The sequence below is a fragment of the Streptomyces alfalfae genome, from assembly GCF_004127445.1.
Classification (GTDB): domain Bacteria; phylum Actinomycetota; class Actinomycetes; order Streptomycetales; family Streptomycetaceae; genus Streptomyces; species Streptomyces alfalfae.
The window spans coordinates 57672-114527 of sequence record NZ_QEXM01000043.1; the positions used below are offsets into that span (position 1 = coordinate 57672).

Below are 56856 nucleotides of genomic sequence, written 5' to 3' on the forward strand. Positions count from 1 at the left end.
GGGCAGCGACAGCGTGCCGTGGCGCACGGCGCCTCCTCGTGCGGGGACGGCGGGGCGCCTCGGCCGACGCCCTCCCTGGACGGCGGGCCCCTCGGGCGGCGGGGGCCTCCCGGGCAAAGGGCCCCTCCAACGACGGGGGCCTCCCCGGACGGCGAGACTTCCCCGGAAGGCAGGGGGTCACTCGGGCGACGGGACCTCTGCCGGGAGCTCTCTGGACAGCAGCCCCTCGGGCGGCGGGGCCTCCCGGGCCGTAGGCCCCCCGGACCGGACCTCCCGAGCAAAGGACCTCGCGTACGACGAGTCCCTCCGGCACGACGGGTCCCACCCCGTACGCGGAGACCTACTGCACGACGGGTCCCACCCCGCACCACGGAGACCCACCGCACGACAGGCCCGTCCCGCACCACGGAGACCCACCGCACGACAGGCCCGTCCCGCACCACGGAGACCCACCGCACGACAGTCTTGTCCCGCACGGCGGGGCTTCCCACCCGACAGGCCCCCCCGCCCGACGGGACCTCCCACCCGACGTTAATCCGTTGACACCCGTCACAGCCCCTCGTACGTTGTCAAAGGTTCTGTTGCCGTCGATAGGAGAAGGACGTTGCTCGTCTGAGGTCATGAGACACCGCGTCACGCAGCCCTCCGCTGCCGTGTACGCCGCGTGTGCGACCTCGGCGCATGAGCCGTCCCGTCTGCCCCGGCACAGGCCATTTCCTTCTCTCTCCGGCCTCACCCCCGCCGCGGTGTCTCGAACGCGTTTGCCCTGACCGCGCTCCACACCACGCAACCGCGAGGCCCATATGTCCACCCACCCCACCTCCGTCACCGTCACGTCGCTCGACTTCACCTGGCCCGACGGGACCCGCGTCTTCGACGGCCTCCAGATGGCCTTCGGCCCCGGCAGGACCGGGCTCATCGGCGTCAACGGCTCGGGCAAGTCCACCCTGCTGAAGCTGATCGCCGGGGAGCTCGCCCCCACCGACGGCGCCGTCAAGGTCGCCGGCGAGGTCGGCCGGCTGCCGCAGAGCGTCACCCTCGACACCGGCCTCCGCGTCGACGACGTGCTCGGCATCGCCGCCACCCGCGCCGCGCTGCACGCCATCGAGGCGGGCGACGCGAGCGAGGAGCACTTCGCCGCCGTCGGCGACGACTGGGACGTCGAGGAGCGCGCCCTCGCCACCCTCGACCAGCTCGGGCTCGGCCACATCGGCCTCGACCGCACCACGGGCGAGGTGTCGGGCGGCGAGTCGGTGCTGCTGCGCCTCGCCGCGCTGCTGCTGCGCAAACCGGACGTGCTCCTGCTCGACGAGCCGACCAACAACCTCGACCTGTTCGCGCGCCGACGGCTGTACGCGGCCGTCGAGGCGTGGTCCGGGGTCCTCGTCGTGGTCAGCCACGACCGCGAACTCCTCGACCTGGTCGACCAGATCGCCGATCTGCGCGAGGGCGAGGTCACCTGGTACGGCGGGAACTTCTCGTCGTACGAGGAAGCCCTCTCCGTGGAGCAGGAGGCGGCGGAGCGCATGGTGCGCGTCGCCGAGTCCGACCTGCGCAAGCAGAAGCGCGAACTGGCCGACGCCCAGGTCAAGTTGGCCCGCCGCAAGCGGTACGGCCAGAAGATGTGGGACCAGAAGCGCGAGCCGAAGATCATCATGGGTGCCCGCAAACGGGCCGCCCAGGAGTCCGCGGGCAAGCACCGCATCCTGCACGAGGAGAAGCTCGCCGAGGCCAAGGAACGCCTCGACGACGCCGTGGAGGCGGTGCGGGACGACGACGAGATCCGCGTCGACCTGCCGCAGACCCTCGTGCACCCCGGGCGCACGGTCCTGACCCTCAACGGCCTCGACATGCGCTACGGGGCCCGGGTGAAGGGCGTGTTCGAGCTGCGCGGTCCCGAGCGGATCGCGCTGGTCGGACGCAACGGGGCCGGCAAGACCACGCTCCTGCGGACCATCGCGGGAGAGCTCGACGCGGTCTCCGGCGAGGCGCTGGCGCACGTGCCGCTGCGCTTCCTGCCGCAGCGCCTCGACGTGCTCGACGACGAGCTGACCGTCGCCGAGAACGTGGCCGCGCACGCGCCCGACGCGACGAACAACCGGATCAGGGCGCGGCTCGCCCGGTTCCTCTTCAAGGGGGCCAAGGCGGACCAGCGGGCGGCCACCCTCTCGGGCGGTGAGCGCTTCCGCGCGGCGCTCGCGGCACTGCTGCTCGCCGAGCCCGCGCCGCAGCTCCTCATGCTCGACGAGCCGACGAACAACCTGGACATGGCGAGCGTCAAGCAGCTGTCGACGGCCCTGGAGTCGTACCAGGGGGCGCTGATCGTGGCCAGCCACGACCTGCCGTTCCTCGAATCCCTCGGCATCACGCGCTGGCTGCACATGGACGGAGAGCTGACCGAGATCACCCAGAAAAAGAAGACAGGAGCTGTCGGGTATCCCGTCTAGCTTCGCCAGCATGCGCCATGACAAGCGACACGACACCCACCAGCACATCGTCATCGCCGGAGCCCGCGAGAACAACCTCAAGGAGGTGGACCTGCGCATCCCGAAGGGCCGTCTCACGGTCTTCACCGGGGTGTCGGGCTCGGGCAAGTCGTCGGTCGTCTTCGACACGATCGCGGTCGAGAGCCGCCGCCAGCTGAACGAGACCTTCACCTGGTTCGTCCGCAACCGGCTGCCGAAGTACGAGCGGCCGCATGCGGACGTCATCGAGGACCTCTCGCCCGCGATCGTCGTCGACCAGCGGCCCGTCGGCGGTCACTCGCGCTCCACGGTGGGCACGATGACGGACGTCTACTCCGTGATCAGGGTGCTGTTCTCCCGGCACGGCACGCCGAGCGCGGGCCCGGCGACGGCGTACTCCTTCAACGACCCCTCCGGCATGTGCCCCGAGTGCGACGGCCTCGGCAGGACGGTGCGGCCCGACTACGACCGCATCCTCGACCCGGCCCGATCCCTGGCGGACGGCGCGATCCTCTTCCCGCCGTTCGCCGCGGGGACCTGGCAGGGGCAGACGTACACCAACACCACCGGCCTGGACACGCACAAGCCCGTCGGGGAGTTCACGGAGAGCGAGCGGCGGTTCCTGCTGCGCGGCGGCCGGAGCGGAGCCAAGGTCACGGTCGACAACACCGGGGGCTCCCGCGACATCGACTACGAGGGACTCGCCGACCGCTTCGAGCGGCTCTACCTCAACCGCGACCTGTCCACGCTCTCCCAGCGGACCCGCGACCTGGTGCGGGGCTTCCTCGACGAGGGCCCGTGCCCCTCCTGCCACGGCGCCCGCCTCAACCCGGCCGCGCTCGCCACCCGCGTCAACGGCCTGGGCATCGCCGACTGCACCCGGATGGAGGTCACCGACCTCATCCGCGAGCTGGGGCGCGTCGACGACCCGGTGGCGGGCCCGATCGCGCGGGCCGCCGTGACGGCCCTCGAACGGATCGAGGCGATCGGCCTCGGCTATCTGAGCCTGGACCGCGAGACGTCCACGCTCTCCGGCGGCGAGGGCCAGCGCCTGAAGACGGTGCGCCACCTCGGCTCCAGCCTCACCGGCATGACGTACATCTTCGACGAACCGAGCGTCGGTCTGCACCCGCGCGACGTGGGACGCCTCAACGACCTGCTGCTGCGCCTGCGCGACAAGGGCAACACCGTCCTCGTCGTCGAGCACGACCCGGACGTCATCGCGGTCGCCGACCACGTCGTCGACATGGGGCCCGCCGCCGGCGGCGACGGCGGCCGGGTGGTCTTCGAGGGCACACCGGACGAGCTGCGCCGCGCGGACACCCTCACCGGACGCGCGCTGCGCCGCACGACCGGCGTCAAGGAGCACCCGCGCGAGCCGAGCGGCGGCCACTGGATCAAGGACGCCGATCTGCACAACCTCAAGAACGTCAGCGTGTGTGTGCCGACCGGGGTGCTCACGGCGGTCACCGGGGTCGCCGGTTCCGGCAAGAGCACGCTGGTGAAGGTGTTCACCGAGGCGCATCCGGACGCCGTGGTGGTCGACCAGTCGTCCATCGGCGTCTCGGGCCGCTCGACCCCGGCGACCTACCTCGGCGTCATGGACACCGTCCGCAGGATCTTCGCCCGGGAGACCGGCACGGACGCGGGCCTGTTCAGCTTCAACTCGCAGGGGGCGTGCGAGCACTGCCAGGGGCGCGGGGTCATCCACAACGACCTGGCGTTCATGGACCCGGTGACCACCACGTGCGAGGCGTGCGAAGGTCGGCGCTTCAAGGACGAGGTGCTGCGGCTCACCGTCCGCGGCCGGTCCGTCGTGGACGTCCTGGCGATGACGGCCGACGAAGCCCTTCAGTTCTTCGCGTCGTTCGACGACCCGGCGGTGCGCCGCAGGCTGAACGCCCTGCGGGACGTGGGGCTCGGCCACCTCACGCTCGGCCGGCCGCTGAGCACCCTGTCCGGCGGTGAGCGACAGCGCATCAAGCTCGCCACGCAGCTCCACCGCACCGGCACCACGTACGTCCTTGACGAGCCGACGACCGGCCTGCACATGGCGGACGTCGACGGGCTGCTCGCGCTGCTCGACCGGCTCGTGGACGCGGGCAACACCGTCGTCGTCGTGGAGCACAACCTCGACGTCGTCAAGCACGCCGACCGGGTGATCGACCTCGGCCCCGAGGGCGGCAAGCACGGCGGACGGGTGGTCTTCGAGGGGACCCCGGCGCGGCTCGCGGCGGTCGGCGAGTCCTTCACCGCCGATCACCTGCGCAGGGCCCTGGGCCGGGGGCGAGCGCGCGCTGCATGATGTGCGGCACTGCCCCGCACCCCGTGAGGAGAGCCCGTGCCCAGCAAGAAGGCCCTGATCCGCCGCCCGGGACCACGCGTCGCCGACGGCCTGGTCACCCACCTCCGCCGCGCGCCCGTCGACCGGGAGCTCGCGCTGCGGCAGTGGGACGCGTACGTGGGGGCGCTGGCCTCGCACGGCTGGGAGACCCTGGAGGTGGAGCCGGCCGACGACTGCCCCGACGCGGTCTTCGTGGAGGACACGGTGGTGGTCTTCCGCAACGTCGCGCTGATCGCCCGGCCCGGCGCGGAGTCCCGGCGCGGCGAGACGCCGGGCGTGGAGGAGGCCGTGGGCCGCCTCGGCTGCTCGGTGAACTGGGTCTGGGAGCCGGGCACGCTGGACGGCGGTGACGTCCTGAAGGTCGGGGACACGATCTACGTGGGGCGGGGCGGCAGGACGAACGCGGAGGGCGTGCGGCAGTTGCGGGCCGTCTTCGAGCCGCTCGGCGCGCGTGTCGTCACCGTCCCCGTCACCCGGGTCCTGCACCTGAAGTCGGCGGTGACGGCGCTGCCGGACGGTACGGTCATCGGGTACGAGCCGCTGGTCGACAGCGGCTCGCTGTTCCCCCGCTTCCTGGCGGTGCCGGAGGAGGCGGGCGCGCACGTGGTGCTCCTCGGCGGCGCCAAGCTGCTCATGGCGGCGAGCGCGCCGAAGAGCGCGGAACTCTTCGCCGATCTGGGGTTCGACCCGGTTCCGGTCGATATCGGCGAGTTCGAGAAGCGGGAGGGCTGTGTGACGTGCCTCTCAGTCCGGCTCCGGGAGCTGTACGCCTGACCAGCGGGGAGGCCCTTGTTACGCAAGGGCGCCGGGGGGTACCGGTCCTTCACCGTCTTTACGGAGGGCTTAACCTACGGCAACGTAACCTACGACACCGTAGGTAGTGCACCGCTCGCACTGCTCGTAAGTACTCCCGTCCCCCTATGGAGCCCACGTGACGATCACCTCTCCCCACCTCGGCAGCGCGGACAGCTGGACCGACGCCCGTCTGCTCTACGCGCTGGAGGAAGTGGTCGAGCGGGAACTGAACCGCCACCTGAAGGTGGCGAAGGACTGGATGCCCCACGAGTACGTCCCGTTCTCGGACGCGCGCAACTTCCCCGGATTCTTCGAGGACGGCGAGGCGTGGGAGAAGGGCCAGTCCCCGGTCACCGACATCGGCCGGATCGCCCTGGTGGTCAACCTGCTCACCGAGGACAACCTGCCCAGCTACCACCACGAGATCGCCTCTCTCTTCGGCCGCGACGGCGCCTGGGGCAACTGGGTGCACCGCTGGACCGCCGAGGAGGGCCGCCACGGCATCGTGATGCGCGACTACCTCCTCGCCTCGCGCGCCGTCGACCCCGACCAGCTCGAACAGTTCCGCATGATGCACATGAGCGAGGGCTTCGAGTCGGACAACGGCCACTCGATGCTGCACTCGGTCGCCTACGTCGCCTTCCAGGAGCTGGCGACCCGCATCTCGCACCGCAACACCGGACACCAGTCGGGCGACCCCGTCTGCGACCGCATGCTGGCGCGCATCGCGACCGACGAGAACCTGCACATGGTGTTCTACCGCAACCTCCTGAAGGCCGCCTTCGAGCTCGCGCCCGACCTGACCATGCAGGCCGTGCGGGACGTCGTGGTCAACTTCCGCATGCCCGGTCACGGCATGCCCGGCTTCGAGCGCGCCGCCGCGCAGATGGCGATCGGCGAGGTCTACAACCTGCGCATCCACCACGACGACGTGCTCCAGCCCGTGCTGCGCCACTTGAAGGTCCTGGAGATCGACGGCCTCGGCCCCGAGGGGCTCAAGGCCCAGGAGGAGCTCGGCTTCTTCATGGGCGGCCTCGACGCGGAGGCCGCGAAGTTCGACGAGAAGCTGGCCGCGCGCAAGGCGCGTCTGGCGGCCCGGGGGGCCTGACCTCCCCCGGCCCCGGCTCACCGGACGGGCCGGGACGGCGCCACGCGGCGCTGTCCCGGCCCGTGGGCGTACCGACCATCTCCGCGGCGATTCACGGCCGCCCTCCCCGGTGCGACGGTGGACGCGGGGGCGACATCCCATGGCGCAGACCCATGAGTGGATGTTCTACGAGATCATGTGGCGCACCTGGGCGGGGAGGGCGCAGGCGTCCCGTCCCATGCCGTGGTGGGCGCAGCGGGCCTTCCGGCGCCGGAGCGACGCCCTCGACTCCGGCGCCTGCGCATCGAAGGAGGCCGCCCTGGCCTCCAACGCCCTGCACCGGCGTCTCGGTCCCCGCCGGGACGGAACGGTTCACGGTCACGCACGCGTGAGCGCCGCGCCTCTGGGGCCAGGGCCCTGTGGCCCGGCCACCTGCGGCCGGGCCCCATAAGCCCGTGGCCCGTGCGCCGGTACCGCGCGCCCGAGGGCGCCCGCCCGTCCCCCGTGGCGGGCGCCCTCCATCGCGGCGGATGGCTTCGAGGCAGGCGCGCGGGCACCCCCGTGCCCACGCGCTGCGGGTGGACGGTCAGGCGCGGGGGGCGGCGCGTCTGAGGGCGTACCGCTCCTTCTCGGAGAGGCCGCCCCAGACGCCGAACCGCTCGTCGTTGGCGAGTGCGTAGTCCAGACAGGCCGAGCGCATGGTGCACATCCGGCAGATGTACTTCGCCTCGCGCACCGAGCTGCCGGGCTCGGGGAAGAAGAAGTCAGCTCCGGTCTGGGCACACAGCGCCTGCTCCTGCCAGGCGAGCTGGGGCTGGGCCGTCATGTCGATCTGCATGTCACCGATGCTGCCCGAGCGCGCGAAACAACCGATCAACGAACGATCAACGCCGTGGCGCGGGCCGTCGGTTCGGCGTCTGTCTGCCCTGTCCCACGCCACGGGAAACCACCCCGCAGCCGGTCCCTCCCCGCGAGGCAGGGCCCGCCGCCGGGCCGCCGCCCGCGGGACGCGGGCACCTCCCGCGGGCGGCGGCCCGGCACCATCCCGTCCCGGCCGGAGGCCTACGCGGGCGACGGCTGGAGCACCGCGAAGCGGGCGCCCGCCGGGTCCGCCAGCTTGGCGAAGCGGCCCACGCCCTCCATGGAGACCGGCTCCATCCGCACCGTCCCACCGAGCCGCCGGGCCGTGGCGACCGCCGCGTCGCAGTCGGTCACCTGGAAGTACGGCAGCCAGTAGGCCCCGGCCTCCGCCTCGGTGGGGTCGCTGTCGAGCGGGACGACGCCGCCGAACATGTCCTCCTCGGCGCCGCTCCCGGGATACACCATGGTGTAGGTGCCGCCGGGGAAGGACTGCTCGACGGTCCGCCAGCCGAGCACCGAGCCGTAGAACCTCGTGGCCGCGGCGACGTCCGGGGTGTACAGCTCGGTCCAGACCAGGCCGCCCGGTTCGTTCAGGACATCGACGCCCTTGAGCCGCCCCTGCTGCCACGCGGCGAACTGGACGCCCGCCGAGTCGGTGAGCACCGCCATGCGGCCGAGGTCGAGGACGTCCGTGGTGTCGAAGACCGCGCCGCCCCCGGCCTGCTCCACCGCCTTCACCGTGGCGTCGACGTCCTGGGCGTGGAAGTACAGCGTCCAGGCGGGCGGGCTCATGTCGGCGGGCACGGCCATCGCCCCGGCCGCGGTCCTGTCCCCCAGGCCGAACTGGCCGTAACCCCCCACTTCCTCACCGCCGCGCCGGAGCTCCCAGCCGAAGAGCCCGCGGTAGAAATCCGCGACTTGGTCGAGGTCGGGGGCGCACATGTCGGTCCAGACGGGGGCGCCCGCGACGAATCGGGTACTGAGCATGATCGACTCCTTTGTCGCATCTCTCCGTTACTCCTCCGAGTCTGGCACCGCCCACCGACAATCCGCCCGACAGCCGCCGAACCGCCCGCCATCACCCAAAGAGACACCCCTTCATGCCATCACTTCCTGAAGGGACAACATTTCTGAGAGCGCTCTCACTCCTATCTCTTGACGCCACAAGGGCCCGCCGCAACAGTGGTGCACCACCCCACACGCCCCCCACCGTGCAGGAGTCCCCCCGTGATATCGCGTCGCATGTTCCTGACGACCGCCGCAGGCGCCGCGAGCGCCCTCACCTACCCCGTCTGGGGAACCGCGCTCAGCCCCGGCGCCCGCGCCGGCGGCAAGGCCGCGCCCGCCACCTGCGAGCTGGCCCTGCAGAACAAGTCGCTGCCGGGCAAGGTCAACGCCTACGTCACCGGACACGAACTCGGCACCGACCGCTGGGTCCTGCTCAAGCCCGACGGCGGCGTCTACCGCCCCGACTCCCCCTCGGCGCCCCAGACCCCGCTACCCGTCGACTGCGCCATCCCGCTCGGCGCCGCGGGCTCCGCGCCGAAGGTCCTGACGCTGCCCCAGATGTACGGCGCCCGCGTCTACTTCGTGCGCGACGACAAGCTGGACTTCTTCCTCAACCCCGGCCCCTCCCTCGTCGAGCCCGCCTTCGCGACCAAAGAGGACCCCAACTACGGTCGGACCTGGTCGTTCTGCGAGTTCACCTTCAACACCCAGCAGCTCTACGCCAACATCAGCTACGTCGACCTCGTCACCGCCCTGCCCATCGGCCTGACCCTGGAGGGCGACGGCACCCACACCGTCGCCCCGCTGCCCGACGGCGCCGTCGACAAGATCGCCGCCGACCTCGCGGCGCAGGCGGCGAAGGACGGGCAGCCGTGGGACGACCTGGTCATCCGGGGCGACAGCGGCGTGCTGCGCGTGATCTCACCCCAGAACCTCATGGCACCCTACTTCGACCGGCCCGAGCAGATGCCGTTCCGCGACGTGTGGGGCGGCTACGTCGACCGGGTGTGGGAGAAGTACCGCTCCACCGACCTGAAGATCGACCTCCAGGGCGGCCGGGGCGTCTTCACCGGCCGCGTCAGCGGCGACGTACTGACGTTCGACGGCGGCCACTCCTTCGCCAAGCCGACCTCGAAGGACATCTTCACCTGCAACCACGGGCCCTTCGCCAACAACCCCGGCGACCCCGACGACAAGAAGGGGCTGCTCGCGCGGCTCGCCGCCGGGTTCAACCGCAGCATCATGCTCACCCACCCCGAGCAGCCCAACGGCACCGGTTCCGGCGACTACTACAAGGACGCGGTGACCAACCACTACTCACGCGTCGTGCACGCCAACTCCCCGATCGGGTACGCCTTCCCGTACGACGACGTGCGCCCCGACGGCGAGCCGGACGTCTCGGGAGCCGCCCACGACGGCAACCCGCGGCGGTTCACCGTGAGCGTCGGCTCATGACGCCGTAGCCGCCGGCCGCGTCGCCGGCCACGTGCCGCGCCCCGGCCGGGGCGCGGCCGGCGGTCAGGCCGAGGCCCTGCGCACCAGGGCGGTCGGCAGCACCACGCTCGAAGGGCCCGCGGCCAGGCCCTCGCCGCTCCGGTCCCTGAGCAGCATGCGGGCCATCAGGCGGCCCATCTCCTCGATGTCCTGGCGGACCGTCGTCAGCGGCGGCTCCGTCTGCTCGGCCACGAGCAGCATGTCGTCGAAGCCGACCACCGCCACGTCGTCCGGCACCGACCTCCCCCGCTCCCGCAGGACCCGCAGGGCGCCGGACGCCGACAGATCGTTGGCGGCGAAGACGGCGTCGAGTTCCGGCTCGGCGTCGAGGAGGCGCCGCATCGCCCGCTCGCCGCCCGCGAAGGTGAAGTCACCCTCCTCGATCAGGTGCGGTCCCGCGTCGGCCAGGGCGTCCCTGAAGCCGTCGAGGCGGTCGACCGCGGAGGTCTGGTCGAGCGCCCCGGTGATGTGCGCGATGCGGCGCCGCCCGAGCCCGACCAGATGGCGCACCGCCTCGCGCGCGCCCCCGCGGTTGTCGCAGTCGACGTACGGCGCGCTCCGCTCCCCCGCGTCCGCGTCCTGCCATCCTGGACGGCCGCCGAACACGGTGGGCAGGCCCGCCCGGCGGATGATGCCCGGCAGCGGGTCGTCCAGGTGCAGCGAGAAGACGAGGGCACCGTCGACATGGCCGCCGGACAGATAGCGGCCGACCCGCTCGTGGTCATCCCTGCCCTCGGTGAGCAGCAGGACGAGCTGCACGTCATGTGCCGTCAGTTCCCTGCTGATGCCCCGCAGTTGCAGCGCGAAGAACGGGTCGGCGAAGACCCGGGTCTCCGATTCGGCGATCACCACGGCGATCGCGTCGTGGCGGCGGGTGACGAGGCTGCGGGCGGCGTGGTTGGGGACGTAGCCGAGTTCGTCGACGGCGTGCCTGACCTTGTCGGCCAACTCCTCGCGCACCCCGGGCCCGCCGTTGACGACGCGCGAGACCGTGGCGCGCGAGACCCCGGCTCGGGCGGCCACGGCCTCCAGGGTGGGGCGCTGTGCCGCGCTCGGCTCCTCGGTCACCTTCGACGCTCCATTCTTCGGCGGCGGATGCTTGGGCGATGACGCGGGGCGGTGGTCCGCGACCACCGCCGTCCGGCCCATCCTTCCGCATCGACGCCGGTGGCGGTCGGTACGGGGCCGCGCCGGGCACCCGGTGGCCGCCTTCAGGCGGGGCGGGGTCCCGCGCCCGCGCCCCCGCGCCCTATGCCCTGGGGGAAGCGGAACGCCCCGCGCGGGTCGTAGGCGGCCTGGAGCTCGGTCAGCCGGGGACAGTTCTCGGCGTAATAGGCGTGGCGCCAGCCGCGCGGGGCCGGGTCGACGAAGTTCTGGCAGGTCCCCCGTCCGCGTAGGGGGCGACGGCGACGAAGCCCGCGTCCGCCCGCCGGCGGGCCGCCCACTCGGCCTCGGCGGTGACGGGTGAGCCGTTCACGACGCTCAGGAAGTTGACGTCGTGCAGGGCGTCGCGGTGGAGGTACGCCGTGCCGGTGCGTGCCGGGTCGCTCGCTGCGCCGCCGAGGGCGAGGACCTCCAGCTTGCGGGTCTGGCCCGCGAGCCGGACGAGGTCGAAGACGGCCAGGGCGCGCCCCCAGGCAGCGCGGGGCGCGGGACGGCCGAAGAGGCGGCCCCGGACCAGGCCGTGGGCCGGGCGGGGGAGCAGGCCGGCCGGGGTGCGCCGGCACTGGGTCGCGGTGACGGTCTCGCAGCCGTACGTCGCCCGCATGAAGGCGCGGTGCCGCGTCGTGGTGAGCGGACGGGCCGACGGCGGGCCGCTGTCCGCGACCAGGCGGCCGGCCTCGGCGGTGAGTTGCGCCTCGGCGCCGGCGGGCTCATCGCCCACCTCGCGCTGCGCAGCCTGCTCCCCATGGGCGCGGAACACGCCTGGGGCCGGGTCACCACGCTCGACGTGTCCACCGGTGAACCGTCCTCGGTCACCACACGGCGCGACCCCTTCTGCCCCGACTGCGTCACCCGCGCCCCCGCCGCCCGCGAGTGGGTGGCCCTGTGACCCTCGACGCCCTGATCTGCTCCCTCGGCTTCGCCGTACGCCCCTGCTTCCTGGTGAACGACGTCATCGGCCGGGAATCCCTGCCGACCCCGAAGTTCCTTCGCCGGCCGCCCGGGCGGGAGCGGGCACATCAGCGGTGACGCCCGGCCGCCGTCGCCTCGCCTAGTGGTGGTGCCCGGACGACGCCTCGCCCCCGCCGGAACTCTCCGTGTCCTTCCCGTCCTTACCGTCCTTCGTGCCCTTAATGTCCTTGGCGGTCTTGGCCGCGTGATGCGGCTCGTAGTCCGGGACGGTGCCGTCCTTCTTCTTCACCAGGAACAGGCCCGCCATCCCCATGTCCGAGTGGCTCTGGACGTGGCAGTGGTACATCCAGGCCCCGGCCCCGACCCCCTCGCCCGCGATGACCTGGAAGCCGAAGGAGTCCCCCGGCCCGGTGATCTTGTCGTCGAGGATCTGGCTGGGGTCGTCGGGGCCGGTCAGCATGCCGGTGCGGTTGTCCGCCCAGCGGTGACCGTGCACATGGAACGTGTGGTAGTACTCGCCGTGGGTGATCGACACGAACTCGACGCGGTCGCCCACCGTGGCCTCGAAGGTGGGGCTGTCGTGGCCGGACTTGTTGTTGATGGTCATGTCGTTGAAGACGATCGTGAAGGTCTTGTCGGGCAGCGGATCGCCCTTGCGGCGCACGATCAGCGGCCCGTAGAGGCCCTTGCGCACCCCGCCGGTGCCGTGGTCCGTGCCCACGACGTGGTCGTGGTAGTGCCAGTACCCGGCCGTCCCCGGCCGCCACGTGCCGTCCTTGCGACGCCCGGGGGCGTGCGTGCGCCAGGTGTAGGTGCGCTTGCCGCCCGGCTCCACGTGGCTGTTGGTGTGCCGGGTGCCGTCGCTGGAGATCTCGTAGTCCATGCCGTGGACGTGCAGGCTGGCGTCGACGTCGGTGGCGTTCTCGAACTCGATGTGCAGGGTGTCGCCCTCGTTGAGCTCGATGAGCGGCCCCGGGATCGACGCCTTGCCCTTCTCCAGGCCGTAGCCCAACTGTCCGTCGGGGAGCTTCTCGGCGTACATCTTGATGCGCTTGACGTCGCCGCCCGCGGGGGCGGTCCGGGGCGTCTCCGCGGTGCTCGCCTCGGGCGCGTTCACCATCGACAACGATGTCACCCCGGTCGCGGCGAGCGCGCCGCCCGCGAGCATCTTCTTGTTGAAGCTCCGCCTGTCCATGCGGAACGTGGCCGAGCGGAATCTGTCCATGCCGCGTCCACCCATGCTGAACTCCCCACTGCCCTACGGAGAATGACGGGGCGCGGGAGGCCCCGGGGACGGCCATACGGTAACGACCGCACCTTCGTTTATCCACACTCAGGACAAAGTTCGTACTATCCCGGTGATACCTATTGGCGAGTCGCGAAAAGAGGTCTAGCTTCGTCGGCGCTGTTGCTGTGACCGACGAGGGGTGGGTGTACTCATGCGGCTCTCACCGCATCAAGGGCCCTTGGCCGTACGAGGATCGAGCAGAGGACGACGCAGACCGAAACGCTCGCGCCGCGCCATGGCGGCCGCGCTGCTCTCCGGAGCCCTGGTCACCGGCGCGCTGTCGGCGCAGGCCGCGTCCGCGCGACCGTACCCGGAACCGCCCATGACAACGATGTCCCTTCCGTCGCCGCCCGGCGGCGCCAACGTCAAGGTGCTCGTCTTCCACGGCTCGGCGGCGGGCGGCGACGAGTCTCCCGTCGTCAACGCCGGCATCGAGGCCATCGAGAAGATCGGCCTGACGGGCCCCGAGGCCCAGCGGTTCACGATCGTGGCGACGGACGACGCGTCCGTCTTCACCAACGAGAAGAAGCTCGGCAGGTTCAACGCGGTCGCCTTCCTCACGGGCGGCGGCGACGTCCTCGACGCCGAGCAGGAAGCGGGCCTCGAGGCCTATATGGAGGCCGGCGGCGGCTTCCTCGGCATCCATGACGCGGCCCGCGCCGAGCCGTACTCCTCGTGGTTCACCGGGCTGATCGGCGCCCGCCCGGCCGACGCGAGCCCCAGCAACGTGCAGCGCGCCACCGTCGAGGTCGGCGACCGCCAGAACCCCGCCACCAAGGACCTGCCCCTGGAGTGGAAGCGGCCCGACCGCTGGCTGAACTGGACCAAGAACCCCTCGGGGGACGTCCACACGGTCGCCCGCGTACGGGAGTCGACCTACCAGCCGGGCGCGGGCAAGAACGGCTGGGACCACCCCGTGTCCTGGTGCCGTGACTACGACGGCGGCCGGTCCTTCTACACCGGCATGGGCGGCACGGCCGCGTCGTACGACGAGGCGGACTTCCGCGGCCACCTGCGCGGCGCCCTGCTGTGGACCACCCGCCTCGCGCGGGCCGACTGCCAGTCGACGATTACCGCCAACTACACGGCGGAACGCCTCACCCAGGCCAACCAGCCGGGCAAGAACGACCAGATCGGTGAGCCGCACGGCCTGGTCACCGCGCCCGACGGCAAGGTCTTCTCCATCGGCCGCGGCGGCGCGGGCTCCTCGCAGCCGGTGATCACGGACTGGAACAACCCCGACATCGGCAAGGGCACGGGCGAGATCCACGTCTACGACCCCGAGACCAAGAAGTCGACGCTCGCGGGCGCGCTGACCGTCTTCGGCAACAAGGGCGGCGGCGATGAGCTGATCAAGGTCGAGGAGGGCCTGCTCGGCATCGAGCTGGATCCGGGGTTCGAGCGGAACGGGTGGGTCTACCTGCACTACACGCCCCACTCGAAGATCAACCGCGAGACGCACATGGCCGAGCGGCACGTCTCCCGGTTCACGTTCGACCGGAGCACCGACAAGCTGGACCTGGGCAGCGAGAAGGTGCTGCTGAAGTGGCCGGTGCAGATCCACAGCTGCTGCCACGCGGGCGGCGGCATGGCCTGGGACTCCAAGGACAACCTCTACATCGCGACGGGTGACAACAACTCCTCGCAGTTCTCCGACGGTTACTCGGGCAACAACCCGCAGCCCAACTTCAAGGGCGTCTCCTTCGCCGACGCGCGCCGCACCGCCGGCAACACCAACAACCTCAACGGCAAGATCCTGCGCATCCACCCCGAGCCCGACGGGACGTACACGCTCCCCGACGGCAACCTCTTCACCGGCAAGGAGCAGGCCGAGGGCGGCGGCAAGACGCGTGGCGAGATCTATGTGATGGGCGTCAGGAACCCGGCGCGCATCAGCATCGACAAGAAGACGGACACGCTGTACGCGGGCTGGGTCGGCCCGGACGCGGGCGCGCCGTCGACGACGTGGGGCCCGGCCAAGTACGACACGTTCGCGGCGATCACCCACGCCTCCAACCGCGGCTGGCCGTACTGCATGGGCAACAACCAGCCCTACCGCGACCGCAACCTGCCGGATCCGACGAAGCCGCTCGGCTGGTACGACTGCGAGAACCTCAAGAACGAGTCGCCGAACAACGACGGCCTGGTGAACATCCCACCGGCCGAGCCCAACAACATCTGGTACTCGCCGCAGGGCGGCGGCGTCGACTACCCGCGCGACGCCAAGGGCGTGCCGAGCTACAAGACGTCGGAGCAGAAGACGCTCCTGCCCTGGCTCAAGGGCGGCGGCCAGGCCACGATGAACGGCCCGGTCTACCGCTACGACGCGGCGAGCGAGAGCGCCGTCAAGTGGCCCTCGTACTGGGACGGCAAGTGGTTCGTCGGCGACTTCTACGACGCCGACCAGCCCCGGCACGCCGTGGTGACCGACCCGAAGACGGTCGGCGACGGCGGCCTCCCGGTGCACGCCGAGTCGCTGAAGAAAATCATCCCGATCGGCAACGACGGCATCAAGAACCTCATGGACTGGAAGTTCGCGCCGGACGGCTCGCTGTACGTCCTCGATTATGGCCGCGGCTTCTTCACCTCGGACTCCAAGTCGGCGCTGTGGCGCGTGACCTACAAGGGCAAGGCGGCGACCCCGGCCGCCGGCGACCTGGCCAGGAAGGCGGGATGATGCGTTCTCCGACGCGGCGCACCACGCGCGCACGAAGGTCCATCCGGAGACGGCGACTGTGCACGGCGCTGTTCGCCTCGCTCCTGATGGTGCTCGGCCTCACCTCGACGGCGGCCGTGGCGCGCCCCGACAACACCGGGCTCTCCGCCCGAGCGCAGACCCTCACCTGGACGGCCGACAACGACATCTCGAAGTACAAGTCGGCGCCCACGACGGCCGTGGCGGGCCCGACGACGATCGTCTTCGAGAACAGCGAGGCGACCGGCAACACGACCGGCATGCCGCACACGCTGACGTTCGACGTCTCCGACCCGGAGTACAACAACGACGTCCCGCTGAACATCCTCGCCAACCCCAATGACGACCAGGGCGGCAAGCACACCGCCGAGGTCACGCTCACCCCGGGCCGCTACCGCTACCACTGCACCATCCCGGGCCACGGGGCGATGCAGGGCATCCTGGTGGTGACCGAGGGCGGCGGCGAGGACACCACCGCGCCCGAGGTCGACGCGAAGGTGGAGGGCCAGACCAACGCCGACGGCGCGTACGTCGGTTCGGCGACGGTGGCGCTGACCGCGACGGACGAGGGTTCCGGCGTCGACAGGATCGAGTACGCGATCGGCGCGGACGGCGCCTGGCAGCCGTACACCGCGCCCGTGGTCGTCGACCAGGTCGGCAGCCACAAGATCCGCTACCGGGCCGCCGACAAGGCGGGCAACGTCGCCACGGAGAAGTCCGCCGACTTCAAGGTGGTCGCGCCCGACACGGACGACAAGACGCCCCCGGAGACCTCGGCCACGGTGACGGGCGAGAAGAACGACCAGGGCCAGTACCTCGCGATGGCGACGGTCACGGTGACGGCGTCCGACACCGGTTCCGGCGTCAACACGATCGAGTACGCGGTCGGCGACGGCGCCTGGACCACGTACAGCGCCCCGGTCATGGTGCACGAGACGGGCGCCCACAAGGTCCGTTACCGCGCCGCCGACAAGGCGGGCAACCAGGCGGCGGAGAAGTCCGTCGAGTTCACGGTGGTCGACCCGCCGGTGCAGGACAAGACGCCGCCGGAGACGTCGGCGAAGGTCGAGGGGACCAAGAACTCCGACGGCGCCTACGTCGGCAAGGCGAAGGTGACGGTCACCGCGACCGACGCCGACTCGGGCGTCGACAAGGTCGAGTACTCGCTGGACGGCGGCCCCTACCTGGCCTACGAGGCGCCGGTCACCGTCGACCGCGCGGGCCGGCACACGGTGGCGTACCGCGCGAGCGACAAGGCGGGCAACACCGCGCCGGCCAAGGACGTCTCGTTCACGGTCGCGCAGGGCGGCGGGGTGCCCGCCCCGAACTGCCCCGAGTTCGACGAGCGGCTGACGGTCATCGTCGGCACCGTCGACACGGGCATCCCGAACCGGGTCACCAACAGCCGGTGCCGTGTCAACGAGCTGATCGAGGACGAGAAGGAGTGGACGTCCCACGCCCTCTTCCTGAAGCACGTCAAGACCGTCACCGACAGGCTCAAGAAGGACGGTGAGATCGACAAGCGCGAGTACAACAAGATCAACCGTGCCGCCAAGCAGTCCGGCATCGGCAAGCCGGGCCAGACGGACGGCTACCGCAAGATCTTCGACGGCACCCAGGCGTCCCTGGACAAGTGGGAGCAGGTCGGCGGCGGCGAGTTCGGGCTCAACGAGGACGGTTCGATCACGAGCAGCACCAGCGTCGAGGGCATGGGCATGCTCTGGTTCCCCGAGCGCAAGTACGGGGACTTCTCGCTGAAGCTCCAGTGGCGTGACGACGCGCCGGGCAACGGCAACGCCAACGGCGGTGTCTTCGTCCGCTTCCCGCAGGTCCACGACCACCCGGAGGAGTCGCGTCCGGAGTGGGTCGCCATCAAGTACGGGCACGAGATCCAGGCGCTCGACAGGCCTGACGGCGACATGTACAAGACGGGATCGGTCTACGGCTTCGACCGGGTGGGTCTCGCCGGGGCCGGCGTCACCCCGAAGGGCACGTGGAACGACTACGAGATCCGGGTGGTGGACCAGCACTACTCGGTCTACCGCAACGGCGTCCTGATCAACGAGTTCGACAACACCGGCGGCCAGGCCTTCACGCCGCCGCGGAGCGACGACCCCGGCACGGACGGGCGGCGCTACGCGTCCGGATATGTCGGTGTCCAGGTGCACGGGGTCACCGACGTGATCTCGTACCGCGACATCCGGGTCAAGGAGCTGTAGGCCCCGCTGCCACCGGCTCCGCTCCGGCGCCCTCGCCCCGCTCGGGGCGGGGGCGTCGTTGCGCTCGCCCCGGGCCGCTCCTGCTCCGCCGCCCCGGGCCGGTCGGCGTGGACGGTGCGGCACGCCCGCGCCCCGCCCTGCCGGTTCGGGTCAGTCCTCGTGTCTGGCGCGGCTCGGCTGCACGCGTTTCGGCTCGCCGGGCATCTTCGGGTACTCCGGCGGATACGGCAGGTCGCCGAGCCCGTGCTCGCGCTCGTCCCTGTTGGCCAGGTCGAGGAGGGCGTCGAGCGAGTGGGCCCGGTCGTCCATGCGGGCGTGGACGTCGCCGGCCTCGGCGAACCGGCCCGGCATGGTGGCGATGTCGAAGTCCTCGGGGCGGGCGTCCTCGACCTCCTCCCACCGCAGCGGTGCGGAGACGGGGGCGTGCGGGCGGGCGCGGATCGAGTAGGCGGAGGCGATGGTGCGGTCCCTGGCCGTCTGGTTGTAGTCGACGAAGATCTTCTCTCCGCGCTCCTCCTTCCACCAGGCGGTGGTGACGGCGTCCGGCATCCTGCGCTCCAGCTCCCGCCCGACGGCGATGGCGGCGCGCCGCACCTGCGTGAAGGTCCACCGGGGCTCGATCGGCACGAAGACGTGCAGCCCGCGCCCGCCGGAGGTCTTGGGCCAGCCCACGAGCCCGCCGAACTCGTCGAGGACGGCGCGCAGTTCGTGCGCGGCCCGCACCGCGTCGGCGTAGTCGGTGCCGGGCTGCGGGTCGAGGTCGATGCGGAGTTCGTCGGGGTGGTCGAGGTCGTCGCGCCGGACCGGCCAGGGGTGGAAGGTGAGAGCGTTGTACTGGACGGCCCACAGGACGGCGGCCAGCTCGGTCGGACACATCTCGTCGGCGGTGCGTCCGCTGGGGAAGGCGATGGTGGCGGTGGGAATCCACTCGGGGTGGTTCTTCGGGACCCGCTTCTGGTAGAAGAACTCCCCCGCCGCCCCCTCCGGGTAGCGCTGCAGGGTCGTGGGCCGGTTCCGCAGCGCACGGAGGATGCCGGGCCCCACGGCCACGAAGTACCGGGCGACGTCCAGCTTGGTGAACCCGCGCTCGGCGAAGACGACGCGGTCAGGACTGGAGATCCGCACCTTCCGCTCCCCCGCGTCGATCTCCACGGCCGCGCTCTTGCCCTTGTCTGCACCCATGGGGCCACGCTAAGGGGGGTGGACATTCGCCGCATCCCTCCCCTCGGCGAGCCCCGCTGAACAGGCGCCCCCGCCCGGCCCCTCTTACGTTGGGCTCATGGATCTGCCGGTGATGCCACCCGTGAAGCCCATGCTCGCCAAGCCCGTGGCGACGATTCCCCCGGGCATGCAGTACGAGGCCAAGTGACCATACACCCGGCGTGACCTGCAAAGTCAGCGCTACGAGGCACCCCCCAGGGCACACGTAGGCCCCCGTGCGTCAATCGGATGACGCACCCCCTCGCAAGTCCGGACGGCCCTTGCGCCAAGCGCAAGCTACCGGCGAGGTTTGCGTCAAAATCCCTGGTCAGAGGGGGTGTGGAGGCGCAGCGTCAATCAAGAAGCCTAAACCGGAATCGTGATCATCATGACACTCGACCTCCCCGACCTCTCCACCCTCCATCGCACATATGGACTGCGACGACCTGGCCATCCTGGCCGACATCCTGCCCGGCATGAAGTGGCAGGCCCCCGAGGCAGCGAGCGGCACACCTGGGCGGATACGCTCATGGGACAGGTGGTGGCCGCCCAGGAAGCTCGTGAACGGACAGCTACCGGCGGCCGAGGCGTGACAGGAAGTTGTTGACGAACTTCTGCACCTCCGCCTTCTCCGTCGTGTCCCGCACGTCCAGACGGTCAACCCATTCGACCCCGGCGTTGATCAAGAGGCGGGTTCGGCTGTGATCGTTCGAGGCCCGCTTGGGGCCCTCATGGTGGGGCCCGTCCACCTCGATCACACCTGCCCGACCCTTGTAAGTGATCAAGAAATCAGGCTCCCGGGTGGTGCCGAGCACCCTCATCTTGCACAGCGGCATGATGCCGATCGTTTCGTCATCCGGTAGGGCTGCCTGCTTCTCTTTGAGCACCTGGTAGACACGGTGCTCCCACTCGTTCGTGAAGTGGAGATCGTCCTCAATCGGGTGCTTCGCTTCGAAGCGAACCTTGCGTGCGTGGTTCGTCGGCCGGGGCCCACCCACTCCCCGGAGCTGGTCTCGCCAATTCGGGGCAGGCTTAGGGATTACGGGGCGAACTACGATGGAACCGACGACCACCGTGGCTGCGGCGGGGAGAACGGTGCACATGGCCGTCTCGATCCGCCCTAGGACCGCGCCGGTGAATTTGGGCACGAGCTGCGGTTCGACCGTGCAATACGCCCTATAGTCGTCCGGTTCGTAGTCGCCCGAGTTCCACAGAACCAGCTCAACAGTGATCACCTCTGCGGCGAGCAGTGCGGCCTCAACGTCCCCTTGCTGATAAAGGAGCGTGGCAGCAGCTCCCAACAGCTCCTCGCCCATCTCATGGACCGGCTTAGCCATCATGATCGCATCGAGCGACTCTTCACCCATGTGGAGCATTTTGACAGCCGCCGCTGACACTCCAGCACTCCAGCCTGGCGGGGCCCCAATACGCCAGGCCGGTAGGAGAACTTGCCCCCTACCTACTCGCCGACTCGGATAGCTTCCGCGATCTTCTCGGCGGCCTCGGCGCGCACCATGCCCAGGTGGACGTACGGCTTGCCGCTGTGCGTCACCATCGGCCGCACGCTGCCCCACACGCGTTCCGGCAGGCCCAGCCCGACCAGAGCGGCCCGGATCGCTTCCGCCGCGTCCGTGGCCGCCTTCCGGCCGTCCCGGTAGGTCCGCATGTCCATCGTCACCGGTGGCTCCCGGAGTGGTCACGGCTCTTCATGGCGTGCTTGGCGGCCTGGCCGAAGCCCCCGGCCCCCTCGGCGGCCTGGAGGCTCCGCCACTCTGCCTGACAGGTCGCACACCCCGGGACCGGAGCGCAGTCCAGCAGCCGGGCGTTGAAGCCCATGGGGAGGTCGATGGGCGGTTCCTGGGTGGTCTTGTGTGTCGGCATCCGCGTTCCGCTCCCGGTGGAGATGTGGGCAACCGCTCCTGACGATAGAGAGCGCCAAGGTGCGGGTCCACGAAGTTGCACGCGGTTGCACGTTGGCCCTGAGCAGCCTTGACGCCCAGACTGGACGCCGTGAGGCTGCGTGCGATCAACCGCAACCCGGATGGACTTGAGGAGGGGCCATGAGCCTACGGTTCGTAGGGAAAGACCCGGAGTCCGGAGATCACGGTTGCCCGGCGGTGTGGGTGGACGAGGAAACGCAGGATCTCGTCATTCAGGGCGTGACGGCCGATGCCGACACGACCGCCCGGACCGTCCAGGACAGCCCTCTTCCGGCACACGAGAGCGTGGTACGGCTGCCGCAGCGCATGATTCCGCTGCTGAGGGAGGCACTTGATGGCGCAGAGCCTGAGTAACTTCACCGACCTGATCCGGTCGGTTGAGCGGTCTGCCGTTCATCTGGAGATGCGCGACGTGTACGCCATCCCGAACGAGGACGAACGCTTCGCGGCGTGGCGGGAGGGTCACCGGCTCGACCCGGACGACCGCGAGTCGTGGTGGCGGCCCTGGCTCGACGTGGTGCAGGAAGTCACCGCCAAGGGTGTCCGGTTGCGCCGGGCTCGAATCGTGAGCGAACCGCCCAGCGAGTACATCCGGTACGAGCACTCGTTCACCTTCACCAACATCGCCGCGGGCGAGGAAATCCGCTGGCTGCCCCGCCGGTTGGCGTCCGGGCTCACGCTGCCCGGGAACGACTTCTGGCTGTTCGACGGGAAGCTCGTCCAGTTCAACGTGTTCGACGGTGAGGGGCGCTGGGTCCACACTGACCAGACCGATGATCAAACAACCGCCGGCATCTGCGCCGACGCCTTCGAGGCCGTCTGGGACCTGGCCACGCCGCACGACAAATACACCGTCTGAGAGGCAAGTTCATGCCCACATCGCCGCTGTCCACCGCCCAGACTGCCCGCGCGGCCATAGCTGCCCAACTGGACGGCATACGTCGGGACGCGGGGCTGACAGGACATGAACTGGCCGTGCGGTGCGGGTGGCACAAGTCGAAGGCCTCCCGCATCGCACGGGCCAAGACAGCCCCCTCCGATGACGACATCCGGGCCTGGTGCCACGCCTGCGGTGTAGCAGACCGGGCGGCCGATCTGATCGCCGCGTCCCGTACCGCCGAGTCCATGTACGTCCACTGGCGGCAGATCCACCGGGACGGGATGCGGAGGGTCCACGAGAAGACCGTCCCCCTGTATGAGCGAACCGCCCGCTTCCGCGTGTACGCCTCCAACGTCGTGCCGGGGATGCTCCAAGACCGCCGACTACGCGACAGGGCTTCTGCGGTCCATCACGGCTTTCCAGGGCACCCCTGACGACGTGGCCGACGCCGTACAGGCACGCCTCAACCGGTCCCGCGTCGTCCACGAGGGCAACCACCGGTTCGGGCTGCTGCTCGAAGAAGCCGTTCTGTACTACCGGGTCTGCGACGGCCCCGAGCTGGCCGCACAGCTTCGGCACCTGCAAGAGATCATGTCCCGGCCGAACGTGTCCCTAGGGATCATCCCGTTCGCGGCCCGGCGCACCGTGTGGCCGCTCGAAGCCTTCTACGCTTTCGATGACGCCCAGGTGGCTGTGGAGACCCTGACGGCAGAGGTCAACATCACGGCACCGGGCGAAGTGCGCACATACCTGCGGGCGTTCGCAGAATTGTCCCGGTCCGCCGTTCACGGACCGGCGGCACGCGAGTGCATCATGCGGGCCCTTGATTCGGCGCTTGAGTAGCTCTCGACCGGCATTCACGGCAACGACGCCGCCCTTCGGGAAGGCCCCCTTTCCGCCTGGGCATGGCTTCCCGCGACCCGCACACGGAATGACGCCAGCCATTCGGCACGACATTCCATCGGCGCGAGCATGGGCGCACCATTCGCGACGTCTTCACACATGTCGCCCGCACGCATGTCGACTGCAGCGAATACGCACCGGGTCGCGGCAGAGAAATCCGTGATCGACGGCGGCCGGTGATCCGGTGCAGCGGTCGCCGTGACCGCGCACCTGGCGGAAGATGGTGACCGACGCGAACAAGATCCTTGCCGACCGGCCGCCGCAGACACGCCTCGCTCCCGCTCAAGCATCGGGAGTCGGTCAGGGCGGCACGGAAGCGGCCAGGCCACTCGTCGGCGGCGATCACGCTGGACACGTATAGCCGCCTGACGGGTACGAAGTACGTCACTGACAGTGATAGGCGCAGGTGACCGACCATGGATCTCCCCGTGATGCCACCCGTGAAGCCCATGCTCGCCAAGCCCGTGGCGACGATTCCCCCGGGCATGCAGTACGAGGCCAAGTGGGACGGGTTCCGGGCCATCGTCTTCCGGGACCGGGGTGAGCTGGAGATCGGCAGCCGGACGGGGAAGCCGCTCACCCGGTACTTCCCCGAGCTGGTGGCGGCCCTGCGGGAGCGGCTGCCCGCGCGCTGCGTGCTGGACGGCGAGGTCGTGATCGCGCGGGACGGGCACCTCGACTTCGACGCGCTCAGCGAACGCATCCACCCGGCGGCCTCGCGCGTCGCGACGCTCGCCGAGCGCACGCCCGCCTCCTTCGTCGCCTTCGACGTCCTGGCGCTGGGCGACGAGGCGCTGCTCGACACCCGTATGGACGACCGCCGCGCCCGCCTGGTGGAGGCGCTGGACGGGGTGACGCCGCCGGTCCACGTGGCGCCGGCGACCACGGACGTCGACGTGGCGCGGCGCTGGTTCGACCAGTTCGAGGGCGCGGGCCTGGACGGCGTGATCGCCAAGCCGCTCGATCTGCGCTACCGCCAGAACGAGCGCTCCATGTTCAAGATCAAGCATGAGCGCACGGCGGACTGCGTGGTCGCCGGCTACCGCTTCCACAAGAGCGGGCCCGTCGTCGGCTCGCTCCTCCTCGGCCTCTACGACGACCACGGCGCCCTGCAGCACGTGGGCGTCGCCGCCGCGTTCTCCATGGCGCGGCGGGCGGAGCTGATCGACGAGCTGGAGCCGCTGCGCCTGGAGTCCGCCGCGGACCACCCCTGGGCGGCCTGGGGCGACGAGGCGGCGCACGAGGGGGCGCGGATGCCGGGCGCGCCGAGCCGCTGGACGGGCAAGAAGGACCTGTCGTGGGTGCCGCTGCGCCCCGAGCGGGTCTGCGAGGTCGCGTACGACCACATGGAGAACGGACAGCGCTTCCGCCACACGGCGAGATTCCGCGCCTGGCGCCCCGACCGCGAGGCGGAGAGCTGCACCTACGCCCAACTGGAGGAGCCGGTCTCGTACTCCCTGGAGGACGTGCTCGGCGGCCCCGGGCCGGGCGCTCAGCGCCGCAATCACGCCAACCTGTGATCGCGCACCCCCGTGTCTTCCGCCCCACGGGGCACGGCCATATGCTCCACCGCCTGACACGTCAGTTACCGACGGTAAGGGGGACGGGGCATGGGGCACAGCGGTGTCGGGGGCAGCACGAGACGGGGGTTCGTCGCGGGGGCCGCGGCGGTCGGAGGGGCCGCCGCGATGGGCCTGGGGACGGGGGTCGCGCGGGCGGCCGGCACAAAAGCGGGGGCCCCGCGGGCGCAGCAGTCCGTGGCCGTGCTCGGCGGCGGGGTCGCGGGGCTGACGGCCGCGCACGAGCTGGCCGAGCGCGGCTTCGACGTCACGGTCTTCGAACGCAGGGCGCTCGGCGGCAAGGCCCGCAGCATGGACGTGCCGGACAGCGCGAAGGGCGGGCGGAAGCCGCTGCCGGGCGAGCACGGCTTCCGCTTCATCCCCGGGATCTACCACAACCTGCCGGACACCATGCGGCGCATCCCCTTCCCCGGGAACGCCCGCGGCGTCTGGGACAATCTCGTCGCCCCGCGCGAGATGTCGTTCGCGCGCACCGGCCGCGAGGACCTGCGCATGCCGATCCCGTGGCCGGGCACGGAGCCCGAGCGGCTCACCCTGGACGACATCCGCCGGGCCCTCACCGCCCTGCTCGACACGGCCCTCAACCTGCCGGCCCACGAGGTCGCGTACTTCGTGAACCGCGCCCTGGTCTTCCTCACGAGCTGCGACGAGCGCCGTGACGACGACTGGGAGGCGACGCCGTGGTGGGACTTCGTGCGGGCCGAGCGGATGTCGAAGGACTACCAGCGCGTCCTGGCCATCGGCGTCACCCGCAACATCGTCGCGACCAAGGCGGAGGAGGCGAGCACCCGCACCGTCGGCACGCTGGGCGAGGCCTTCGTCCTCAACGCGCTCGGGCAGGGCGCCGACGGCCCGCCCGACCGGCTGCTCAACGCCCCCACGAACGAGGCGTGGATCGACCCGTGGGTGGCCCATCTGACGTCGCTCGGCGTGCGGTTCGAGATCGGGTGGACGGTGCGCGAGCTGGTGTTCGGCGGCGGCCGGATCACCAGGACCGTCGCCGAGGACCCGGACGGCGTGCGGCGTGACATCACCGCCGACCACTACGTGCAGGCGATGCCGGTGGAGCACGCGCGCAGGACATGGGGCGCCGCGCTGAGGGCGGCCGACCCGCAGCTCGCGCGCTGCGACAAGCTCCGCACGGACTGGATGACCGGCATCCAGTTCTATCTGACCGAGCGGCCTCCGGTGGTGAAGGGCCACTTCAACTGCATCGACTCGCCGTGGTCGCTGACCGGCATCGCCCAGGCGGGCCACTGGCCGGACCGCGACTTCGCCGCCGACTACGGCGACGGCGTCGCGGTCGAGTGCCTGTCGGTGGACATCTCCGAGTGGGACAAGCCGGGGATGCTCTACGGCAAGACGGCCAAGCAGTGCACCAGGGACGAGGTCGCCAAGGAGGTGTGGGCGCAGCTCAAGGCCGCGCTGAACGACACGGGCAAGACGGTCCTGAGCGACGGCACGCTGCACTCGTGGTTCCTCGACCCGGGCGTCGACGGCCTCGGCACACCGCACCCCACCAACGAGGACGAACTGCTCATCCACCCCGTCGGCACCTTCCACAACCGCCCCTCGGCGGCGACGAAGATCCCCAACCTCTTCCTCGCCGGCGACTACGTCTCCGTCGACATCGACCTCGCCACGATGGAGGGCGCCAACGCCGCCGCCCGCCAGGCGGTCAACGCCCTGCTGGAGCGGTCCGGTTCGGATCAGAGGCCCTGCACGGTGACGCCCCTGTTCCGGCCCCCGGAGATCGAGCTGGCCAAGCGCCATGACCGCACCCGCCACCGGCTCGGCCTGCGTAACGTTCTCGACGTGGGCTGAGACCGGCACCGTATGGGGTAAGACGTACGCATGAGACGGTGGGCGCGGACGCGGGCAGGGGCCGGGGCGGTGGCGCTCGCCGCCCTGGCCGTCGGCTGCACGATTCAGACCGAGGGGGGCGGGGCGGCCCAGGGCTCCGAGGGCGGCGGTTCCGTCCTCGCCGTGAAGATCGACAATGTGGGCGCCGCGCGCCCGCAGACCGGCATCGACGCCGCCGACGTCATCTACGTCGAGCAGGTGGAGGCCGGGCTCAGCCGTCTGATGGCGGTGTTCGCCACCGAACTGCCGCCGGTCATCGGCCCGGTGCGCAGCGCGCGCGAGACGGACCTCGAACTCCTGCGGCAGTTCGACCGGCCCGCCCTCGCCTTCTCCGGAGCGCAGTCGAAGCTCCTGCCGCTGATCGACGGCTCGCCCCTGCGGGCCCTGCCGCCCGGCAAGGCGCCCGGTGACGCCTACTACCGGGACGGCGGCAGGGCGGCGCCGCACAACCTCTTCGTACGCCCGAAGGCCCTGGACAGCGGCGCCCGCGCGGGGGCGCTGGAGAGCACCGGGTTCCGGTTCGGCCCGCGCCCGGCCGGCGGCACACCGGAGACCCGGCGGACGGTGCGGTACCCCTCGGCGAGCTTCACGTTCGACTGGGTGGAGTACGAGGGGCGCTGGCGCGTGGCCATGGACGGGACGCGCGCGCGGACGTCCGGCGGCAAGGAGCTGCGGCCGTCCACGGTCGTCGTGCAGTACGTGAAGGTGCGTCCGTCCCGCTTCCACGACCGCTCGGGAAGCGTCACGCCGTTCACCGAGACGGTGGGCGAGGGCACGGCGCGCGTCCTGCGGGACGGACGTGCCTACGAAGCGCGCTGGGAGCGGCCATCGGCCGGGGACGGCACGCGGTTCACGACGCCCGGCGGCGAACCGCTGCCGTTCGCCGCCGGGCAGGTGTGGGTCGTGTACGCGAAGGCGTGAACGCCGCGCGGGCATGCGCCGGGCCACGGGCCGGCCGGGTCAGCGCGGCATGCGGCCCGTGCGCTTCAGCTCGTCGTGGACCGCCCACGCGTTTGCGACCGGCCCCACGTGGCCGAGCTTGTCGGGGTTGATGACCATGCGGATCGCCTGGACCCGGCCCTCGGCGACGTCGAGCGCCCACGTGTGCAGGACCCTGCCGTCCCGGTCGCGGAAGACCGCGCCCGGCTGGCCGTTGACCTCCCGCGGCGCGAAGGTGATGTCGATTCCGGCCATCCGGGGCATGACGGCGCCGAGCAGCCGCGCCACGTTGTCCGCCCCCATGACGGCCCTGGCGAGCTGCGGCGCCTTGCCGCCGCCGTCGCCGACCAGCGACACGTCGGCGGCGAGCAGGTCCCGCAGGCCGCCGACGTCGCCCTCGCGCAGGGCGTCGAAGAACCGCGCCGACAGCGCGTCCCGCTCCTCGCGGTCCGCCGCGAAGCGGGGGCGGCCGGCCCGCATGTGCCCCCGCGCCCGCACCAGGAGCTGCCGGCACGCCGGTTCCGAGCGCCCCACCGCGGCGGCCACCTCGTCGAAGCCGAAGCCGAACACCTCCCGCAGCACGAACACCGCCCGCTCCAGCGGGCTGAGGCGTTCGAGGAGCAGCAGGGCCGCCATGGAGACGGAGTCGGCCAGCTCCGCCGAGCGCGCCGGGTCCTCGTAGGGGTCGTCGAGCAGCGGTTCGGGGAACCAGGGGCCCACGTACCGCTCGCGCCGTGCCCGTGCGGAGCGCAACACGTCGATCGAGACGCGGGTCACCGCCGCCGAGAGGAACGCCTTGGGTGAGTCCGGCCGGGTCGGCGAGGCGTCGAAGCGCAGCCAGGTCTCCTGCACCGCGTCCTCCGCCTCGCCCACGCTGCCGAGAATCCGGTACGCGATGGAGAAGAGCAGCGGCCGCAGCTCCTCGAACTCGTCGACCTTGTCCACTTCCGCATCCCTCTCTCCCATGGCCCCGGAGGCGTGTGCCGCGCCGTGCGGACACGTGGTTCAGTGCCCCTGTCCGGGTTCGTAGGCGCCGGTGGCCGGCTGCTGGGTGATGATGTTCAGCCGGTTCACCATGTTCATGAAGGAGACCATGAACACCAGGGCGGTGAGCTGGTCCTCGTCGTAGTGCTTGGCGGCGTTGGCCCACACCGTGTCGCTGACGCCGGTGGCGGCGTCCGCGACCCGGGTCCCCTCCTCGGCCAGCTCCAGCGCGGCGCGCTCGGCCTCGGTGAAGACCGTGGCCTCCCGCCACACCGACACCAGGTGCAGCCGCACCGAGGTCTCGCCGGCCGCCGCCGCGTTCTTGGTGTGCATGTCGAGGCAGACCGCGCAGCCGTTGATCTGGCTGACGCGCAGCGCCACCAGCTCCTGGGTGGCCCGCGGCAGCGTCGACTCCTGGAGGGTCTTCCCCGCCGACATCAGGTGCTTGATGGCCTTGCCCGCGGCCGGGTTCGTGACGTAGTCGAGTCGCGCTTCCATGGGGTTCTCCTCCGTGGTCGTCTGGCCTTACGACCCCTGAGACGAGACAGCCCCCACCCCTGTGACACGGGCGGATGTGACCTGCGTCGCACCCTGCCGCGGATCAGCGCGCCCCGTAGACCGGCCCCGGCGTCCCGGCGTCCGCGAGGAGCGCCCGCGCCGTCTCGCCCGCCTCGGCCGGGGTCCACCGGGCGCCCTTGTCGGCGGTCGGTCCCGCGCGCCAGCCCTCCATGACGGTGATGCGGCCGGCCTCGGCCTCGAAGACCCGTCCGGTGACGTCCGCGGAGGCGGTGGAGCAGAGCCACACGACGAGCGGCGACACGTTCTCCGGCGCCATCGCGTCGAAGCCGCCGTCGCCGGGCGCGGCCATGGTGTCGGCGAAGGTGCGCTCGGTCATGCGCGTGCGGGCGGCGGGGGCGATGGCGTTGACGCGCACTCCGTAGGCGGCGAGTTCGACGGCGGCCACCAGGGTCAGGCCCAGTATCCCGGCCTTGGCCGCGCTGTAGTTGCCCTGGCCGACGCTGCCGAGCAGGCCCGCTCCCGAGCTGGTGTTGACCACGCACGCGTGCGGCACGCGCCCGGCCTTGGCCTCGGCCCGCCAGTGCGCGGCCGCGTGCTTGAGGGGGAGGAAGTGGCCCGTGAGGTGGACGCGCAGCACGGCGTCCCAGTCGTCCTGGTCGAGATTGACCAGCATCCGGTCGCGCAGGAACCCGGCGTTGTTGACGAGCGCGTCGAGGCGGCCGTACGTGTCCAGGGCCGTCGCCACCAGCGAGGCCGCGCCCTCGGACGTGGCGATGTCACCGCCGTGCGCGACCGCTTCGCCGCCGGCCGCGCGGATCTCGTCGACGACGGCGTACGCGGGGTTCCCGGCCCCCGCCCCGCCGTCGGGCGCGCCCGAGCCGTCGGCCCGTACGCCGAGGTCGTTGACGACGACACGGGCGCCCTCGGCGGCGTGGGCGAGCGCGTGCGCGCGGCCGAGGCCACGCCCCGCGCCGGTGACGGCCACGACGCGGCCCGCGCAGATTCCTGACGTCATGACGCAGTTCCTCCGTACGTCGGGTGGTCCGCGGAAGCCGCGGCGAGGAACGCGGGGCGCTCACCGCCGCCGTGCAGGTGGAGCGAGGCGCCGCTGATGTACCCGGCGCGGCCGGAGGCGAGGAAGACGCAGGCGTCGCCGACGTCGGAGGGCTCGGCGAGGCGGCCGAGCGGCACGGTGCGGGCGACCCGCGCGACGCCCGCCTCGTCGCCGTAGTGGACGTGGGCGCTCTCGGTGCGGGCGAGGCCGAGCACGACCGTGTTGACGCGCACGGCAGGGGCCCATTCGACCGCCATGGTCCGCGCGAGGTTGTCCAGACCGGCCTTCGCCGCGCCGTAGGCCGCGGTGCCGGGCGAGGGACGGGTGCCGCTGACACTGCCGATCATCGTGATGCTGCCGCCGGTGTCCTGGGCGCGCATCACCTCGTACGCCGCGAGGGAGGCGTGGAGCGGGGCGAGCAGGTTCAGTTCGACGATCTTGGCCTGGCGGACGGGGTCGGCGCCGGCGAGCGGTGCGTGGGGCGTGCCGCCCGCGTTGTTCACGAGGGCGTCCAGCGAGCCGTGGTCGGCGGCGACCCGGGCGAGGAAGGCCGGGACGGCCGCCGCGTCGCGCACGTCCAGTGGGCGGAATTCGGCGGTGGCGCCCGCCGCCTCGACCGGCCGCTCGGGCGCCCTGCGGGCGCAGACGACGACGCGGGCGCCGGCCGCGAGGAAACTCCGGGCGATTCCGGCGCCGACGCCGCGGGTGCCGCCGGTGACGACGACCACCTGTCGGGTGTCAGTCATCGCTGCTACCTTTCCGACTAACAAATGTTTGGTTGAAGGCGCGTGGGTGAAAGGTAGCGGATCCTCTGATGTCTGTCTCCACCTCCGTCCCCGACGAGGGCGTGACCGTCGTGACGGTCGACCACCCTCCCGTCAACGCCCTGCCCGTGCGCGGCTGGTTCGCCCTGGCGGACGCCGTGCGCGCCGCCGGGCGCGACCCCGCCACGCGCTGCGTCGTGCTGGCCGCCGAGGGGCGGGGGTTCAGCGCGGGCGTGGACCTCAAGGAGTTGCAGCGCGACAGCGGCCACGCGGCGCTGATCGGCGCCAACCGCGGCTGCTCCGCCGCCTTCTCGGCGGTGTACGCGTGCGAGGTGCCCGTCGTCGCCGCCGTGCAGGGCTTCTGCCTGGGCGGCGGCATCGGCCTCGTGGGGAACGCGGACGCGATCGTGGCCAGCGAGGACGCCACCTTCGGCCTGCCCGAGCTGGACCGGGGAGCGCTTGGCGCGGCCACCCACCTGGCCCGCCTCGTCCCGCAGCACCTGATGCGCGCCCTGTACTACACCGCGCGCACCGCGACCGCCGCCGAACTGCACGCGCACGGTTCCGTCTGGCGGGTCGTCGGGCGCGCCGGGCTGCGCGAGGCCGCGCTCGGCCTGGCCCGCGAGATCGCCCGCAAGGACGGCACGTTGCTGCGCTTCGCGAAGGCCGCGATCAACGGCATCGACCCGGTCGACGTGCACCGCAGCTACCGCTTCGAGCAGGGCTTCACCTTCGAGGCGAACCTCAGCGGCCTGGCCGACCGCATCCGCGACGACTTCGGCACGCGAGGGGAAGGCGGGGCATGAGCGACCACGGGACGACGGGGGCGGCCGGCGCGGGCGTGCCGGCCCGTGCGGGCAAGGTCATGACGCCCGAGGAGGTCGTGGGGCGCCTGGCGAGCGGGATGACCCTCGGCATCGGCGGCTGGGGCTCGCGCCGCAAGCCGATGGCCCTGGTGCGGGCCCTGCTGCGGTCCGACGTCACGGACCTGACCGTCGTGTCGTACGGCGGCCCGGACGTCGGCCTGCTCGCCGCCGCGGGCCGCATCCGCAGACTCGTCACGGCCTTCACCACCCTCGACTCCATCCCCCTGGAGCCGCATTTCCGGGCGGCACGCGAGCGTGGCGCCTTCCCGCTCGTCGAGCTGGACGAGGCGATGTTCCTGCAGGGCCTCACCGCGGGCGCCCAGCGCCTGCCGTTCCTGCCCACCCGCGCGGGCCTCGGCTCCGACGTCCTGCGCGTCAACCCCGGCCTGCGCACGGTCACTTCTCCCTACGAGGACGGGGAGGAGCTGGTGGCGGTGCCCGCCCTGCGGCTGGACGCGGCCCTGGTGCACCTGAACCGCGCCGACCGCTTCGGCAACGGCCAGTACCTCGGCCCCGACCCGTACGTCGACGACCTGTTCTGCGAGGCCGCCGACACCGCGTACGTGTCGTGCGAGCGGATCGTGGGCTCCGCCGAGCTGACCGCGCACGCGGCGCCGCAGACACTGCTGGTCTCCCGGCACTCGGTGACCGGCGTGACGGAGACGCCCGGGGGCGCACACTTCACCTCGTGCGCGCCCGACTACGGCCGGGACGAACCCTTCCAGCGTGCCTACGCCGCCGCGGCGGCCGAACCCGACGGCTGGCGGGCCTTCCACGACCGCTTCCTCTCCGGCGCCGAGCGGGACTACCACCTGGCCGTCCGGACATGGCACAAGGAGCAGCGATGACGCGCACCGGCCCGACGGACGAGCGGACGACGACCCGCGCGGAGTACTGCGTGATCGCCTGCGCCGAGGCCTGGCGTGGCGACGGCGAGATCCTCGCCTCCCCCATGGGCACGGTCCCCTCGGTCGCCGCCCGCCTCGCCAGGCTGACCTTCTCCCCCGAGCTGCTGCTCACGGACGGCGAGGCCCTGCTCATCGGTGACGTCCCCGCCATCGGCGCCGCCTCGGCCGTGACCGAGGGCTGGCTGCCGTACCGCAGGCATCTGACGATGGTGTCGGGCGGCCGGCGGCACGTGATGATGGGCGCGAGCCAGATCGACCGCTTCGGCAACCAGAACATCTCCTGCATCGGCGACTGGGAGCGGCCCGCGCGGCAGTTGCTCGGGGTGCGCGGGGCCCCGGCCAACACGGTCAACAACCCGGTGAGCTACTGGATACCGAAGCACTCGCCCCGCGTCTTCGTGCCGAAGGTCGACATGATCAGCGGCGTGGGATACGACAGCGCCGCCGCCGCCGGGCCCGCCGCCTCCCGCTTCCACGAACTGCGGCGCGTCGTCTCCGACCTCGGCGTCTTCGACTTCGCCACGCCGGACCACTCCCTGCGGGTCGTCTCCCTGCATCCGGGGGTGACGCCCGGCCGGGTGCGCGAGGCCACCGGATTCGCCCTGGCCGTGCCCGACGACGTGCCGTGCACCCGCGAGCCGACCGCCGAGGAGCTGCGGCTCATCCGCGACGTGGTGGACCCGCGGGGGCTGCGCGAGCGCGAGGTGCGGGCGTGACGGCGGCCCCGCCCGTCATCGAGACGCCGCTGACCCGGCTCGTCGGAGTGCGGCATCCCCTCGTGCAGACCGGCATGGGCTGGGTGGCGGGGCCGCGCCTGGTCTCGGCCGCCGCCGAGGCGGGGGCGCTCGGCATCCTCGCCTCCGCGACCATGTCCGTCGAGCGGCTGCGCGCGGCGGTGCGGGAGGTGAAGTCCCGTACGGACGCGCCCTTCGGGGTCAATCTGCGGGCCGACGCGGGAGACGCGCGGGAGCGGGTCGGGGTGATCGTGGAGGAGGGAGTGCGGGTCGCGTCCTTCGCGCTCGCGCCGTCCAGGGAGCTGATCGCCGAGCTGAAGGACGCCGGGGTGGTGGTGGTTACCTCGGTCGGCGCGCGACGCCACGCCGAGAAGGTCGCGGCGTGGGGCGCGGACGCGGTGATCGTGCAGGGCGGCGAGGGCGGCGGCCACACCGGCGAGGTCGCCACGACGGTACTGCTGCCGCAGGTGGCCGACGCGGTGGACATACCGGTGGTCGCGGCGGGCGGGTTCCACGACGGCCGCGGCCTGGTCGCCGCGCTCGCCTTCGGGGCGGCGGGGGTGGCCATGGGCACGCGTTTCCTGCTCACGGCGGAGTCGACGGTGCCGGACGCGGTCAAGGCCCGCTATCTGGCGGCCTCCGTCAAGGACGTCACGGTCACCACGCGCGTGGACGGCCTCCCGCACCGCATGCTGCGGACGGAGTTCGTGGCGGCCCTGGAGAAGTCGGGCAGGGCCGCGTCGCTGATACGCGCGGTGCGCCACGCGGCGGCCTTCCGCGAGGCCTCGGGCATGAGCTGGTCCCGGATGGTCCGCGACGGCCTGGCGATGCGGCACGGCAGGGAGCTGACGTGGAGCCAGGTGCTGCTCGCGGCCAACACCCCGATGATGCTCAGGTCCGCGATGGTGGACGGCCGCCCCGACCTCGGGGTGATGGCGTCGGGCCAGGTGGCGGGGGTCATCGACGACGTCCCGTCCTGCGCGGAGCTGGTGGGGAGGGTGATGCGGGAGGCGTACGAGGTCCTGGGGAGGCTGCGCGCGGGAGCCGAGGACCGACCCCGCACCGACGCCTCGGACCGGCCTTGACCGTGGCCTCGGACCGGCCTTGGCCCCGGCCTCGCACCGCCCGACCGTAGCCTCGCACCGCCCGGACCGGGGCCTCGGACCGGCCTTGATCCCGGCCTCGGAACTGGGGCCTCGGACCGGCCTTGGCCCCGGCCTCGCACCGCCCGACCGTAGCCTCGCACCGCCCGGACCGGGGCCTGGGACCGGCCTTGACCCCGGCCTCGGAACTGGGGCCTCGGACGGGCCTTGGCCCCGGCCTCGGACCGGCCTTGACCGTGGCCTCGGACCGGCCTCGGCCCCGGCCTCGAAACCGGCACCTCGGACGAGGCTTGACCGTGGCCTCGGACCGCCCGACCGGGCCGAGCCCGCGACCGACCGTGGCCTCGCCCCGAGCCGGGCGGCCCGGCGGCGAAAGGCGCGATCGCGTCAGCGGCGCCCCGCCCGCGGCCGCTACTGGCGCGCCGGCGCCAAGTGGTCGAGGGCCCGGTCGACCAGGCCGTCGGCGCCGCATTCGCGCGCCAGGGTGAGGCCCCGCTCCAGCTCCACGGCGGACTCCGCCGCGATGCCGTACTCGACGCGGGCCACGGCGTGTTCGTACGCGCAGGGCGAGGACTCCAGATAGGTGGCCGCCTTGCGGTAGAGGGCCACCGCGCGCCGTCCCGTCTCCAGGGCCGCCGCACATCGCAGAGCCTCACCGATCGCGGTGTCCGTGCCGAAGCGCTCGGCCTGCATGCGCGCGTCGGAGACGAGGTGCGCCGCCCGCTCGGGGTCCTCGTGCGCCAGGGCACGCGCCAGGTCGTACGCCCACGGGGCGAGCACGGTGTTGTACTGGCCGCGTGCCGTCAACGCCTGGGCCGTGGCCTCCAGTTGGCTCAGCCCCTCGTCCGTGCGACCGAGGGCGAGCAGCAGTCTGCCGCGCACCGACATGGCGTCGGGCACGTAGATCGTCGAGGCGGAGGGCGGCGCGAAGCCGTACTGGTCGGCGATCGCGCCGGCCTCCTCGACGTGCCCGCGTGCGAGGAGCGTGTCGATGAGCATGCTGGCCACCTCCCAGTGCATGGGCAGGCCCTCCCCGACGCGGTCGGCGAGGCGCAGACCCTCGCGCAGCGAGCGCTCGGCGTCGGCCAGCCGTCCGCGCCTGCGGTGCACATAGCCGAGGAAGGCGTGCGAGAGCGCGAGGTGACCGCCGCTCCAGCCCGCGCTCTCGTAGGCCCGCACGCCCTCGGTGAACAGGCTCTCCGCCCGGTCGATCCGGTCCGCGAAGGCGTAGCACCCGCCGAGCATCAGGCGGAGTTCGAAGCTCCACTCCGTGTCGGTCCAGCCGAGTCCCGGTGCGAGGCGGCCGTTGACGAGGGCGCGGTCGCACAGCTCGACCACCATCTCCGCGCTCTCCCCGCGCGTCATGGCGTCGAAGGCGCGCAGGATCAGCAGGGCGCGCTCGGAGTTGTCCCGGCCCGTGAGCGGCCCCGCCAGGGCGGCGAGCCGCCGCGAACGCCCCGGCGCGTCCTCCTCGCCCGCGTGGATGCCCTCCCACATGGAGCGCACGGCCTGCAGCCGCAGCCGCGTGGGCCCGGGGCCCAGCCGGCCCGCCTCCTCGTCGATGGCCCGCAGGCCCTCCTCCAGCTGGTCGTTGTGGACGAACGCCTGGGAGAGGCGGCACACCGCGTCGACGCGCAGTTCCTGGTCGAGGCCGTGCATGGAGAGTGCCTCGCGCAGGTGGGCGATGGTGGTGGCGGGCGAGGTGAGCAGCGTGGCGCAGCCCAGTTCGTAGAGCACGCGCGCGTGGATCTCGGGCAGCGGCGGTTCCCGCAGAGCCCGTTCGAGACAGCGCCGGGCCGCGTCGGGTGCGCCCACCGCGAGGTGTTCGGCGGCGGCCTGGCGCAGTTGCCCGACCAGTTCGGGGTCGTCGTCCGGGTGGACTTCGAGCAGGTGCCGGGAGGCGGCGGCGGCGCCGAGCCCGGCCAGGGTCACGACGGAGGCGGCCCGGCCGTGCAGGGCGGTGCGCGTGGCCCCGGAGATGGAGCGGTAGATCGTGCTCGCGATCTTCGGCTGGACGAACTCCAGGTCCTCGCCGTCGCGCAGCAGGATGCGCGCGGTGCGGAGCCGGTCCACGCAGTCCTCCGCCTTGTCGCGGGACATTCCGGCGAGCCGGGCGGCCAGGTCAAGGGAGATGTCCGTGCCGAGGACGGCGGCCGCCCAGGCGAGGCGGATGGCGTCGGGTCCGAGGCTCTCCAGGCGGGCCACCAGGCCGTTGCCCTTGGGGGTGCGGTTGAGGGCGCGCAGGCCGTCGGCGCAGCTCTCGACCGGTTCGAGTTCGCTGTCCTGCACCTTGGCGAGCAGTTCCACCGTTTCGTACGGGTTGCCGCCGGTGACCGCCCAGATCTCGCGGCAGAACGGGGCGTCGGCGTGCTCGCCGAGGGTGGCCCGGGTCAGGCTCGCGACGGCGTCCGGGCCGAACGGGCGCAGGATGCTGAGCGTGTGGGCCGCCGCGTCGACGGCGGCGAGGTGGCGGGCGCTGTCGCCCTCGGCCCCGCCGGTCCGGTGGGCGACCACGACGAGCACGGACAGCTCGTCGAGGCGGCGGACGAACGCGGCGAGCCACTGCAGCGTCTCCTGGTCGGCCCAGTGCGCGTCGTCGATGATGAGGACGAGCGGCCACTTCCAGTGGGCGAGCCGGGTGACCGCCTCGACCAGGCCGTCGCAGACGGCCTGCGGGTCGACCTGCCGCCCGCCGGGTTCGGTGACGCCGAGGGCGGGGCCCGCGATCTCGTACCAGTCGCCGAGGTACTCGTGGATCTCCTCGGGCGTGAGGGCGACGAGCGCGGGCTGGAGGAGCTGGCGCACGACGTTGAAGGGGACGGAGGTCACCGTCTCGCCGCCGCGCGCCGACCAGACGGTGGCGCGGCCCTCCGCCATGCCGCGCACCGCGGCGAGAAGCGCCGTCTTGCCCGTGCCGGCCTCGCCGCCGAAGACCAGGAGCCGGCCCGCGCTCGTGGAGTCCATGCGGAGATCGTCGAGGGCGTGGGACGCGGCGGCGAGCTCGTCGTCGCGCTCCCACAGCGGGGCCCAGGCGGCTCCTTCGGGCCGTCCGTGCGTCATCGCTTCCTCCCCGGATCGCTCGATCGACGTACTGAGTCGAGCCTAGCCGGGTCGGCGCCGCCGTGGAGCGCCGTCAGGGCACGTACTCCGACGGGGTGGCACGAGGCGCCGGGGGCTGATGGCGCGCGGCGTACGCGGCAGGGGCGGCCGGAGCCCGTGTCACAGGCGCTCGATGATCGTCACGTTGGCCTGGCCGCCGCCCTCGCACATCGTCTGGAGGCCGAACCGGCCGCCGGTGCGCTCCAGTTCGTGCAGGAGGGTCGTCATCAGCCGGACCCCGGTCGCGCCGAGGGGGTGGCCGAGGGCGATGGCGCCGCCGTTGACGTTGACCTTCTCGGGGTCGGCGCCGGTCTCCTTCAGCCAGGCGAGGACGACCGGCGCGAACGCCTCGTTGATCTCGACCAGGTCGATGTCGGCGATGGTCATGCCGGCCTTCTTCAGGGCGTACGCGGTGGCGGGGATCGGTGCGGAGAGCATCCGGATGGGGTCCTCGCCGCGCACGGAGAGGTGGTGCACGCGGGCGCGGGGCGTCAACCCGTGTTCCCGCACCGCCCGTTCGCTCGCGAGCAGCATCGCCGCGGCGCCGTCGGAGATCTGCGAGGAGCAGGCGGCGGTGAGGGCGCCGCCGGCCAGGACGGGTGCGAGGCCCGCCATCTTCTCCAAGGTGGTGTCCCTGCGCGGGCCCTCGTCGGCGGTGACGTCGCCGTACGCGACGAGTTCGCGCGCGAAGCGGCCCTCGTCGATGGCGCGGACCGCCCGCCGGTGGGAGCGGAGCGCGAACTCCTCCATGTCGCGGCGGGATATGTCCCACTTGGCGGCGATGAGCTGGGCGCCGTGGAACTGGTCGACCGGCCGGTCGCCGTAGCGGGCCCGCCAGCCCTCGCTGCCCGCGTAGGGGCCGTCGGTGAGGCCGAGGGGTTCGGCGGCGGCGCGGGAGGCGAAGGCGATGGGGATCATCGACATGTTCTGTGTGCCGCCGGCCACGACGAGGTCCTGGGTGCCGGACAGGACGCCCTGCGCGGCGAAGTGCACGGCCTGCTGGGACGATCCGCACTGCCGGTCGATCGTCACGCCGGGCACCTCCTCCGGCAGCCCGGCGGCCAGCCAGCTGGTGCGGGCGATGTCACCGGCCTGCGGCCCGACGGTGTCCAGACAGCCGAAGACGACGTCCTCCACGGCCGCGGGGTCGGCGCCGGAGCGCTCGATGAGCGCCGTGAGGACATGGGCGCCGAGGTCGGCGGGGTGGACGGCCGAGAGCCCCTTCCCGCGCCTGCCGACGGGCGTGCGGACCGCTTCGACGATGTAGGCCTCGGCCATGGCGTGCTCTCCTCGGTCGTGGAACGCGTCGGTCGTGGAACGCGCCGCACTCCGGCGCGGTTCTCACGTGCGTACGGAGATGCCGTCCAGGACCATCGACAGGTACTGGCGGGCGATCTCCTCGGGGCTGTGGCCTCCGCCGGGGCGGTACCAGGACGCGGCGACCCAGACGGTGTCGCGCACGAAGCGGTAGGCGAGGCGGGTGTCCAGGTCGTCGCGGAAGACGCCTTCGGCGACACCGCGCTCCAGTGTCGTCAGCCACGCCTTCTCGAAGCGCTGCTGGGAGTCGGCCAGATACTGGAAGCGCTCCTGCGCGACCAGGTGCCTGGCCTCCTTCTGGTAGATCGCGACGGCGGCGCGGTGCCGGTCGATCTCCCGGAAGGACTCGGTGACCAGGGCCTCCAGCGTGGCCCTGGGGTCCAGCTCGGCCCGGAGCACGCCGTCGTACCCGTCCCACAGCTCGGTGAGGAAGGTGCGCAGGATCTCTTCGAGCATCGACTCCTTGGAGTCGAAGTGGTAGTAGAGGCTGCCGGCGAGCATGCCCGCGGCGTCGGCGATCTTGCGGACCGTGGTGGCGTTGTACCCCTGCTCGGCGAAGACGTCGGCGGCGATGCCGAGCAGTTCGCGGCGCCGCTCGGGCGACGGGCTCTGCCGCGCCGCGCCGGGGCCCCGCGGCGGCGTGCTGGTGCTCTGTTTCGGTTTCGACACGGGCCCATTCTCCGCCTACGCGTGCTGACTGCTGACCGAGACCGTCTCCCCCGTCATGTACGAGGAGTAGCCCCCGGCCAGGAAGACGATGACGTTGGCGATCTCCCACGGCTCCGCGTGCCGTCCGAACGCCTCGCGGGCCGTGAGCTCTTTCAGGAGCTCGGGCGAGGTGACCTTCGCGAGGTGGGGGTGCATGGCGAGGCTGGGTGCGACCGCGTTGACGCGGATGCCGTGCGGGGCCGCCTCGACCGCGGCGCAGCGGGTGAGGGCCATGACGCCCGCCTTGGCCGCGGCATAGTGCGCCTGGCCCGCCTGGGCGCGCCAGCCGAGCACCGAGGCGTTGTTCACCATGACGCCGCCGTGTGCGCCGGCCCGCAGGCGGCGCAGGGCCGTGCGGGTGCAGCGGAAGGTGCCGGTCAGCGTCACGTCGATGACCTTGTCCCACTCCTCGTCGGTCATCTCGGTGAGCTGCGCCGTGCCGCCGAGGCCCGCGTTGTTCACCACGATGTCCAGGCGGCCGTGGCGGGTCTCCGCCAGGTCGAACAGGCCCCGCACCTGCGCCTCATCGGTCACGTCGCACGGGATGCCGTCCACGCGGTCCGCGCCGAACTCCGCGGCGAGCGCCGCCACCGTCTCCTGGGTGCGCCGCGGGTGGGCGTCGCCGATGACGACATGGGCCCCCTCTTCGAGGAAGCGGCGGGCGGTGGCGCCTCCGATTCCTGCTCCCGCGGCGGCCGTGATCACCGCGGTGCGGCCCACGAGCAGGTCATGGCCCGGCGGGCAGACGGGCGCGTCCGGCGGACGAGCGGATGCCTCCATGGGTTGCCCTCCCGTCCTGGACCGCGGCCGCGCCGAACGGCCCTCGGCTCTCGACTCCTCGACACCGCTCAGGGTAATCTACCAAACACTTGTTAGAAAAGCGTGGAGGCATGCACGTACGCGCGAGAAAAGGAGGGGGCGGGCCGCCGATGGATCTCGACTTCACCGCGGAGGAGCGCGCGTTCGGGCAGCGGGCGCGCGCGTGGCTGGCCGCGCATGTGCCCGCGGCCCCGCTGCCGTCCCTGGAGACGGAGGCGGGGTTCGCGGCCCACCGGGAGTGGGAGCGCGAGCTCGCGGCGGACCGCTGGTCGGCGGTCTCCTGGCCCGAGGAGTACGGCGGGCAGGGCGCCGGCCTCGTCAAGTGGCTGCTGTTCGAGGAGGAGTACCACGCGGCGGGGGCTCCGGGCCGGGTCTCGCAGAACGGCATCAGCCTGCTCGCGCCGACCCTCTTCGACCACGGCACCGCCGAGCAGCGCGCCCGGGTGCTGCCCGCCATGGCGACCGGCGAGGTGATCTGGGCCCAGGCCTGGTCGGAGCCCGAGGCGGGCTCGGACCTGGCGTCGCTGCGGTCCACCGCGCGGCGGACCGCCGGCGGCTGGCTGCTCGGCGGCCAGAAGGCCTGGTCGTCACGGGCCGCCTTCGCCGACCGCGCGTTCGGACTGTTCCGCCGCGAGCCGTACGAGGCCGGGGCGGGCGCGTCGGGGCCCGGGCGTGACGGCGCCCCGGCGTCGCCCGAGCCGCACCAGGGGCTGGTGTACCTGATGTTCTCCCTGCGCGCGGACGGGGTGACGGTCCGTCCCGTGGGGCGTCTGGACGGCAGGCCGGCCTTCGCCGAGATCTTCCTCGACGACGTCTTCGTGCCCGACGAGGACGTCATCGGCGAGCCGGGCCAGGGGTGGCGCATCGCCATGTCGACCACCGGCAACGAACGCGGCCTGACCCTGCGCTCCCCCGGCCGCTTCCTCGCCACGGCGGACCGTCTCGCCCGGCGCTGGCGGGCGCAGGGCGACCCGCAGGACACGGCCCTGCGCGACCGGGTCGCCGACGCCGTCATCGGGGCGCGCGCGTACGAACTGTTCACCTGGGCGAGCGCGTCGCGCCTCGCGGCCGGGGAGACGCTCGGCGCCGAGTCCAGCCTGAACAAGGTGTTCTGGTCGGAGCACGACATCGCCACGCACGAGACGGCGCTCGATCTGCTGGGCGCGGAGGGGGAGTTGACCGACGGGGGTGGTGGGGCCGACGGGGGTGGCGGTGGCGCGGCCGGCCCGGCGTACGACTGGCTCGACGGGTACGTCTTCTCGCTCGCCGGGACCATCTACGCCGGGACCAACGAGATCCAGCGCGACATCATCGCCGAGCGGCTGCTCGGACTGCCGAAGGGGCGTCGCTGATGCGGTTCGCACTCGACGCCGGGCAGCGGGAGTTCGCCCGGTCGCTGGACGCGATGCTGACGGCGGCCGACACCCTGGCCGTCACGCGCGCGTGGGGCGCGGGCGACCATGCCCCCGGGCGGGCCGTGTGGCAGCGGCTCGCGGACGCCGGGGTGTTCGCGCTGGCGGTTCCGCAGGAGTACGAGGGGCTGGGCCCGCTGCCCGCCGAGACGGCCGTCGCCTTCGTCGAGCTCGGCAGGCACGCCGTGGCGGGCCCGGCCGTCGAGACGGTGGCCGCCGCGGCGTTGCTCTCCCGCCTGGCCGCGCTGGGCGAGACGGCGTCGGCCGAGCGGTTCCTGCCCGCGCTCGCCTCGGGCGGGACGAGCGCCACGCTGACGCTCCCGGACGGCGGGCCGTACGCCGTGGACCCCCACGTGGCGGACATCGTCCTCGCGGTGGACGAGGCCGGGCTGCGCCTCGCGCCCGGCCACGCGCGCGTGCGTCGCTCCCTCGACCCGGCACGGCGTCTGGCCGCACCGCTGCCCGGCGGCGAACCGCTCGCCAAGGGCCCTTCGGTGACCGAGGCCGCCCGGCACGCGACGCGCTGGGCGGCGCTCGCCACGGCCGCGCAGAGCCTCGGAGTCGGGCTCGCGCTGCTCGACCGCACCGTGGCGCACGTGCGGCAGCGCACCCAGTTCGGCGCGCCGATCGGGTCGTTCCAGGCGGTCAAACACCGCCTCGCGGATGTCCTGGTGGCCCTGGAGTTCGCCCGGCCACTGGTGTTCGGGGCCGCGCTGACCATGGCGCCGGGGGACGTCGCCGCGGCCAAGGTGGCGACGTCCGACGCGGCGTACGGGGCGGCGCGCGCGGCGCTCCAGCTGCACGGGGCGATCGGGTACACCGCCGAGTTCGACCTCGCCCTGTGGCTGACCAGGGCGAGGGTGCTGCGGAGCGCCTACGGTGGCCCGGGGCTGTGGCGGGGGCGGGTCGTCACCGCGTGGGAGTGAGCCCGCCGTACCGGGCCCGCGCCCCCAGTGACTCAGCGCGCGGGGTGGCGGCGCCCGGCCCGCGGCTGAGGGGAAAGCGCAGGTCCGGCGGTCGGGCCGGCATGGCGAAGCGCGGAGTCCGATGACATGTTCGAGTAAGGGGGGTCACTCCCGGGCCCGGGGATGCGATGATCAAGCGCACGGGCGAGCCGACCGGGAAGGAGGCCCCACGTGCGCGTGATCGGGCTCATGTCAGGGACCTCGTACGACGCGATCGACGCGGCAGCCGCCGATCTGGACCTGGACGGCGACTGCCTGACGCTCACTCCCCTGGGGTTGATCAGCCGGGGCTACGACGAGGGGCTGCGCTCCCGGCTCGCCGCCGCGCTGCCGCCCGCGGACACCACGCTCGCCGAGGTCTGCCGGCTCGACACGGAGATCGGCCGGGCCTTCGCCGCCGCGGCCGTCGAGGCGGACCGCGAGCTGTGCGACGGGCAGGCCGAGCTGGTCGCCTCGCACGGCCAGACCGTCTACCACTGGGTGGCCGACGGGCAGGTGCACGGCACCCTGCAGATCGGCCGCCCGGCGTGGATCGCCGAGGCGACGGGGCTGCCGGTGGTCGCCGACTTCCGCCCCCGTGACATCGCGGCGGGCGGCCAGGGCGCGCCCCTGGTCAGCCTCGTGGACCGGATGTGGCTGCGCGGCAGGCCCGGCGCCCCCGCCGCGCTGAACCTGGGCGGCATCGCCAACATCACCGCCCCCGACGGCACGGCCTTCGACACGGGCCCGGCCAACGCCCTGCTCGACGCGGCGGTGAGCGAGGCCACGGACGGCCGCCTGGCCTACGACGCGGACGGCGACCTCGCCGCCCGCGGCGCCGTCCACGAGCCGCTGCTCGCCCGGCTCCTCGCCGAGCCGTACTACGCGCTCCCCGCGCCGAAGACGACCGGCAAGGAACTCTTCCACCTGCCCTATCTCCGTACGGCGTTGCGGGGGTTCGAGGCGCTGGCCCCCGAGGACGTCGTCGCCACGCTGACCCTGCTCACCGCCCGCACGGTCGCCGACGCGGTCCGCTCGGTGCGGGCCACGGAGGTCATCGCCTCCGGCGGCGGCACGCGCAATCCGGCGCTGATGGCGGCGCTGCGGGCGGAGTTGGGCGGCGGCGTCGCGCTGCGCACCTCCGACGAGCTGGGCATGCCGTCCGCGGCGAAGGAGGCGTACGCCTTCGCCGTCCTCGGCTTCCTGACCCTGCACGGCCTGCCCGGCACCGACCCGGTGAGCACGGGGGCACGGCACGCCAGCGTCCTCGGCTCGCTCACTCCCGGCCGCCCGGGGGCGCCCTGGCCGCGACCGGTCCGGGCGAGCGAGGGGCCGGTGCGGCTGGTCGTCGACGGGGTGGGACACGGCGGCCGGTAGCGGTCGCCCCCCGGCGCCCCCTCTCTCGGCACCCCCGGGACCGAGCACCCCCGGGACCGAGCACCCGCGGGCCGGTCTCGGCGCGCCGAAGAGCTGATGAGCCGAAGAGCTGATGAGCCCAAGCGGCGAAGAAGCGAAGAACGGACAGATCCCGGAAGTGCCCGAACGGCCGGGGTGGGTGAGGGCCGGTGGGCGCCCGTGCGGGGCGGGGCCGGCGAGAACCGCCCCTCTCATCCCGCTTTCACGGTGTGCTCATACTCTGGCGCCCATGACGCAGATGACTCCCCCCGGCTGGTACCCCGATCCCGGCCAGGCCGCCGGCGCCCCTCCCACCGAGCGCTGGTGGGACGGGAACGCGTGGACGGACCAGGTGCGCGCCGCCGGCGGCGCGTTCACGCAGCCCGGCCAGCAGCCCGGCCAGCCCGCCTTCCCGGCGTACCCGGCACATCCTCCGGCGCCGCGGCGGCGCGGCCTGCGCGTGGCGATCGCCGCGGGCGCGGTGCTCGTCGTCCTCGCCGGGATAGGCGGGGGTGTGTACGCCCTCACCTCCGACGACGACGGTGACGGCGGCTCCGCGTCCGAGGAGGCCTCGTCCGGGGCCCCGCGGGCGCCGCGGGGCTCGGAGGCCCCCGACGCGCCCCGGTCGCCCGAGTCCGACGCCCCCCGGGCGCCGGGGGCGCCCGAGCAGGAGGCGGGCTTCGCGACCGACCCGGTCAACGGCATCAAGATCCCGATCCCCGACGGCTGGAAGGGCGGGACCACGGCGAAGGGGGCCGGGGTGCAGACGGACCCCATCCCGTGTCCGGGCAACAGCGGCGAGCAGTGCACTCGCGGCAGCGCGTTCTCCCAGTCCGCCGAGGAGCTGAAGCTCGACGCGAAGACGCCCGAGGAGGCCGCGAAGCAGGACATCGCCAAGAACGCGAAGGAGGGGTACGGCGGCAAGACCTACGGCCGGATCACCTCGCACAAGGTGCTGGCCTCCAAGGCGATCACCGTCGCGGGGCAGAAGGGCTACTACGTCCGCTGGAAGGCCGTCACGGAGAAGAGCGACGACGGGTACGTCCAGTCGCTGGCCTTCCCCTCGCCCGCCGACAAGGACAAGATCGTCGTCGTCCGCATGGGCATCGACGTGAACGACAAGGCGCCCTCCCTGTCGGCCATGGACACGATCGCCAAGGGCATCAAGGCGGGGCCGACCGGCGGCGGAGGCGGCACGGGCCAGGACGTCTGACCGGACGGGCCGCCGGGAGCTCTGGCCGGCGCCCCGGGGCGGTGCCCCCAAGCACCGCCCACGGGCCGCCGGACCAGCGGGCCGGGCGGGGTTCCTCGCCGCTCAGGAGGAACCCCGGCCGGCCCGGGGGGTGCGCGCCGCCCCCGTCCCCACGGTGCGGCGCGGGCAGACCCGAGTCACGTCATCCGGCGGACTCGGGCCCACGATTCAGGTGAGGCCCAGCGCGGGTAGCACGCAGGCCTCGACGAAACGGGTCAGATACTCCTCGTCGGCGTCTTCGCCCTCGATGACCGGCCTGGCCCGCACCGCGCCGAAGAGCTGCACCGTGAGGAACTCCACCGCCGGGTGCCCCGCCGCGATCTCACCGCGCTCGACGCCCCGCCGGATGATCGCCTCCATGGCCTGGAGCTCCGGCTCCACCAGCGTCTCACGCAGCGCCCGCTGCAGGTCGACGTCCTGGAGGACCGCGTGGCTGAGCGCCTGCACCAGCATGGTGTCACGCCCCGACTGCTCGCCCGCGGCGCGGGCCGCGGCCCGCAGGTCCCCGGCGAGGCTGCCGGTGTCGATGTCCGCGAAGCGCACGCAGCGGTTGGCCCGCAGCGCCGCCGCCACGAACTGCGGCTTGGTCTTCCACTGCCGGTAGAGCGTGGACTTGCTGCACCGGGTGGTCGCGGCCACGCCCTCCATGGTCAGGGACTCGTACCCGCACTGGCGGAGCTGGTCGAGGACGGCGTCGTAGAACTCCTGCTCACGCTCCGGCGTGATCTTCGAGCGGCTCGACGTCGGCGTCATGACTCTTCTCCTCGGTACGGCGGCCGATCCGGTGCCATCGGCCTCCATCGATACGCCAGTGTACCGGTACGCCTGCGTATCGGTACACTGGCGTATCGATGAGTGGGGCGATCCCCCGCTCCGCACCGCACCACCCAGTCGTCACGTAAAGGGGCCGGGGGATGAAATCCCGAACCGAGCCTGCCGAACGGGAGCCGGACTCAAGCGTCCGGGAGCCGGACACCTCTGCCCGACCGCCCCTCGTCCGCGAGCTCCTCCTCGTCATAGGACTCTTCCTCGTCTACAAGTTCGGCAGGCAGCTCGCCAACGGACACACCGGCGAGGCCTTCCGCAACGCGCACCACGTGTGGGACGCCGAGCGGACCCTGCGCCTGCCCGGCGAGGGCGCCGTGCAGGACCTCCTGCTGCACGGCGAGCCGCTGATCCACGTCGCGAACACGTACTACGCGACCGTGCACTTCCCCGCGACCCTGCTCTTCCTGGTCTGGCTCTACGCGCGCCGCCCCCGGCACTACGTCTGGGCCCGCCGGGTGCTCGCCGCGCTCACCGCGGCGGCGCTCCTGCTGCACCTGGGCTTCCCGCTCGCGCCGCCGCGGATGCTGGACGCCGCCCGCCTCGTGGACACGGCGCAGGTGTACGGGCCCTCGGTGTACGCCGCGAAGCCCGCGACGGACACCATGGCCAACCAGTTCGCCGCCATGCCCTCGCTGCACTTCGGCTGGGCCCTGATGGTCGCCGTCGGCATGATCGTCGCCACCTCGACGCGGTGGCGCTGGCTGTGGCTGCTGCATCCCCTGCTGACCCTGCTCGTGATCGTCGGCACGGCGAACCACTACTGGCTCGACGCGATCACGGCGACCGTCCTGCTCGGCGTCGCGCTCGCGGTGATCCGCCTGCCGCGCCCGCGCCGGTCCCTGGTCGTGCGCCACTCCCCCGGCGCGGCGCACGAGCCACCCGCCGCCCCGCCCGCCCCGCCCGGCCGGGCCGACGCGCCCGAGCTGATCGCCGCGGGGGCCGGACGGTGAACGCCACGCTTCTCGCCGTCGCGCTCTCCCTCGTCTCGGCCGCCGCGTACGCGGCGGCGGCCGTGGCCCAGGAACGCCTCGCCTCCCGGGTCACCGAGGGCGAGAGCGGGGCCCTGCGGATGCTTGCCAGCGGTGTCTGGTGGTCGTCGGTCGGGCTCAACGCCGCCGCCGCGCTGCTGCACGTGGCCGCCCTGAAGTACGGCCCGCTCACGCTGGTCCAGCCCCTCGGGGCGCTCACCCTCGTCGCGGCCGTGCCGCTCGGCGCCCGCATCGCGGGACGCCGGGTCACGCGCCTGGAGTGGCGCGGAACCGGGCTCACGCTCATCGGCCTCGGCGCGCTGCTCCTGACCGCTTCGGGGCCCGCCCCCGACGACACCCTGACCGTGCCGGAGGCGCTGGTCGTGGCCGCCGGGACCATGGTCGTCATCGGGGTGCTCTCGCGGCCCGGCACCCGGCCCGGGCTGCGGCACGCGACCGCGTCGGGCTTCGCGTCCGGCGTCGCCTCAGCGCTCACACAGACGGTCACGGTCGCGGTCACCGACCGCTCGGGGCCGCTGCTCACCCCGCAGGTCGTGGTCGTGGCGCTGCTGGTGGCCGCCTTCGCCGCCGGGGGCCTGCTGCTCTCGCAGACCGCCTACCGCGGCGGCCTCGGCGCCCCGCTCGCCGTGGTGACGCTCTCCAATCCGGTCGCGGCCTCGGTCATCGGCGTGGCACTGCTCGGTGAACGCCTCCAGGGCGGCGTCGTGGGCATCCTCCTCGCGGTGGCGGGCGCCGCGGTCGCCGCGTGCGGGGTGGTCGTGCTCACCCGCTCACCCCGCGCCGCCGCGGGCGTCCCGGCGCCGGAGTACCTGCCGGCGATCCCGGGCCAGGCCGTGGAACCGGCCACGCTGCACCTGTCGCGCTCCTGACGGGCCCGGGCCCGGTCACCCGAAGCCGCGGGAGTCCTGCTTGAGGGCGGTGTCGACGGTCAGCGCCGTCGCCACGACCAGGCTCAGGAGCGGCTCGGGCAGCTGGTAGTGGATCTGCAGGACGTAGTTGTCCGCGGTGGTGAACATGGTCTTGGCGAGGCCTTCCCACGTCTTCGTGATCCGGGCGACCTCGTTGTCCGCGTGGTCGACGATCGCGAAGTTCCACGCGCGCCAGTTCTCCGCCTTGATCGCGCCGACCTGCTGGCCGTTCACCATCATGCCGAAGTTGATCTTGCCGATCATGTTCTGCTGGACGATCTCGCCGATCGGCTGTCCGTCCGGACGCTCGACGATCACCCGCGACTTCATGAACTTCGCGGGGCGGGTCAGCAGCATCTGCGGCCGGCCGTGGGCGTCGCGGATCTCCAGCTTGTGGGTCATGAACTGGTCGACGCTGGAGACGAAGCGCGTGACCTTCTTGAGCGTGCTCTGGCCCACCTGCACGACCGAGCCGAGCGTGTTGCCCGACTGGTCCATGACGCTGTATTCGTTGGTCAGCTCGATGAGCTTGGCCTTCTGGTTCACCACCAGGACCGGCTCGGTGAAGAGCGTGCCGCCGCCCTGCGCGGCCGGCGCCACCCCCGCCTGCTGCTGCACCTGGCGCTGCACCCTGGCCGGGTCGGCGGCCACCGGCGCGGCCTGGAACTGCGCCGGCGCCTGACCGAACTGACCCTGCGGAACCGCCTGGGGCTGCGCCTGCTGGGGTGCCTGCTGCGCCTGCTGGGCAGGGGCCTGGCCCTGGGGCCGGCCGGCCTGCTGACCCGGGCTGGTGTGCTCGGTCCACCGGGAGCCGTCCCACCAGCGGAGCAGCTGAGCCGCGCCGTGAGGGTCCGCGTACCAGCCTTCAGGAGTGTTCGCATGCGTCGTCACCCGCCAGACCCTACCTTCCGGCCATACGTATCCCGCCAGTCCTGTGCGGCGGACCGCCTCGCTGGAGATCGGCGTCCAGCCGCAGCGGCCCCCGGTCCTCGCGCAGCTCCGCCTCCGCGATGCGGCCCGCCGCCCGCACGTCGCCCTCGGCCAGCGCGAACCGGTCGAGGACCGCGCGGGGCGCCGACACCGTGGCCCGCGCGACCTCGGCCCGCATGGACAGCTTCGCCCGGGACTTGGCCCCCCGGACGGCCGCGATCGCCTCCGACGCCGTGCCGAGCAGCGCCTCGTCGCCCGTGTGCCGGCGCAGCTCATCGGCGCTCGGCCAGGCGGCGCGGTGCACGGACCCGTCCCGCCACCACGACCAGACCTCCTCCGTGACGAACGGCAGGACCGGCGCGAAGAGCCGCAGCAGGACGTCGAGCGCCGTGCCCAGGGCGGCCCGCGCCGACTCCATGGCCGCGGGTGCCGCCGTGGTCGCCGTACGCCCTGGCCTTGACCAGTTCCACGTAGTCGTCGCAGAAGCGCCAGAAGAGCTGTTCCGTACGGTCCAGGGCGCGCGCGTAGTCGAAGGCGTCGAAGGCGGCGGTGGCCTCGTCCACGGTCGAGGCGAGCGCGGCGAGCAGCGCCCGGTCCAGCGGCTCAGTGACGGCGGCGGTGGCCTCCGCGTCGCCCTCTGTGCCGCCCGCTTCGGCCCCGCCCAGGCTCAGGACGAACTTGCCGACGTTGAGCAGCTTCATGGCCAGGCGTCGCCCGATCCGCATCTGCCCGACGTCGAACGCGGTGTCCGTGCCGGGCCGCCCGCTCGCCGCCCAGTACCGGACCGCGTCGGACCCGTGCCGGGCGAGCAGGTCGTCGGGGGTGACGACGTTGCCCCGCGACTTCGACATCTTCTTGCGGTCGGGGTCGAGGATCCAGCCGGAGATCGCCGCGTGTTTCCACGGCGTCGAGCCGTGCCCGGTGTGGGCGCGCACGATGGTCGAGAACAGCCAGGTGCGGATGATCTCGTGGGACTGGGGGCGCAGGTCCATGGGGAAGACCCGCGCGAACAGATCGGGGTCCGTACGCCACTTGCCCGCGATCTGCGGGGTGAGCGAGGAGGTCGCCCAGGTGTCCATGACGTCGGGGTCGCCCGTGAAGCCGTGCGGTTCACCGCGTTGGCCGGCCGTGTAGCCGGGCGGGGTCTCGGCGCTCGGGTCGACGGGCAGCGCTGTCCGGTCCGGCACGATGGGGCGGGAGTGGTCCGGCTGCCCGGCGCCGTCCAGCGGGTACCAGACGGGGATCGGGACGCCGAAGAACCGCTGGCGGCTGATCAGCCAGTCGCCGTTGAGGCCGCCGACCCAGTTCTCGTAGCGGATCCGCATGTGCGGCGGGTGCCACTCCACCTCGGCGCCGCGCGCGAGGAGCTCGTCGCGCAGCCCGGCGCCACGGCCGCCGCTGCGGACGTACCACTGGCGGGTGGTGACGATCTCCAGGGGCTTGTCGCCCTTCTCGAAGAACTTCACGGCGTGCGTGCCCGGACGCGGCTCGCCGAGCAGGTGGCCGCTCTCGCGCAACAGCCCGACGATCCGTTCGCGCGCGGTGTGCGCGGTGGCGCCCGCGAGCCTCGCGTACGCGGCGACGGCGTCCGGCGTCTCGACGCCGCTCGGCGGTTCGGCGAGGAGGCGGCCGTCCCAGCCGATGACCGGCCGGGTGGCGAGCCGCAGCTCACGCCACCACGTGACGTCGGTGGTGTCGCCGAACGTGCAGACCATCGCGATACCCGTGCCCTTGCCGGGCGCCGCGAGGCGGTGCGCGACGACCGGGACCTCGACGCCGAAGAGCGGGGTGCGGACCGTGGTGCCGAACAGCGTGCGGTGACGCTCGTCGTCGGGGTGGGCCACCAGCGCGACACAGGCGGGCAGCAGCTCCGGGCGGGTCGTCTCGATCTCGACCGTGCGGCCGTCCGCTCCGGCGAAGGCGAGCCGGTGGTGGGCGGCGGGGCGCTCCCTGTCGGCCCTGGAGTCCTAGCTCCCACACCTGCCGCAAAGTAGCGGGGTGATCAAGCACTCGCCGCTGTGGCCTGCTCGTTGTGCTCACGCAGCATCCGCATGACGGTGGCGGGCGAGGGGTGTTGTCCTTTCTTGGCGCCGGTGGTGATGACGAGTCGCTTGGCGATGTCGCGCAGGCTCATCTCCTGGTTGCGCAGGTGGAGGGCCCTGGACAGCATGTCCTCGTCGGTGACTCCGGCGCCGCCGATGGTCTTGCCGCGCTTGCGGGCGGACTCGTGTCCTTCGAGGGTGCGGTCGCGGATGTACTCGCGTTCCATACCGGACATGGCCGCGAGCACGGTGAACACGATGCCGGAGGGGTCGTGCGAGCCCTTCAGTTCTCCGGTGAGGAACTCCAGGCCGACGTCGCTCGCTATTCAGTTCCTCGGCGAGCATGGCGAGTTCGATGCCGCGGCCGAGCCGCTTGTGCTCGTGGACGACGAGAGTTACAGCGACGCCGGAGGACCGGATCTCCCCAGCGAGCTTCACGGCGGCCTCCAGCTCGGGGCGCCGGGTGGCGCGGTGGAGATCTTCTCCGAGAAGACCCGCGTCACCCCGGCCTCGGCGAGGGAGTCGAGCTGCGCGTCGAGGGACTGCCGGGCAGTCGAGGCCCGCGCGTAGCCGAGGCGAACGTGCCCGACCGGTTCGGCGCCGGCACTCACGGCCCGGGGCAGCTCGGTCCACACAGACCCCGGCTTGCGTACGGCCGGGGTCGGCACGCTGAGAACCTTGGCGAGTTGGGGCACGAGGCGGAAGCGAGCGGTGTGGTACTGGATGGCCACCTTGCCCTTGCCGATCCGGCACGGGGAGCCCGCCGGCGCGGCGCAGGTGGACATCGGGCAGTCGCGCGATTCCACGCGCTTGACGTCGTCGCTCACGCCCAGGAGCGTTTCATGAGGGTGTTTCAGCATTCCAGTTGTTTGCAACAACTCACGAAACATGATCGCCGCAGGTGGACCGCCGGACGGGCGGCTGTTTCACGAGCGACCACCTATGAAACATCGCCAGCCCGGCGGCCTTTGGCAGTGGGGCGTGGGGCGTGGCTGGTCCACGCCCCGGGAAGGTGTCCGAATGCCACGCTGAATGTCGCGTGCGTGGCGATACTGATTATCCGGGCGCGGAGCCTTGAAGACACTGTGCATTGGAACCGGGGGAGCACATGGAGACTTCTGAACTGGCGACCATGGCAGTCGCGGTCATGACCGCGACTGCGACCGGAGCGGCGACCGCGGTCGGCCAGAGCGCCGGAACCGCGGTCGCCGATGCTTTACACGCCCGGCTAGCCTCAACGGAGCGGGGGCGTGCGGCCCTGGACACACTGAACCAGGCCCCGGAGGACCCGGCTGCACAGGACACGGCCCGGTCCGTGGTCCAGGAGGAGATCGAGGCGGACCCGGAGCTGCGGCGTCAGCTGCAACTGCAGTTGACCGCACCGGCAACCAACGCCACGGGCAGCCTTCTGATCACCGGCAGCCAGGTGTCGCGCAGCTCCATCGCTCTTGGCCCGCTGACCATCAACAACACCCGGGGCGGGCGGGCCGTCATCGCCCTGGTGGCTGCTCTGCTGCTGGCCCTGGTCGTGCTGGCCGTGTACGGGGGCACACGGCTGATCATGGTCGACGACTCCCCCGAATCGTCGCAGGACGACAGTGCACGCCATGCCGTGCGAGCCCTGAACGTCAGCGAGGTCAAGAGGGTCGTTCCGGACCTGACGAGCATGCCCTCCGGCTGGGAGAGATCCGGGTCCCTCGCGACTGGCAAGGAAGAGGAAAACGGGTGCTCAGGTGCCCAGGCGCGCTTCAGCACGAACAACTGGAACAACGGCAGCACGAGGACGGTCTGGGCCGAATTCACGGTGTGGTCCTGCCCCAGCGCGGCGCTGACCACGAAGAGGTTCGAGGAAACCCGGTCGGGCGTCGCCAACAACAACAAGGCGAGGGAGATCTCCCTCCCGGAGCTCGGCGACCAGCGCTCCGCGATCACCCACTACAACATCGACCTCGACGAGACGACAGCCGTCGCCCTGGCCCGCGTCGGCACCGTCCTCGTCGAGCTGGAATACCAGCCGGTGCCCGACGACTCGGGCTGGTCCAGGGAGTTCGAGCAGTTGGCCTCGGCGGTCACCACCCGCGCCCAGCAGGTCCAGAACGCCTGACCCGCGGCCTCGTTCATCCGAGAGTAGGTGAGGTCTTGGAAGTCTTTCATCGTGTCTCCGCCCTCAATCGGTCGGCGGCGTCCGCCGGGGTGCGGGGGCGAGGCACGGTGAACCCCAGGTCGAGGCGCTTGTCCATGTCCAGGCGGAAGGTGCCGTACGGGTTGACGTTCGACCAGAACAGCGCGGTCAGGCCACGCCGGTCCTCGTCGCTCAGCCTCCTCGCCCATGCCGGTTCGGCCAGGACCTGCTGCACCAGCAGGGTGTTGACGTGCACGAGCGCAGACCGGAGCAGGTGCAGGGCGAGCATTGACGTCTCGGCGTGTTCCTTGTCCGGGCCGGTCAGGGCGCCGTCCTTGCCGTAGTGGAGCACGGTGTTCGCGCTGTTCCAGTTCTCCACGACCTGGAGCCCGCCGTGGATCTCGCGGCGCAGGCCGGGGCTGGCGAGGTAGCCGCAGGCGAAGACCGTGCGAACTGCGCGGCCGAGTTCTTCGAGGGCCTGGTAGGTGGGGTGCTTGGGGCCGCCGCGGGTGAAGCGCCGCAGCGCCTGCTCCGCCTCCGCCGTGCCGAGCCGGAGCGCGGTGGCGTACTTGACCATCTGGTCGTATTGCTGCTCGATCAGCTCCCAGCGGATCGGCCGCGTCAGCGAGGTGCCGAGCGTCGGCCAGCCGGGCGGGGCATCGTCCGGGCGGTACAGCCGGATACTGCCGATGTTTCTTCAGCCGCGGTAGCAGGCGGAAGTTCAGCAGCTCGGTGAACGCGAACCCGACTACGCTCGCGCCGTGTGTGTCCACGTAGTTGGACTCGATCTCGGCGTCCGCGCAGTGCCGCAGCAGGCCCTCGATCATCGCCGCGACCTCGGACGACGAACAGTTCTTGAGCTGGGAGTAGATGCAGACGTTCTTCCGCTCGACGTGCCAGTAGATCATCACGCCGTTGCCGCCGTAGCGGGCGTGGTACTCGGTCATGAAGTTCGAGGACCAGGACCCGGACTTCTCCGAGTCCGACGCACACGCGGTCCCTTGGCCCCACCATGCGGTGTCGCGAGCGGCGAAGGTGGCGTTCACCAGCCTGGTGACAGCGGCCCGCAGGCTGTCGACGGTGATGAAGTGCCGGCGCACGTGCCGCAGCACGGCCTCGCTCTCGCCGTGCTCGCCGGTCGCCACGATCGCGCGGATGCCCATGTTCGTGCCCAGCGCGAAGAGAGCGAGCAGCAGGCGGCGCTGGAGAACGTCACGCTCGATGCGCTCGTACGCGGCCACCGAGGAGAACTCTTCGGTGAAGCCGGTGAGGGAGTCGGCGTTCTTCAGCACGTCCAGGAGATCCAGGACGTCCCAGCGGCGTGCGACCTCCTCCTTGAGGGCCGCCAGGCCGGTGGGCTCGGCCAGCGGCTCCAGCTTCGGCACGGTGATCCACGGCTCGCCCTTGCGGATGGTGACCTTCACCCCGCCCGCCGAGCCATCCGCGAGCGCCGCCGAGAGCCCGTCCAGGGCCGCGGTCATGCGCTTCTTCAGGTCCGCGATGAACGCCCGCGGGTTCAGCGGCTGGCGGATCGCGGCGTAGTGCACCGCGCGGGTGGCCTCGAAGGCGCCAGGCAGGTCGTCCTCCGGATTGCACCAGCGGGCCGCGCCCTCGACGTAGATCTCGCGGCGGCGCACCGCGTCCCGCAGCGCCACCAGGACGCACAGCTCGTACGGGATGCGCTCGATGCGGCCCATGTCATCAACGACCGCCTCGCGCCAGTCTTTGCGCACCACGCCGTCCATCGGCACGACGTCGGTGGCGTCGTAAAAGCGGATCTTGCCGTCGACATCGGCGTACTTGGCCAGCAGCGCGAGCGCGTCCATCACCGGCCGATAGGCGGTGTTGTCGCACCTGAAGCCCAGCGTCTTCAGCAGCGGCGGCAGCATCTGCCGGTAGTAGGAGCTGTACGACGACCGGAGCGTGGTGCGGACCTTGGCCTTGAAGACCTTCTCGTTCGCCTTCGCCTCGGCCACCAGCTCGCGCAGCGTCATCTCTCCGACTATCGGGAACAGGGCACGGCGTACGACCTCGTCGGGCTTGCCGACAGCGGCCGTCGCCAGCTTGACGAGGATGCCCTCCTTGCCGCGAACCTTCTTCAACTCGGCGGTGAGCTGCTTCTCCACCCGCCGCTCAGCACGAGCGTTGATCTTGTGGACCAGGGCGACCAGCAGGTCAACCAGGGCGTCGGTGATCTCAGCCTGACGAGACGTGCACAGCGCGGCGAGCAGGGTGATCCGTACGTCCTCCGCCGTGTCGCGGAAGTCCGAGGGATACATCTTGATCGCCCGTGCCCGCCAGGCGGCTACCAGCTTCTCCGAGCAGTCCGCGAACAATCCGTCGGGCAGCCCGAGCTTGCGCATGTCGTTGAGCTTAGTGATCTCCGTGAGTAGGAGTCCAGGCCCACCGCACCAGGGTCGCGCTTGAGCGCGGCCAGCAGGGCGGTTCCCGTCTCGTTGTCCTCTGCCACCAGGGACAGCAGTCGAGCCGTGCCCGCCTCGCCCAGGCGGCCGATCGTGCGGTCGCAGAACGTCTTCTCCGACCTGCCCCGCGCTGCGACGAGTACCTTCTCGACCCGGGTCCGGCCCGGCGGCTCGATCTTCCGGGCCCGGCACTCGACCAGCAGGGCTCGTGCTGCCGGTCCTCCACCAGCTCGACCGGACAGACCTCCACGGCAAGCCATTCCGCCAGCGCCTTCTCGTCCGCGACCGTCGACGGCCGGAATCCCAGGGCCTCGCGGATCTGCTTGCGGTGGTACTCGGCGGTCCGGCCGACCAGTGTGCACTTCGCGAAGTCAGTGGCCGGGACCTTCACCAGACCGGCGACGTACTCCACCGCGGTCGGCGGGACCTCTTCCAGCACATCGGGGAACCGGCCTTCCAGCTCGAAGAACTTCAGCAACAGGCTGAAGCCGAGCCGGGTCGCCCCGCTCTTGTTCGCTACCAAGTCCCAGTCGCCGTCTACCAGCGTCCAGTTCGCCAACAGCTCTTCTGGCGACCACTCTTGCCGCACGCCCGCCCCTTTGGCCTCGATCACTCGATCGGACCAACGACGGCGCCCAGGACAGGGAAACGGGGCCCGCCCAGCTACCCGCGACCTACTTTGCGGCTGGTGTCTGAGCTAGGACTCCAGGGCCCTGCCCTCCAGTTCGGCCTGGACGACCGCCGTGCGGAAGGTGACATCCCACAGCGTGGGCGCCTCGGCGACGTACGCCTCGCCGCGAAGACCTTCTCGCCCTCGACGGTGAGCCGCTCGCACAGCTCGATGAAGTTCCGCCGAGAGATGGGAAGCTGACGCTTCCCCGGGCTCTTTGGCGGGGTGAACCCCGGGTCGTACGGGAGGGAGGGGTCGCAGCGGACGCCGAAGTGGTTCTGGACGCGCCGCTCGGTCGGCAGCCCGTTGTCGTCCCACCCCATGGGGTAGAAGACTTCTTTGCCGCGCATGCGCTGGTAGCGGGCGACGGCGTCGGTGTGCGTGTACGAGAAGACGTGGCCGACGTGGAGCGAGCCGCTGACGGTGGGC

The 56856-nt window shown here is 72.1% G+C and carries 51 protein-coding genes and 2 pseudogenes (1 of these 53 cut by a window edge); 26 read left to right on the plus strand and 27 right to left on the minus strand.

The features are described 5' to 3' along the window. Positions 1 to 803: 803 nt before the first annotated feature. The 4 genes from DCW30_RS23255 (at position 804) to DCW30_RS23270 (ending at position 6712) form a co-directional block, all read left to right on the plus strand. A complete protein-coding gene (locus DCW30_RS23255; RefSeq protein ID WP_076683190.1) occupies positions 804 to 2447 on the plus strand; it encodes an ABC-F family ATP-binding cassette domain-containing protein in 1644 nt (547 codons plus the stop codon). A 10-nt stretch (positions 2448 to 2457) separates the two neighbouring features. Further along, complete coding sequence (locus DCW30_RS23260; protein ID WP_076683192.1) at positions 2458 to 4770, plus strand: ATP-binding cassette domain-containing protein; 2313 nt, start codon at positions 2458 to 2460, stop codon at positions 4768 to 4770. 36 nt (positions 4771 to 4806) lie between these two features. Beyond that, positions 4807 to 5583 carry a dimethylargininase gene (gene ddaH / locus DCW30_RS23265; RefSeq protein WP_076683194.1) on the plus strand — a complete coding sequence of 259 codons (777 nt, stop codon included), beginning with the start codon at positions 4807 to 4809 and terminating at the stop codon, positions 5581 to 5583. Between the two features lie 157 nt (positions 5584 to 5740). After that, positions 5741 to 6712 carry an acyl-ACP desaturase gene (locus DCW30_RS23270; protein WP_062783228.1) on the plus strand — a complete coding sequence of 324 codons (972 nt, stop codon included), beginning with the start codon at positions 5741 to 5743 and terminating at the stop codon, positions 6710 to 6712. 565 nt (positions 6713 to 7277) lie between these two features. On the opposite strand, the gene DCW30_RS23275 is transcribed toward DCW30_RS23270, so the two are convergent. Further along, a complete protein-coding gene (locus DCW30_RS23275) occupies positions 7278 to 7529 on the minus strand; it encodes a WhiB family transcriptional regulator (protein WP_062783517.1) in 252 nt (83 codons plus the stop codon). Between the two features lie 224 nt (positions 7530 to 7753). Then, complete coding sequence (locus DCW30_RS23280; RefSeq protein WP_076683196.1) at positions 7754 to 8539, minus strand: VOC family protein; 786 nt, start codon at positions 8537 to 8539, stop codon at positions 7754 to 7756. A 255-nt stretch (positions 8540 to 8794) separates the two neighbouring features. Here DCW30_RS23280 and DCW30_RS23285 point away from each other — a divergent pair, with 255 nt between their 5' ends. Next, complete coding sequence (locus tag DCW30_RS23285; RefSeq protein ID WP_205576648.1) at positions 8795 to 10015, plus strand: glycoside hydrolase family 64 protein; 1221 nt, start codon at positions 8795 to 8797, stop codon at positions 10013 to 10015. A gap of 63 nt (positions 10016 to 10078) precedes the next feature. On the opposite strand, the gene DCW30_RS23290 is transcribed toward DCW30_RS23285, so the two are convergent. Both DCW30_RS23290 and DCW30_RS37575 read right to left on the minus strand, forming a co-directional pair. Continuing rightward, positions 10079 to 11122 carry a LacI family DNA-binding transcriptional regulator gene (locus DCW30_RS23290; protein ID WP_076683200.1) on the minus strand — a complete coding sequence of 348 codons (1044 nt, stop codon included), beginning with the start codon at positions 11120 to 11122 and terminating at the stop codon, positions 10079 to 10081. 143 nt (positions 11123 to 11265) lie between these two features. After that, entirely contained in the window at positions 11266 to 11781 is a 516-nt protein-coding gene (locus DCW30_RS37575) for a BBE domain-containing protein (RefSeq protein WP_373568997.1), read from the minus strand. A 50-nt stretch (positions 11782 to 11831) separates the two neighbouring features. Here DCW30_RS37575 and DCW30_RS38280 point away from each other — a divergent pair, with 50 nt between their 5' ends. Together DCW30_RS38280 and DCW30_RS36785 are read left to right on the plus strand one after the other, a co-directional pair. Continuing rightward, complete coding sequence (locus DCW30_RS38280; RefSeq protein ID WP_237283325.1) at positions 11832 to 12107, plus strand: hypothetical protein; 276 nt, start codon at positions 11832 to 11834, stop codon at positions 12105 to 12107. After that, positions 12104 to 12247, plus strand: coding sequence for a hypothetical protein (locus tag DCW30_RS36785; protein ID WP_162933548.1), 144 nt, complete (start codon positions 12104 to 12106; stop codon positions 12245 to 12247). Before DCW30_RS38280 ends, DCW30_RS36785 begins: the two co-directional genes overlap by 4 nt. Positions 12248 to 12269: 22 nt before the next feature. Here the strand turns inward: DCW30_RS36785 and DCW30_RS23300 are convergent, their stop codons facing one another. Continuing rightward, positions 12270 to 13325 (minus strand): multicopper oxidase domain-containing protein, encoded by a 1056-nt coding sequence (locus tag DCW30_RS23300; protein ID WP_076688601.1) that lies wholly within the window; start codon positions 13323 to 13325, stop codon positions 12270 to 12272. Positions 13326 to 13653: 328 nt separating this feature from the next. Between DCW30_RS23300 and DCW30_RS23305 the strand changes: the two genes are divergently transcribed. Beyond that, complete coding sequence (locus tag DCW30_RS23305) at positions 13654 to 16095, plus strand: ThuA domain-containing protein (RefSeq protein ID WP_237283326.1); 2442 nt, start codon at positions 13654 to 13656, stop codon at positions 16093 to 16095. Then, positions 16095 to 18332 carry an OmpL47-type beta-barrel domain-containing protein gene (locus DCW30_RS23310; protein WP_076688603.1) on the plus strand — a complete coding sequence of 746 codons (2238 nt, stop codon included), beginning with the start codon at positions 16095 to 16097 and terminating at the stop codon, positions 18330 to 18332. The genes DCW30_RS23305 and DCW30_RS23310 overlap by 1 nt, the downstream gene beginning before the upstream one ends. A 150-nt stretch (positions 18333 to 18482) precedes the next feature. Here the strand turns inward: DCW30_RS23310 and ligD are convergent, their stop codons facing one another. The 4 genes from ligD to DCW30_RS23330 form a co-directional block, all read right to left on the minus strand. Further along, positions 18483 to 19514, minus strand: a complete 1032-nt coding sequence (gene ligD / locus DCW30_RS23315) for a non-homologous end-joining DNA ligase (protein WP_062783251.1) — start codon at positions 19512 to 19514, stop codon at positions 18483 to 18485. Between the two features lie 590 nt (positions 19515 to 20104). Further along, positions 20105 to 20899 (minus strand): endonuclease domain-containing protein, encoded by a 795-nt coding sequence (locus DCW30_RS23320; protein ID WP_237283327.1) that lies wholly within the window; start codon positions 20897 to 20899, stop codon positions 20105 to 20107. 92 nt (positions 20900 to 20991) lie between these two features. Beyond that, on the minus strand, positions 20992 to 21204 hold the full coding sequence (locus DCW30_RS23325) for a hypothetical protein (RefSeq protein WP_076683208.1): 213 nt from the start codon (positions 21202 to 21204) through the stop codon (positions 20992 to 20994). A gap of 2 nt (positions 21205 to 21206) precedes the next feature. Next, on the minus strand, positions 21207 to 21413 hold the full coding sequence (locus DCW30_RS23330; protein ID WP_076683210.1) for a hypothetical protein: 207 nt from the start codon (positions 21411 to 21413) through the stop codon (positions 21207 to 21209). A 179-nt stretch (positions 21414 to 21592) separates the two neighbouring features. Between DCW30_RS23330 and DCW30_RS23335 the strand changes: the two genes are divergently transcribed. The 6 genes and pseudogenes from DCW30_RS23335 (at position 21593) to DCW30_RS23360 (ending at position 27619) form a co-directional block, all read left to right on the plus strand. After that, positions 21593 to 21826 (plus strand): hypothetical protein, encoded by a 234-nt coding sequence (locus DCW30_RS23335; RefSeq protein WP_062671446.1) that lies wholly within the window; start codon positions 21593 to 21595, stop codon positions 21824 to 21826. Beyond that, entirely contained in the window at positions 21807 to 22331 is a 525-nt protein-coding gene (locus tag DCW30_RS23340; protein WP_076683212.1) for a DUF6879 family protein, read from the plus strand. Before DCW30_RS23335 ends, DCW30_RS23340 begins: the two co-directional genes overlap by 20 nt. A gap of 11 nt (positions 22332 to 22342) precedes the next feature. Further along, positions 22343 to 23195 (plus strand): annotated as a pseudogene (locus tag DCW30_RS23345) (helix-turn-helix domain-containing protein). 476 nt (positions 23196 to 23671) lie between these two features. Next, positions 23672 to 24775, plus strand: coding sequence for an ATP-dependent DNA ligase (locus tag DCW30_RS23350; protein ID WP_076683214.1), 1104 nt, complete (start codon positions 23672 to 23674; stop codon positions 24773 to 24775). 90 nt (positions 24776 to 24865) lie between these two features. Next, complete coding sequence (locus DCW30_RS23355) at positions 24866 to 26659, plus strand: hydroxysqualene dehydroxylase (protein ID WP_076683216.1); 1794 nt, start codon at positions 24866 to 24868, stop codon at positions 26657 to 26659. Between the two features lie 30 nt (positions 26660 to 26689). Next, a complete protein-coding gene (locus DCW30_RS23360) occupies positions 26690 to 27619 on the plus strand; it encodes a DUF3048 domain-containing protein (RefSeq protein ID WP_076683218.1) in 930 nt (309 codons plus the stop codon). Between the two features lie 39 nt (positions 27620 to 27658). Here DCW30_RS23360 and DCW30_RS23365 read toward each other — a convergent pair whose 3' ends face one another. The 4 genes from DCW30_RS23365 to DCW30_RS23380 all read right to left on the minus strand — a co-directional run bounded on the left by DCW30_RS23365 (position 27659) and on the right by DCW30_RS23380 (position 30940). Continuing rightward, positions 27659 to 28582, minus strand: a complete 924-nt coding sequence (locus DCW30_RS23365; RefSeq protein WP_076683220.1) for an RNA polymerase sigma-70 factor — start codon at positions 28580 to 28582, stop codon at positions 27659 to 27661. 60 nt (positions 28583 to 28642) lie between these two features. Then, positions 28643 to 29119, minus strand: coding sequence for a carboxymuconolactone decarboxylase family protein (locus DCW30_RS23370; protein WP_076683222.1), 477 nt, complete (start codon positions 29117 to 29119; stop codon positions 28643 to 28645). A gap of 103 nt (positions 29120 to 29222) precedes the next feature. Beyond that, a complete protein-coding gene (locus DCW30_RS23375; RefSeq protein ID WP_076683224.1) occupies positions 29223 to 30155 on the minus strand; it encodes an SDR family oxidoreductase in 933 nt (310 codons plus the stop codon). Next, a complete protein-coding gene (locus DCW30_RS23380) occupies positions 30152 to 30940 on the minus strand; it encodes an SDR family oxidoreductase (protein ID WP_076683226.1) in 789 nt (262 codons plus the stop codon). The genes DCW30_RS23375 and DCW30_RS23380 overlap by 4 nt, the downstream gene beginning before the upstream one ends. Before the next feature lie 68 nt (positions 30941 to 31008). On the opposite strand from DCW30_RS23380, the gene DCW30_RS23385 reads away from it, so the two are divergent. Genes DCW30_RS23385 through DCW30_RS23400 form a run of 4 tightly spaced genes read left to right on the plus strand, consistent with a single transcriptional unit; the run spans position 31009 to position 34551 of the window. Further along, positions 31009 to 31764 carry an enoyl-CoA hydratase family protein gene (locus DCW30_RS23385; protein ID WP_076683228.1) on the plus strand — a complete coding sequence of 252 codons (756 nt, stop codon included), beginning with the start codon at positions 31009 to 31011 and terminating at the stop codon, positions 31762 to 31764. Next, complete coding sequence (locus tag DCW30_RS23390) at positions 31761 to 32672, plus strand: CoA transferase subunit A (protein ID WP_076683230.1); 912 nt, start codon at positions 31761 to 31763, stop codon at positions 32670 to 32672. The genes DCW30_RS23385 and DCW30_RS23390 overlap by 4 nt, the downstream gene beginning before the upstream one ends. Beyond that, positions 32669 to 33448 (plus strand): CoA-transferase subunit beta, encoded by a 780-nt coding sequence (locus DCW30_RS23395; RefSeq protein ID WP_076683232.1) that lies wholly within the window; start codon positions 32669 to 32671, stop codon positions 33446 to 33448. Before DCW30_RS23390 ends, DCW30_RS23395 begins: the two co-directional genes overlap by 4 nt. A gap of 17 nt (positions 33449 to 33465) precedes the next feature. Further along, positions 33466 to 34551, plus strand: coding sequence for an NAD(P)H-dependent flavin oxidoreductase (locus DCW30_RS23400; RefSeq protein ID WP_076688605.1), 1086 nt, complete (start codon positions 33466 to 33468; stop codon positions 34549 to 34551). 429 nt (positions 34552 to 34980) lie between these two features. On the opposite strand, the gene DCW30_RS23405 is transcribed toward DCW30_RS23400, so the two are convergent. The 4 genes from DCW30_RS23405 to DCW30_RS23420 all read right to left on the minus strand — a co-directional run bounded on the left by DCW30_RS23405 (position 34981) and on the right by DCW30_RS23420 (position 40473). After that, entirely contained in the window at positions 34981 to 37629 is a 2649-nt protein-coding gene (locus DCW30_RS23405; RefSeq protein ID WP_076683234.1) for an ATP-binding protein, read from the minus strand. Positions 37630 to 37788: 159 nt separating this feature from the next. After that, a complete protein-coding gene (locus DCW30_RS23410; RefSeq protein ID WP_076683236.1) occupies positions 37789 to 38946 on the minus strand; it encodes an acetyl-CoA C-acetyltransferase in 1158 nt (385 codons plus the stop codon). A 63-nt stretch (positions 38947 to 39009) separates the two neighbouring features. After that, entirely contained in the window at positions 39010 to 39567 is a 558-nt protein-coding gene (locus DCW30_RS23415; RefSeq protein ID WP_062783533.1) for a TetR/AcrR family transcriptional regulator, read from the minus strand. Between the two features lie 102 nt (positions 39568 to 39669). Further along, positions 39670 to 40473 carry an SDR family oxidoreductase gene (locus tag DCW30_RS23420; protein ID WP_076683238.1) on the minus strand — a complete coding sequence of 268 codons (804 nt, stop codon included), beginning with the start codon at positions 40471 to 40473 and terminating at the stop codon, positions 39670 to 39672. Between the two features lie 149 nt (positions 40474 to 40622). Between DCW30_RS23420 and DCW30_RS23425 the strand changes: the two genes are divergently transcribed. From DCW30_RS23425 to DCW30_RS23440, 4 genes are all read left to right on the plus strand, one after another. Then, positions 40623 to 41864, plus strand: a complete 1242-nt coding sequence (locus DCW30_RS23425) for an acyl-CoA dehydrogenase family protein (RefSeq protein ID WP_076683240.1) — start codon at positions 40623 to 40625, stop codon at positions 41862 to 41864. Then, the gene (locus DCW30_RS23430) at positions 41864 to 42850 is read left to right on the plus strand and encodes an acyl-CoA dehydrogenase family protein (protein ID WP_076683242.1); all 987 of its coding nucleotides are present in this window, start codon (positions 41864 to 41866) and stop codon (positions 42848 to 42850) included. The genes DCW30_RS23425 and DCW30_RS23430 overlap by 1 nt, the downstream gene beginning before the upstream one ends. Positions 42851 to 43060: 210 nt before the next feature. Continuing rightward, entirely contained in the window at positions 43061 to 44245 is a 1185-nt protein-coding gene (locus DCW30_RS23435; protein ID WP_076683244.1) for an anhydro-N-acetylmuramic acid kinase, read from the plus strand. Between the two features lie 268 nt (positions 44246 to 44513). Then, positions 44514 to 45476 (plus strand): DUF2510 domain-containing protein, encoded by a 963-nt coding sequence (locus tag DCW30_RS23440; protein WP_076683246.1) that lies wholly within the window; start codon positions 44514 to 44516, stop codon positions 45474 to 45476. Between the two features lie 207 nt (positions 45477 to 45683). Here the strand turns inward: DCW30_RS23440 and DCW30_RS23445 are convergent, their stop codons facing one another. Continuing rightward, a complete protein-coding gene (locus DCW30_RS23445) occupies positions 45684 to 46268 on the minus strand; it encodes a TetR/AcrR family transcriptional regulator (protein ID WP_076683248.1) in 585 nt (194 codons plus the stop codon). A gap of 161 nt (positions 46269 to 46429) precedes the next feature. Between DCW30_RS23445 and DCW30_RS23450 the strand changes: the two genes are divergently transcribed. Beyond that, positions 46430 to 47293, plus strand: a complete 864-nt coding sequence (locus tag DCW30_RS23450; protein WP_076683250.1) for a phosphatase PAP2 family protein — start codon at positions 46430 to 46432, stop codon at positions 47291 to 47293. Further along, positions 47290 to 48201: a DMT family transporter gene (locus DCW30_RS23455; protein ID WP_167552449.1), complete on the plus strand. Its 912-nt coding sequence runs from the start codon at positions 47290 to 47292 to the stop codon at positions 48199 to 48201. Before DCW30_RS23450 ends, DCW30_RS23455 begins: the two co-directional genes overlap by 4 nt. Before the next feature lie 15 nt (positions 48202 to 48216). Here DCW30_RS23455 and DCW30_RS23460 read toward each other — a convergent pair whose 3' ends face one another. From DCW30_RS23460 to DCW30_RS37590, 5 genes are all read right to left on the minus strand, one after another. Next, positions 48217 to 49131 (minus strand): LURP-one-related family protein, encoded by a 915-nt coding sequence (locus DCW30_RS23460; protein ID WP_076683252.1) that lies wholly within the window; start codon positions 49129 to 49131, stop codon positions 48217 to 48219. 10 nt (positions 49132 to 49141) lie between these two features. After that, a complete protein-coding gene (locus tag DCW30_RS37955; RefSeq protein ID WP_250638358.1) occupies positions 49142 to 49546 on the minus strand; it encodes a class I tRNA ligase family protein in 405 nt (134 codons plus the stop codon). After that, the gene (locus tag DCW30_RS23465; protein WP_076683256.1) at positions 49443 to 51014 is read right to left on the minus strand and encodes a class I tRNA ligase family protein; all 1572 of its coding nucleotides are present in this window, start codon (positions 51012 to 51014) and stop codon (positions 49443 to 49445) included. Before DCW30_RS23465 ends, DCW30_RS37955 begins: the two co-directional genes overlap by 104 nt. 158 nt (positions 51015 to 51172) lie before the next feature. Continuing rightward, complete coding sequence (locus tag DCW30_RS37585) at positions 51173 to 51538, minus strand: recombinase family protein (protein WP_309029224.1); 366 nt, start codon at positions 51536 to 51538, stop codon at positions 51173 to 51175. A gap of 108 nt (positions 51539 to 51646) precedes the next feature. Then, on the minus strand, positions 51647 to 52039 hold the full coding sequence (locus DCW30_RS37590) for a zinc finger domain-containing protein (RefSeq protein WP_237283329.1): 393 nt from the start codon (positions 52037 to 52039) through the stop codon (positions 51647 to 51649). A 320-nt stretch (positions 52040 to 52359) separates the two neighbouring features. Here DCW30_RS37590 and DCW30_RS23475 point away from each other — a divergent pair, with 320 nt between their 5' ends. Then, entirely contained in the window at positions 52360 to 53316 is a 957-nt protein-coding gene (locus DCW30_RS23475; protein WP_076688607.1) for a hypothetical protein, read from the plus strand. A 46-nt stretch (positions 53317 to 53362) separates the two neighbouring features. Here the strand turns inward: DCW30_RS23475 and DCW30_RS37060 are convergent, their stop codons facing one another. The 4 genes and pseudogenes from DCW30_RS37060 to DCW30_RS23485 form a co-directional block, all read right to left on the minus strand. Next, positions 53363 to 54025: a Tn3 family transposase gene (locus DCW30_RS37060; protein WP_205576651.1), complete on the minus strand. Its 663-nt coding sequence runs from the start codon at positions 54023 to 54025 to the stop codon at positions 53363 to 53365. A gap of 55 nt (positions 54026 to 54080) precedes the next feature. Beyond that, a pseudogene (locus tag DCW30_RS38125) lies at positions 54081 to 55697 on the minus strand (Tn3 family transposase); the annotation flags it as partial. Positions 55698 to 55707: 10 nt separating this feature from the next. Then, entirely contained in the window at positions 55708 to 56370 is a 663-nt protein-coding gene (locus tag DCW30_RS37065; RefSeq protein ID WP_205576576.1) for a DUF4158 domain-containing protein, read from the minus strand. Between the two features lie 50 nt (positions 56371 to 56420). Continuing rightward, positions 56421 to 56856: the 3' portion of a class I tRNA ligase family protein gene (locus DCW30_RS23485; RefSeq protein ID WP_076683258.1), read on the minus strand. It continues 152 nt past the right edge of the window; only the last 436 of its 588 coding nucleotides appear in the window; its start codon lies off the right edge, out of view — the gene reads right to left on this strand; it ends in the stop codon at positions 56421 to 56423.

Excerpts from the sequence above, each read along its gene's own strand:
- DCW30_RS23255 (WP_076683190.1), top strand. The coding sequence starts at position 804 with ATGTCCACCCACCCCACCTCCGTCACCGTCACGTCGCTCGACTTCACC.
- DCW30_RS23260 (WP_076683192.1), top strand. The coding sequence starts at position 2,458 with ATGCGCCATGACAAGCGACACGACACCCACCAGCACATCGTCATCGCC.
- DCW30_RS23275 (WP_062783517.1), bottom strand. The coding sequence starts at position 7,529 with ATGCAGATCGACATGACGGCCCAGCCCCAGCTCGCCTGGCAGGAGCAG.
- DCW30_RS23280 (WP_076683196.1), bottom strand. The coding sequence starts at position 8,539 with ATGCTCAGTACCCGATTCGTCGCGGGCGCCCCCGTCTGGACCGACATG.
- DCW30_RS23285 (WP_205576648.1), top strand. The coding sequence starts at position 8,795 with ATGTTCCTGACGACCGCCGCAGGCGCCGCGAGCGCCCTCACCTACCCC.
- DCW30_RS23300 (WP_076688601.1), bottom strand. The coding sequence starts at position 13,325 with ATGGACAGGCGGAGCTTCAACAAGAAGATGCTCGCGGGCGGCGCGCTC.
- DCW30_RS23305 (WP_237283326.1), top strand. The coding sequence starts at position 13,654 with ATGGCGGCCGCGCTGCTCTCCGGAGCCCTGGTCACCGGCGCGCTGTCG.
- DCW30_RS23310 (WP_076688603.1), top strand. The coding sequence starts at position 16,095 with ATGCGTTCTCCGACGCGGCGCACCACGCGCGCACGAAGGTCCATCCGG.
- ligD (WP_062783251.1), bottom strand. The coding sequence starts at position 19,514 with ATGGGTGCAGACAAGGGCAAGAGCGCGGCCGTGGAGATCGACGCGGGG.
- DCW30_RS23320 (WP_237283327.1), bottom strand. The coding sequence starts at position 20,899 with ATGGGTGAAGAGTCGCTCGATGCGATCATGATGGCTAAGCCGGTCCAT.
- DCW30_RS23325 (WP_076683208.1), bottom strand. The coding sequence starts at position 21,204 with ATGGACATGCGGACCTACCGGGACGGCCGGAAGGCGGCCACGGACGCG.
- DCW30_RS23330 (WP_076683210.1), bottom strand. The coding sequence starts at position 21,413 with ATGCCGACACACAAGACCACCCAGGAACCGCCCATCGACCTCCCCATG.
- DCW30_RS23335 (WP_062671446.1), top strand. The coding sequence starts at position 21,593 with ATGAGCCTACGGTTCGTAGGGAAAGACCCGGAGTCCGGAGATCACGGT.
- DCW30_RS23340 (WP_076683212.1), top strand. The coding sequence starts at position 21,807 with ATGGCGCAGAGCCTGAGTAACTTCACCGACCTGATCCGGTCGGTTGAG.
- DCW30_RS23350 (WP_076683214.1), top strand. The coding sequence starts at position 23,672 with ATGGATCTCCCCGTGATGCCACCCGTGAAGCCCATGCTCGCCAAGCCC.
- DCW30_RS23355 (WP_076683216.1), top strand. The coding sequence starts at position 24,866 with ATGGGGCACAGCGGTGTCGGGGGCAGCACGAGACGGGGGTTCGTCGCG.
- DCW30_RS23360 (WP_076683218.1), top strand. The coding sequence starts at position 26,690 with ATGAGACGGTGGGCGCGGACGCGGGCAGGGGCCGGGGCGGTGGCGCTC.
- DCW30_RS23370 (WP_076683222.1), bottom strand. The coding sequence starts at position 29,119 with ATGGAAGCGCGACTCGACTACGTCACGAACCCGGCCGCGGGCAAGGCC.
- DCW30_RS23375 (WP_076683224.1), bottom strand. The coding sequence starts at position 30,155 with ATGACGTCAGGAATCTGCGCGGGCCGCGTCGTGGCCGTCACCGGCGCG.
- DCW30_RS23380 (WP_076683226.1), bottom strand. The coding sequence starts at position 30,940 with ATGACTGACACCCGACAGGTGGTCGTCGTCACCGGCGGCACCCGCGGC.
- DCW30_RS23385 (WP_076683228.1), top strand. The coding sequence starts at position 31,009 with ATGTCTGTCTCCACCTCCGTCCCCGACGAGGGCGTGACCGTCGTGACG.
- DCW30_RS23390 (WP_076683230.1), top strand. The coding sequence starts at position 31,761 with ATGAGCGACCACGGGACGACGGGGGCGGCCGGCGCGGGCGTGCCGGCC.
- DCW30_RS23395 (WP_076683232.1), top strand. The coding sequence starts at position 32,669 with ATGACGCGCACCGGCCCGACGGACGAGCGGACGACGACCCGCGCGGAG.
- DCW30_RS23405 (WP_076683234.1), bottom strand. The coding sequence starts at position 37,629 with ATGACGCACGGACGGCCCGAAGGAGCCGCCTGGGCCCCGCTGTGGGAG.
- DCW30_RS23410 (WP_076683236.1), bottom strand. The coding sequence starts at position 38,946 with ATGGCCGAGGCCTACATCGTCGAAGCGGTCCGCACGCCCGTCGGCAGG.
- DCW30_RS23420 (WP_076683238.1), bottom strand. The coding sequence starts at position 40,473 with ATGGAGGCATCCGCTCGTCCGCCGGACGCGCCCGTCTGCCCGCCGGGC.
- DCW30_RS23425 (WP_076683240.1), top strand. The coding sequence starts at position 40,623 with ATGGATCTCGACTTCACCGCGGAGGAGCGCGCGTTCGGGCAGCGGGCG.
- DCW30_RS23430 (WP_076683242.1), top strand. The coding sequence starts at position 41,864 with ATGCGGTTCGCACTCGACGCCGGGCAGCGGGAGTTCGCCCGGTCGCTG.
- DCW30_RS23440 (WP_076683246.1), top strand. The coding sequence starts at position 44,514 with ATGACGCAGATGACTCCCCCCGGCTGGTACCCCGATCCCGGCCAGGCC.
- DCW30_RS23445 (WP_076683248.1), bottom strand. The coding sequence starts at position 46,268 with ATGACGCCGACGTCGAGCCGCTCGAAGATCACGCCGGAGCGTGAGCAG.
- DCW30_RS23450 (WP_076683250.1), top strand. The coding sequence starts at position 46,430 with ATGAAATCCCGAACCGAGCCTGCCGAACGGGAGCCGGACTCAAGCGTC.
- DCW30_RS23475 (WP_076688607.1), top strand. The coding sequence starts at position 52,360 with ATGACCGCGACTGCGACCGGAGCGGCGACCGCGGTCGGCCAGAGCGCC.